Below are 55,826 nucleotides of genomic sequence, written 5' to 3' on the forward strand. Positions count from 1 at the left end.
GGCGGTTCTCGACCCCAGAGTGTAGCAGATGTGATCCTCACATGCGCAGATCGACCGCTTGTTCTTGTTTCAGGATCTTGTCGACCTGACCGCTTGGCAGGGCCAGCGCGACAGTGCCTCCGTTTGCCAGACCTTTGACTGTGACCGAGCTACCATCGCCAAAATTGATGAGCAGGGCATCGTCCTTCTTTACGATGGTGGCGCTGGCGGCTTTTTCGCTGGAGACCATGAGGGCCAGATCTGCACCTTCCGAAAGGGTGACCACGTCATTGCCCTCGGCCGCGCCATCCTGCAGCGCCATGGTAAAGCTGCCTTTTGACAGCAGAACCGTATCGTCGCCTGTCCCGGCACCAAATGTGACATGCCCCTGCGCTGCCAAGGATAGCGTGTCATCGCCGCTGCCTGTGTGCAGGCGGGCGTACCGCGGGAAGTCCAGCCCGTCCCCGGATTGATCATTCAGCACCACATTTACCACATCATTGCCGTCGCCGGTTCTTACGCCGTCCAGAACAGTGGCGTTAAGGGTCAGAACATCGTCGCCCGATCCGGTATCCAGTCGTGACACGACCCCCGCGCGAATGGCCACGCTGTCATTGCCATCGCCGGTGTTCACCTGATTGAGGTGGCGGGCCGAGATGCTGAGCGCGTCATCGCCCGTACCGGTATCGAGTCCCGTGATCGTTTCCGCATTCAGAGCGACCGCGTCATTACCGCCACCGGTCGAAATCTTGCGTATCGTCTGTGCTGAGATCGCCAAGGAATCGGCGGCGGAATAATTGGCATAATACGTGGTCATCCGCGCCCCGCCGGATTTGTAAACGACCAACTCGGTGCCTCGGTTTTGCCGGTCGGTATGCACGTCCTCGACCACATCGCCGGTCAGGGCTACGGCGTCCGATCCATCACCGGTTTCGATGCCCTTGATCACCCCGCCAGCGTAGGACACGGCATCGTTGCCAGAGCCGGCGCCGAAGGCGTTTGGAGGGGGCGGGAAGAAGGCGTGAATATCGCCCTCGTCTGTGACCATCAAAAGCATGAGGTGGCTGCTCTGGCTGTTGTCCTGTTGCAGCGTGGCGAGGGCCTTTTGCATTTCTTTGGTTTTCAGCGCGAAGGCAATCGCGCGCGCATTGTCCTCCAAGCGTTTCATGTTGGCCTCCGCTTCCTTGCGCTGCTCTAGGCGTTCGGCGCGCTGCACCTTCTGGCTTTCTTCCAGAAGGGTTTTGGCGCTGGCCCCTTTGGTCCAATCGGTGGCTGTGGTTTCCGCAGTCGCCGCCAAATCCGGTGTGTTCGTGCCAGCATAAAGGCCGGTAAAGCTGTTGATGCCGAAAACGGAGTTCATAATCTGCGCCCCTCTAAATCCAAATGAATGGCCTTTAGGGTCGCGCTGGAGTCTCAAAAAGAAATTAATCGCGCTGAAGGAAGCAGTAACGTTTTTTTGTTTAGTCGCGAGGTTTCATAGCTACTTGGCGTTAAGTGGCTTGCGTAGCAGTAAAGTTTCCACGCTCGGGTGGGAACTCAGGCGCGGTATGTGACGCGCCGCTTCAGTTATCTGGCGGGCGCCTGCACGGACACAGCCGCCCGTCCGGGTGCCAAGGTCAGTCCGACAGGCTGCGGGCTGCCTGAGCGGCGGCGCGGATTTCGTCGGCGATTTCCTCGGCTTCTTCGGGGTCGAAATCCATCGGGATCTCAATATCGCCGGCTTCGATGAAAATGCGCACCATGCCGATATCGGTCGGGCCGATCTGCATGTTCGCTTCGATATCGCGTTCGCTGTTGATGCCCATCGTGACCTCCTGTGGGTGACCTTCTGCGGCGCATAAACGGCCTGAGGCATCCTGCTAGCCCGGAGCCTGTTGAAAGGCAAGCGGGCATCGTGGTCAGATAAGCCATGGAAAAAGTGACTTTGCGCCGATTCGAAGCCGAGGACAGCCCCTGGCTGGTGGAGCGGCACCAGACCCTTTACACCCAGGACGAAGGGTTCGACGACACATTTGGCCCGCTGGTGGCCGAGATCCTGCGGGATTTCTGCGCGGATCATGATCCGGAAAGGGAACGCGGCTGGATCGCAGAGGAAAACGGCCAGCGGCTTGGCTCGATCTTCTGCGTGCGGCTGAGCGATACCACCGCCAAGCTGCGCCTGTTCCTGCTGACGCCCGAGGCGCGCGGCAAGGGCATCGGCAAGCGCCTGCTGACCCAATGCATGCAGTTCGCGCGTGATGCGGGCTATCAGGATATGACGCTGTGGACCCATGAAAGCCACGAAGCGGCCTGCGCGCTTTATGCTGCATTCGGCTGGGAATTGGCCGACAGCAAACCGGTTCATTCCTTCGGGCAGGATTTGATCGAACAAAGCTGGAAAACTGTGCTTTAACCCCCTTGCGCTCGGTATGTACCTAGGCTAAATCGCCCCCCAGTGCCGCCTTAGCTCAGTTGGTTAGAGCGCTGGATTGTGGATCCAGAGGTCCCCTGTTCAAGCCAGGGAGGCGGTACCATTTCCCCTCTTTTTCACATAACGCACTGATTGCGATCGGTTAGTTCGCATGCATGGGCGCGCCCAAGCACCTGTAGGCGCTACAAGGGCTTGGCGGCAGCAGCTCACCCGCATGCCATGCAGGTGAGCGTTGGTCTGATCCATCTGAACCCGTTGCAGCACTGCTGTGGCTCGCCTGACCGGTACGGGCGCGGTTATTCGCCCGTGGTCGTGGTGGTTGTCGTCGTGGTGGTGCCGGTTTCGTCATCACCGGTCACGACCAGAAGAATCACACTGCTCAGAATCACTCCGGCTGCGGCGGTGGGGCTTAGCCCGGTACCCTGCATCGCTTCGGGCAGCGTTTCGCTAACCGCTTGAGAGTTGGAGGCGCGGCAGGTGACCTTGAGCAGCCCGCCCGGCAGGTATTGCGCCGAGACCGGAACCCCTGCACCGCAGGCGGCGCGGCTCTTTGCTTCGTTGAGGGCTGCGCTTGCGCCCTGGGCTGCAAGCGGTCCGGGGGCGGTAAAAAGAATCAGGGCGGCTAGGGCGGTCAGAGAGCGGGGGGAAAACATGGAAGCCTCCGAAAAATCATTACGATACTCTCCTGACAGCTTACAGACCTATGCCGCGCTTGCAACGACGGCGCGGGAATGGGACAGTTTCAACATGATTTCTGCCGATGGCCCGTTTGCGGGGCCGCCGCTGGATGGTGGCTAGGGCATGTGGTATTGGTATCCGGAGTTCGAGTGACATGACGCAAAGTTTCCTAAGCAGATGTGCGGCGGCGTCCGCAGTGATCGCCCTGACGGCGGGGCCGGTTCTGGCGCAGTCAGCGCCAGTTCTTTACACGGTGATCGTTCCGGCGGGCGAGTTCGGCTCGGCGGCGTTCCTGCGTCAGTTGGTGACGAGCCTCTCCGCCGCCAAGGCCTTTTGCGCTGATATCGACGCCGCGGAATACCGGGTGGATTGTCTCGCGGAGCGTCTGGAAAGCGTTTCAGCGGAAATCCCCGAAGATTCGGATTACGAGGAGGTCCGCCAGGTTCTGCGGGACACCGCGCGGGATATTCACCGTCTGACCCGCAAAAACCGGGATTGGAAACAGAGCAATGCCTATGCCTCGCGCAAGACGTCGTCCACGGACCGGACCACGCGTCCGCTGACGCCGGTCAATCCGGCACGGGCAGCGCAGGTCAATCAGCAGGCCAGCGCCATTCTGGATCAGGCGCAGACGGTCCTGTTGCGCAGCGCCGAAGCGGCAGAAGAGCGGCGTTCGCAATATGTGCAGATTGCCGAGGCGCTGGGATCGAACAAGGTGCTGCTGCGTTCCTGATGCAGACCGCCCGCCTTGCTGTGCCGGGGGGGCTATTTCAGCTCGATTTCCTGCCGGACCGCACTGGTTTCGGGATCCAGAATCAGGATGCGCTGATCCTGGGTCACCACCGCCACCCAGCCGGTGCCAAAGGTGACAGCCTCGGCCGTGACGCCGTCGGGCAGGGTGATGCTTTCGGGAAGCGAGGGCCCGTCTGCAGACAGACGGATGACAAGCAGCGAGATAACCACTACAAGCCCGCCAATCATGACCACGGTCAGCGTGGTCACCAGTCGGCGCAGGAACTTCAGCTGCGGCGGCTCTTCTTGCAATTCGGGTTTGGAAGGATCTGTCATGGAGCGCCGCCGGATAGAATTCGTTATTGCGGAAAATCCGCCTAAACGGCTTGATAAAGCGGTTTCACGTGATGTGCCAGAGGAGGCAACCCTATCGCGGACCCGTCTGGCGCGGCTGATTGACGAGGGCGCGCTGTCCGTTGACGGGCAAGTGGTGCGCGATCCCAAGGCGCGGGTCGAGGCGGGGGCGGTGATTTCAGTCACCGTCGAGGAAGCCAGTGACAGCCATATTGGCCCCGAGGATATCCCGCTGGATGTGGTGTTCGAGGATGACGATCTGATCGTCGTCAACAAACCGGCGGGCATGGTGGTGCATCCGGCGCCGGGCACGCCTTCGGGCACGCTGGTCAACGCGCTAATGCATCATTGCGGCGATAACCTGTCTGGTGTCGGTGGGGTGAAGCGCCCCGGTATCGTGCATCGCATCGACAAGGAAACCTCGGGTCTTCTGGTGGTGGCGAAATCCGATGTTGCGCATCAGGGGCTTGCGGCGCAGTTCGAACGTCACACGGTCGAACGCTATTACCGTGCGGTCTGCTATGGTGTGCCCGATGCCAACGATCCCCGGCTGCGCGGTGTCAAAGGTGCCAGTTTCGAGACCGGCAACATCCTGAAGCTGACCACCCAGTTGGCCCGCCACAAGACAGACCGACAGCGTCAGGCGGTGCTGTTTCAGGGCGGCCGCCACGCGGTGACCCGTGCGCGCATCGTGGAGCCTTTTGGCAATCCGGCGGTGGCGGCGCTGATAGAATGCTGGTTGGAAACCGGCAGGACCCATCAGATCCGGGTGCATATGGCCCATGCAGGTCATGGGCTGATCGGTGATCCGACCTATGGCGGCAAACGCAAGCTGCCGGTTAAGGCGCTGAGCGAAAAGGCGCTTGCGGCGGTTCAGGCCTTTCCGCGGCAGGCACTGCATGCGGCGGTTCTGGGCTTTACCAATCCGGTCAGCGGCGAAACGGTGCGGTTCGAGGCGCCCTTGCCGCAGGATATGCAGGACCTCCTGGAGGCGCTGCGCGGCGCAAAAGGGTGAGCCATGGGCCGCCGATAGAGGCCTGTGATCAAGATTACAGACCGTGATCGCGGGTTCGGTATAAGGTGTGATTATCGGTAGGACTTGAAACGGAAGAACCTCTTCCCCATATTCGTCCTACAACAACGCTGATGTTAGGTCCTTAAACATTGGGAGGGACAGACCGAATGGCGAATTATGCAAACCTGCCTGCACCGACACCGGAAGGTGGCCTGAACCGTTATATGCAGGAAATCCGGAAGTTCCCGCTACTGGAGCCGGAAGAAGAATACATGCTGGCCAAGCGGTGGGTCGAAGAGCAGGACACCAAGGCGGCGCATAAGATGGTCACCTCCCACCTGCGGCTGGCGGCCAAGATCGCCATGGGATACCGCGGTTACGGTCTGCCCCAGGCCGAGGTGATCTCGGAGGCGAACGTCGGTCTGATGCAGGCGGTGAAACGCTTTGATCCTGAAAAAGGTTTCCGTCTGGCGACCTATGCCATGTGGTGGATCCGCGCCTCGATCCAGGAATATATCCTGCGGTCCTGGAGCCTTGTGAAACTGGGCACCACCTCGGGCCAGAAGAAACTGTTCTTCAACCTGCGCAAGGCCAAGGCCCGTATCGGTGCCCTGGAAGAGGGCGATCTGCGTCCGGAAAACGTCAAGAAGATCGCGACCGATCTGGGCGTGACCGAAGCCGAAGTAATCTCAATGAACCGCCGCATGTCCGGTGGCGACGCGTCGCTCAATGCCACTGTCGGCAGCGAGGGCGAGGGCACCATGCAGTGGCAGGACTGGCTGGAAGACGAAGATGCCGACCAGGCGGGCGATTACGAGGCACGGGACGAGCTGGAAGCGCGCCGCGAACTGCTGGCGCAGGCGCTTGATGTGCTGAATGACCGGGAAAAGGATATCCTGACCCAGCGCCGTCTTGCCGACAAACCGGTGACTCTGGAAGAGCTGAGCACCCAGTATGACGTCAGCCGCGAACGTATCCGCCAGATCGAGGTGCGCGCGTTTGAGAAGCTGCAAAACAAGATGCGTGCTTTGGCGTCGGAAAAAGGCATGCTGACCAGCGCCTGAAGACAGGCTGCGAATGAACGGCAAAGAAATGCAAAAGGGTTGCCCTGCGGGCAGCCCTTTTTCTTTCGGTCACGGATTGGGATGCGGGCGAAATAGCATTGGATGCCGACGTTGCTGAGGAGTCTTGGCGGCGCTGTCAGATCGACCCGAGATAATACCCGATAGCCTCTGCCAGTTCAGTTTCCTCATAGCCAAAATGGGAACGCACAACCTCTTCCAGTTTTCTGAATGTCGCGGCGGCCTGGGCGAAGTTTGCATCGCTGGGATTTTCGGCCAGCGTATGCGCTGCACGACCGAGGCGGATGATCAGCTCGTGAACCACCTCGTGTTCTGCCTTCAATTTGGCGATGACTTCGCGGAACTTTCCACCGCCCGCAGCCTCGATCCGGGGGAACATGTCAGCGCCTTCAATATCGTGGTGCAACTTAAGCACCTGGCACTCGCGCCCGCAAAGCGATCCGAACGCGCGGAAATTCTCAGCCATGTCGAGTGAAAGCACGATCTGCTTCAGGTGCTCAGGCGGGGTGTCCCGCGCCTCGATCCGGGTCAGGACCGCAGCGATCTGGGCTATCTCCATCAGGTAATGACGATGGATTGCTGCCAGTTGTCGCCCCTGATGACGGTGAGCGTCCGTTGCTTCCGGCACCAGCGGTGCTTTGGGGCGGGCAGCCTCGTCGAGGCTGAGTTCATCCAGAGGTTGGCTCGAAAGATCGGTCATGATGGACATGAAAAGCCTTGCCCGGGCTAAGTCAAGGACGTCTGCTTTGGCGGGCAGGGCGATCGTTCATGTTGCGTCGTTGTGGGAGCAGGCTGATGCATCTGGGGGGCAAAACGCGCAAGCTTTGGACGAGTACATGCCTGTAGCGTCCAAGCATAGGCCGGTCAGCGAAAGGCTGGCGCGGTGGCTGGCAAGCTGAAAGACTTTTTGGGGGCGACCTGATCAACGGCTGGCGAAAGGCTGGCAAGGATGATCGAGCTGCGCTGGCGAAGTGCTGGCGTTGTGTGGCTGGCTGGAAATCAGGGGGCTGGCGGTGCTGGCTGTCTGGCTGGGACCCGGTAGGGTGTCCTCGCTGGAGTGCTAGCTTTGCGTGCTGCCGTTGATTCTGGCTTGCTGCAGATCCTGAAACCTCGATAGGCAATAGCGAAGGGTGGGTCAAGAAAAATGTGTAAATTCAAATACTTGATTAGTTTTGTCGGGATTTAACCGCGTGTGCGCCGGCAGGCTGAATCCGCGAGATAGATCTGCCGGCCAGAACGGGAAACGCCGCCCCGGCGAGGGGGCGGCGCGATGCAACGTTGTCTTTTTCCGGCGCAGCGGTGGATCAGTCCAGCCGGGCCCGGATCACCCGTAGCATGTTTTCCCCGGCGACCTTGCGGATCTGTTCGGGCGTCAGACCCGCCTGCAGCATGGCATGGGTGAGGGCGGCAAGTTCCGAGGTGTCGAATGTGGTCTCGACCGAGCCGTCGAAATCCGACCCCAGCGCGACGTGATCCGCGCCAACGACCTCGATCCCGACCTTCACAGCGGCGGCGACGCCCGCAGGGCTGTCATCGCAGATCGCATCCTTCCAGTAGCCGATACCGATGACCCCGCCCTTTGCCGCGATCTCCCGCATCAGATCGTCCTGGAAGTTCCGCTTGACCGGGCAGGCCTTGTGAATGCCGCCATGGGAGACGACCAGCGGAATATCGGTCATTTCAAGAACATCACGCGCCACCTGTGGGCTGGAATGGGCGAGATCAAGGATCAGTCCCCGCTCCACCACGGCTTGTACAACCGAGCGTCCGAAATCGGTCAGCCCGGCATTGCTGGCGCCATGCAGCGATCCGCCGAGTGCATTGTCGAAAAAGTGCTGCAGGGCCACCAGCCGGTAGCCCGCATCCTGCAAGCCCTGCAGGTTGTCGAGGTTGCCTTCCAGCGGATGCGCGCCTTCGATACCAAGGATCCCGCCGACCACGGCCTCGCCCGACAGCTTGCGTTCCAGCAGCGCATCAAGGTCGGCTTCTGATTTGATGATATGCAGTTTGCCGTCCGACTTTTCTTCAAACCCGTGCAGTTTTTCCGCCTGATAGACGGCGCGCTCATAAAGCGAGCCCCAGGTGCGCATGGGCCACATCTGTGCCACTGCCAGAAGGGTGATATTGTCCATCGCGTCGGTTTCATTGTGGTCGTAGTTCTGACCGGCGGGGGATTTTGTTACGGCGGTGAAAACCTGCAAGGCCACGTTGCCTTCGATCAGGCGGGGGATGTCGACCTGACCCCGGTTGCCACGCTTTGTGAGGTCGCGTTTCCACAGCAGGGGATCGGCATGCAGATCGCCGATCAGCAGCGTCTTGTGCAACTCGGCCGCCTCGGCGCTGACGGGGTAGGGGTCATGCTCGGCCACCACGTTGCGGCCATTTTCGATATAGCCGGGTACAAAGATCAGTGCACCGATCACCACAAGGATCAGCAGGACCACCAGCCGTCCCAGCCATTTTGCAAGTTTTCGCATCAAATACCCTCCCCAAAATCTGCTCAAAGAAACTGCTGGCAGGCTACTGCGGACAGGGCAGGGCGCAAGGAAAACGTCGGGGCAGCCGCCCGGCTTGCCCCGCGCGGTCTGGGCGCCTAGGCTGCGGGTCTTCGCATCAGGACGCGGGAGGGCGTGATATGGCAGGAGGATGGGCGCGCGACGGCGCGGTGAGCGAGCAGATCGAAGCCTCGATCAGCGATGAGCTGGCGCGGATGAAAGCGCAGCAACAGCCCGTCGGCGAAAGTCTGACCCATTGCGCGGATTGTGAAGAAGAGATTCCCGAAAAACGCCGCCTGGCCCGCCCGGGTGTGAAGCTATGCATCGATTGTCAGGAAGAGCGCGACGGAGCAAAGGCGCAGCGCGGCGGCATCAACCGGCGCGGATCGAAGGACAGTCAGTTGAAGTGAGCGCCGTAGGACATGGCTGCTATGAGCCCATTTTGACCGATGCTGCGAAGTCGACGAAAGTCCGTTTGCAGCGAAACCACGCAGGCCGCCTTCTGAAACATCTACTAGACCAGTTTTGCGGAGATGCTGGGCTCAGCGCTTGCCGCGCCGTCGCGCCCTACCTAAGTTAACAGAGAGCCTCGGCGTCATGAACTCATTCAGCAACAATGCGCTGTAATTGCAATGCTGAAATCAAAGATGGGGCCGGGCGAGTTTCGCGCGGGCAGGTTGGCAATAAAGAGGCTGAAGCAATGTTTGAATTCTTCCGGAAGTTGATCGCATTTTTCCGGCCTCCAACTTACGACCCTAAGAACCCTCCGCTAGGAATGGAAGCAATGGATCTAGACTCGGTGAATAAGACAAACTCCGAGAACGAACGGATCGAAGGTAGAAATTGGCGCGACATACACCGGCGCTAGCAGATTGAAGAGCTATTAGCCGGATTTGTCTGTCATGTTCGGTGTGTTCAAAAATTCAGATGCCAACATTGGCGCAGCCGCAGCGAAAGTCGGTTCAGTCCGCATAGTGGACGATCAGGCGGGCGGCCAAAAACCTCCCGCCTGACGCGAAGTATCAGTCCTCCATCGCCTCCAGCTCGTCGATCATGCCAGAGATCATCGACAGGCCTTTGTCCCAGAACTTGGGATCCGAGGCATCAAGGCCGAAGGGCGCTAGAAGCTCCTTGTGGTGCTTGGAACCACCCGCTTTCAGCATGTCGAAATACTTCTCCTGGAAGCCTTCGGGGTTTTCCTCGTAGACCGAGTAGAGCGCGTTCACCAGACCGTCGCCGAATGCATAGGCGTAGACATAGAAGGGCGAGTGGACAAAATGCGGGATATAGGCCCAGAAGGTCTCGTACCCTTCCATGAAATCAAAGGCTTCGCCCAGGGATTCGGCCTGCACCGACATCCAGAGCGCATTGATGTCATCGGGTGTCAGCTCGCCGCCGCGGCGCGCTTCGTGCAGTTTGCACTCAAAATCATAAAAGGCGATCTGGCGCACGACCGTGTTGATCATGTCCTCGACCTTGCCTGCCAGCAGCACGCGGCGCTCGTTCTGGTCCTTGGCCTTTTCCAGCATCTTGCGGAAGGTCAGCATCTCGCCGAACACGGACGCGGTTTCTGCCAGCGTCAGCGGGGTGGAGGAGAGCATTTCGCCCTGACCGGCGGCCAGCACCTGATGCACGCCATGGCCCAGCTCATGCGCGAGGGTCATCACATCGCGCGGTTTGCCGAGGTAGTTCAGCATGACATAGGGGTGCACATCGGTGACGGTGGGATGGGCAAAGGCGCCCGGCGCCTTGCCGGGTTTCACGCCCGCATCGATCCAGCCCTTGTTGAAGAAGGGATCGGCGATTTCGGCCATGCGCGGATCAAAGGCGCCATAGGCCTCCATCACGATGTCGCGGGCCTCGTCCCAGCCGACGGTGCGGGAGACTTCCATCGGCAGCGGCGCGTTGCGGTCCCAGACCTGCATACGGTCCAGGCCCAGCCATTTGCGCTTCAGCTCGTAATAGCGGTGCGACAGCTTGGGGTAGGCGGCCACGACGGCTTCGCGCAGGGCCTCGACCACTTCGGGTTCGACATCATTGGCCAGATGGCGGCCCATCTGCGCCGAGGGCATGCCGCGCCAGCGGTCGACGATTTCCTTTTCCTTGGCTTGCGTGTTGTGGACGCGGGCAAAGATCTTGATGTTTTCGGCAAAGACCCGCGCCAGTTCTCGTGCCGCGGCTTCGCGTTTGCTGCGGTCTTGGTCGGTCAGGAAGTTCAGCGTGCCTTCGATGTTCATTTCTTCACCGTCTACGGTGAAGGTCAGACCGGCGATGGTCTCATCAAACAACTTCTCCCAGGCGTCGCCGACCACGCCCAGATCGTGCAGGAATTTTTCCAACTCATCCGACAGCTGGTACGGCTTCATCGCGCGGATGCGGCGGAAGACGGGTTCATAGCGTGCGAGATCCGCATTGGCGGCAAACAGCGCCTTCAGCTTGTCATCTTCGATACGGTTGATCTCCAGCGTGAAGAAGACCAATGGCGTGGTGAAAACGGTGACCTTTTCCTGGCAATCCGACAGGAATTTGGCGCGGTCTGCATCGGTGGTCAGCTGGTAATAACGCAGGCCCGCATAGGACATCAGGCGCCCGGCGATGGCGTTGATTTTCTCGTTGCGCAGCACGCAGTCCAGCAGACCCGCCGCATCAAGATCGGCCAGCTTGCCTTCGTAATCGGCAGCAAAGGCGCTGCATTCCTGCTCCAGCCAATCCAGATCGCGTGCCAGTTCGGGGGCGTCATCAGCGGTGTAAAGATCGGTCAGATCCCATTCGGGCAGATTGCCGAAGGCGTCAGAGCCTCCACCGGCATTGGCGTCACGAACGGGGAAAGGCAGTTGAAACATGGGGCCTCCTTGAAGCGTCATGTGAAAAGATGAGGCACAGCCGCGCCGTGCCATTCGATTGACATCTAAGCAGCGGCGCGGGGGATCACAAGCGATCAGCGGCGCCGCCCATCAGCCGGGGGCGTTCAGCCCCGGTATTGGTCAAAGAGGGCGCACATGCGGTCAAAGGTGTGCTGGCGGATGGCTGGACCTTCCATCACCACCTCGTGCTGGGCGCCCTGAACCAGATCCAGCTCGCCGCCGGGCCAGCGCTGCATGCGGTCCTTGATGGCGTCAGTATTTACGATCTGCTCGTCGCTGCCGAGGAAGGTGATGCAGGGTGGCGCCGGAGAGGGGCGCTGGGCCAGGGCGGCGCATTCCTGCAGTCCTTCGCTCAGCCAATGTACGGTTGGCCCGCCCAGTGTCAGATCCGGCTGGGCCTCCAGCTGTTCCTGCATAAACCGGTACATATCCGCGTCATTGGTCAGAGTGTTGCCTTCGTAGGGGGCGGATTGCACGTAATGCCCCTTGGTCGTGGTGGGCGCGCGCATTGCGCTGAAACCCAGATGTGGCGCCAAAGCGCCTAAGATGCGTGCGACGGGGCGCATGGCGGCGGGGATCTGGATCCCCCACATTGGCCCGGTGAAGGCGCAGGCCTTGACCGGCAACCCTTCGATCAGGGCACGCAGCCCGATGGCGCCGCCCATGGAGTGAGCCAGCAGGAACCAGGGCTTCGGCAGGTCAAGCTGCTGCGCCAGTTGCACCACGGCGGCGACGTCCTGCTGAAAGTCGGGGAAATGCTGAACATGGCCAAGACGCCGGTCGTCCAGCATCCGGTCGGCCAGCCCCTGTCCGCGCCAGTCCACGGCCAGCGTCGCAAAGCCGCGCCGACCCAGGTCGATGGCTGCAGGGCCGTATTTTTCGATATATTCGGTGCGTCCGGGAAAGATCAGCACCGTGCCCTTGATCGCCTCGCGCGGCAGACCACCGGGCAGCCAATGGCCCACGCGGATGCGCAGGCCATCTTTGGTGGTCACCCAATGGGCTTCTCCCCCTTCCGGACCATCGGCGATATCGCGAAAATACGGGGCAGGGGTCAGATCCATAGGGCGGGTCTCCATCATTCAGGTCGGTGTGGTCAGGCGAGGGCCGAGGCCAGTTTCATCGCAGTGCCCATGTCGCCGTCAACGCTCAGCTTGCCGGTCATGAAGGCGCTGGTGGGGTTAAGTTCACCGGACAGGATCGCCTCAAAGGTTTCGGCATCGGCGGACATGGTGACATCGGTTTCTTCGTCGCTGATCCGTGCACCGTCGCTGTCCAGCACGATCGCGCCCATGTCTTCGATCTGGAACTTGGCGCTGCCGTCAAAACCGGCGGCATCTAGTTTTTCATTCAGGGCTGCGGCGGCTTGTGTCAGGGTGTCGCTCATCGGGTCTTCCTCGCTCATTTGCAGGGGCATCGCACTTTTATGTGAAGCTTTCGTCTACGGCACTGGAAAATGCGATGCACGGGGTTACACTGAGGGTCATCATGGTTTCAAATGTTCCGAACCTCAAAGCTATCGTGGCGGCAACGGTGCTGACAGTCACGTTTTCCCTGCCTTCGGCGGTTCTGGCACAGGTCGGAACCGGTGCCCCGGATGAGGCGGCGCTACTGGCAGAGCTGTCGGTGGCGGATCCCACCGATGCCGCTGCCATCGATCGTGAGCTGCAGGCGCTGTGGCGCAAAAGCGGCTCGCCTGCGATGGATCTGCTGCTGACGCGCGGCGTCCGGGCGCTGGAGCGGGGCGACACGCAAGAGGCAATCGAGCATCTGACCGCGCTGACCGATCACGCGCCGGGATTTGCGCGTGGCTGGTATGAGCGGGCGCGCGCCTATTTCGTCATCGGCCTTTATGGTCCCTCGGTGGCGGATCTGGAGCATGCCCTGGCGCTGAACCCCAATAATTACGACGCGATCTACGCGCTGGGCACCATCTTTGAACAGTTCCGCGACCCCCAGAATGCCTATGCCGCCTATTTGCGCGCCAAGGCTATACATCCGACGCATCAGGAAGTAACCAAGGCGCTCGACCGATTGGCGCCCTTGGTCGAGGGCAAGGAACTCTAGGCCCCGACCGGGGCAGGGGCGGTGCTATGGCAAACGCATCACGGGTGACGGCGGTCCTGGGACCGACCAACACCGGCAAAACCCATTACGCAATCGACAGGATGCTGGGGTATCGGACGGGGATCATGGGATTCCCGCTGCGGCTGCTTGCGCGCGAGGTCTATGACAAGATCGTCGCGGCGCGCGGCCCATCGGTGGTGGCGCTGCTGACCGGTGAAGAGCGGATCGTGCCGCCGCGCGCGCAATACTGGATTTGCACCGTTGAGGCGATGCCAGAGGGGATGGGCTGTGACTTCCTCGCCATCGACGAAATCCAGCTTTGCGCCGATCCGGAACGAGGCCATGTCTTTACCGACCGGCTGCTGCGGGCGCGGGGCACCCATGAGACGCTGTTTCTGGGCGCCGACACCATGCGCGGGCCGATTCAGGCGCTGGTGCCGGGGGTGGAGTTCGTGCGCCGCGAACGGATGTCCGATCTGGTCTATGCCGGATCGAAGAAAATCAGCCGGATGCCGCCGCGCACCGCTATTGTCGGCTTCTCGGTCGATAACGTTTATGCAATCGCCGAGCTGATCCGCCGCCAGAAGGGGGGCGCCGCGGTGGTGATGGGGGCGCTCAGCCCGCGCACCCGTAACGCGCAGGTGGCGCTCTATCAGAATGGAGAGGTCGACTATCTGGTGGCCACCGATGCGATCGGCATGGGGTTGAACCTTGATATCGACCATGTCGCCTTTGCCTCGACATCAAAATTCGATGGCCGCCGCATGCGGCCGCTGGCAGCAAACGAGCTGGCCCAGATCGCAGGCCGCGCCGGGCGCGGCATGAGCCACGGTTCCTTCGGGGTGACCGGCGATGCCCGCCCTCTGGATGAAGGCACGGCGCAGGCGATCATGGAGCACCGTTTCACGCCGCTGAAAAAGCTGAACTGGCGCTCCTCCGCGCTGCAATTCGGTACTGTCGAGGCGCTGATCCGCTCGCTAGAGGCGGCACCGCAGGATGAATTCCTGATGAAGGCGCGCGAGGCTGATGACCTTGGCGCGCTGAAAGCATTGTCGCAGGATCCCGATATTCTGGCCCGGACCACCAATGCGCCGTCCGTGCGGCTGTTGTGGGATGTCTGCCGGATTCCCGATTTCCGTGGTATAAGCCATGCCGAACATGCGTCGCTATTGCGGGGGATCTTCAATCACCTGCATGGCGGCGGCGTCGTGCCCGACGATTGGCTGGCCCGACAGATCAAGCGGATCGACCGGACGGACGGAAATATCGATGCCTTGTCCAAACGGTTGGCATTTATCCGCACATGGACCTATGTGGCACAAAGGAAAGGCTGGCTGCGTGACGAAATCCATTGGCGGAATGAGACTCGCGCTGTAGAAGACAGGTTGTCGGACGCATTGCACGAACGTCTGACTGAAAAATTTGTGGACCGGCGCACATCCGTGCTCTTGCGCCGGCTCAAGCAGAAGGAGGCCCTTTTGGCCGAAGTGAATGACAAGGGTGAAGTGACCGTCGAAGGCGAATTCGTCGGACGGCTCGAAGGGTTCCGGTTCTCGCCTGACAAGGGCGCAGAAGGTGCTGAAGCGAAGGCGTTGAAATCCGCGTCTTTGCAGGCGCTCGCTCCGCATTTTCATCTGCGGGCAGACCGGTTCTACAATGCGCCCGATACCGAAATTGATTATACCGAACAGGGTGGCCTCATGTGGGGCGATAGCGCCATCGGCAAATTGGTCGCCGGTGCCGATCCGCTGACCCCTGGCGTGCAGGTCTTTGTAGACGATGCAGCCGGGACCGAGGTTGCGCAAAAGGTCGAACGCCGCCTGCAGCATTTCATCTCCCGCAAGGTCCAGTCGCTGTTTGAACCGCTGCTGAACCTGCAAAAGGACGAGGAACTGAACGGGCTGGCCCGTGGTTTCGCCTTTCGCATGGTCGAGGCGCTGGGCCTGCTGCCCCGCCACACCGTCGCGCAGGAGGTCAAGGATCTGGACCAGGACGCCCGTGGCGCGCTGCGCAAGCACGGTGTGCGGTTCGGTCAGTTCACCATCTTCATGCCGCTGCTGTTGAAACCGGCGCCGACGCGTCTGCGTCTGGTGCTGTGGTCGCTGGCAAACGGGCTGCAGGATTTCCCCGAGGCACCGCCACCGGGTCTGGTGACCGTTCCCGCGCTGAAAGACGCACCGCAGGGATATGACACAATGTCCGGCTACCGCGAAGCGGGTGAGCGGATGATCCGCATCGACATGCTGGAACGGCTGGCCGACATGCTGCGCGCCGAAGACAGCCGCGGTGGTTTCGAAGCCAAGCCCGACATGCTGTCGATCACCGGCATGACGCTGGAGCAATTCGCGGACCTGATGCAGGGCCTTGGCTATCGCGCCGAAAAGGGCGAACGCGAAAAGGTCAAACCGGCGGATGCAGTTGTCGCTGAAACCGGCACGCCCGCGGCAGGCCAGCCTGTCATGGATGCTGCGGCGGACGCGGAAAACACCCCGGCCGCTGCGCCTGCGGGTGAGGGCGCTGCGCCTGCCGCAGATGTGGTGCCTGAAGCCGCCGCCATTGCCGACGAAGGTGTGGCGCCGATTGCTGAAACCGGTTCGGATGCTGCAGCGGAAGAACCCGTGCCTGAGGTCGCCGAGAATGAAACCCCGGTGGGCGAAGCGGCAGATACCTCTGTCGAGGCGCCTGAAGTCGAGGTCTTCTATACTTTCACTTGGGGCGGTCGTGCCCGTCAGGGCGGCAACCGCGGTCAACGCCGTGGCCAGCAAGGCCAGGACGCCCGTGGCAATGCCGGTGGCGGCAAGGGCAAACCCCGCGGTGCCAAAGGCGGCGCCGGTGGCGGCAAACCCGGTGGCAAGAAAGGCGGACGTCCTCAGCAGCAGGGCGGCAAGACCTATTCGGCCCGCCCGCCGAAGAAGGAAAAGAAGATCGATCCCGACAACCCCTTCGCTGCGGCGCTGATGGGGCTCAAACAGGGCGACTGATCCGGCCATGCAGGAGGGCGCGGCAAAGATCCGTATCGATAAATGGCTGTGGCATGCGCGGTTTTTCAAAACCCGCAGTCTGGCCGCGAAACAGGTCAGCGCCGGTCACGTCCGCCTGAATGCCGACAAGATCTCGAAACCGGCTCAGAACGTCACCCCGGGTGACGTTCTGACCTTTCCGCAGGGGCGGCAGATTCGGGTTGTCCGTGTCGAAGCCATCGGCGAAAGGCGCGGACCGGCACCTGAAGCACAAACCTTGTATTTCGACATGACCGAAAAACAGGAAAGCGTTCCGGCCAATCCGCGCTTTGAGGGAAAGGGCCGCCCTGATAAGAAATCTCGCAGGGCGCTTGATCTTACCCGCAGGGGCGACATCCATTGACATCTTGAAGATGGCGCCGCTCTGGATTAGCTAGACGCCAAACAGAAAACGGGACCTGGCACTATGACCTATGTCGTTACGGAAAACTGCATCGCCTGCAAATACACCGATTGTGTTGAGGTCTGCCCTGTAGACTGTTTCTACGAAGGCGAGAACACGCTAGTCATCCACCCGGATGAATGCATTGACTGCGGTGTCTGTGAACCAGAATGCCCCGCCGACGCGATCCGCCCGGATACTGAGCCGGACATGGACAAATGGGTTGAGTTCAACCGCAAGTATTCCGAGATGTGGCCGGTGATCGTCTCCAAGAAAGACCCGATGCCCGGCGCAGAAGACCGCGACGGCGAAGAGGGCAAGATGGAGAAATACTTCTCCGAAGCTCCTGGCGAGGGCGGCTGAGCAGCTGAGCTCTGCCAGTTGTTCCTCTGGTTTTCACGCGATTCGCGGGTTTTTGCCTCATTTGGGTGTGGCAGCGTGTGAAACGCATAGATTAGGTCCGAATCGCCCATAACACGCAGGTGTTTGCCCGGCGTTGTAAGGGTGCCTTCCGAATACCCCGATTTTGTGGTATGATCTGTCTCTGAGATGAACAGAACACGAGATGTTGCCCGACTGTTTGAATGCCCATTCATGCATTACGGGCAGATTTTCTGCGACTATCGCGTGGCGCGCGGATCACTGTAAGTGAGCCGGTGACCACTCTTTGTCGTTGTCGTGCCGGAACATGCATCCGGCTTATTGCGAGGAAAGACCTGTATGACAAAATCGAAGAAGCTCGAATTCCGCCCCAATGAGTATGTGGTTTACCCGGCGCATGGTGTCGGCCAGATCATCTCGATCGAGGAGCAGGAAGTGGCCGGCTTTGCGCTGGAGCTTTTCGTAATCACCTTTGAAAAGGACAAGATGACCCTGCGGGTGCCGACCAACAAGGCGGTCGAAGTGGGCATGCGCTCGCTCAGCTCTCCCGATGTGATCAACCAGGCCATGAAGACCCTCAAGGGTAAGGCCAAGGTCAAGCGGGCCATGTGGTCCCGCCGCGCGCAGGAATACGAACAGAAGATCAACTCCGGCGATCTGATCGCCATCGCCGAAGTGGTCCGCGACCTGCACCGCACCGACGATCAGCGCGAGCAAAGCTATTCCGAGCGTCAGCTGTACGAGGCGGCGCTGGAGCGTCTGACCCGCGAAGTGGCTGCCGTTGCCGATGGTGACGAAATCTCGGCTGCCAAACAGGTGGATGAGGTTCTGACCTCACGCGCTGCCGCGGCCTGAGGCTGCCGGAAACAGCCGGACACCGAAAGACACATGCAAAAACAAAGGGCCGCGCCGGGTTGCGCGGCCCTTTGTTTTTCCGGATGTTCTGTTGAGCCAGGATTGGGGCAGAGCAGGGGCACAGCGGGCATGCAGAACCTGAAGAAACGCATCAACACCCTTTACGAGGGCGCCTCGCCCGGTGCGGTGCGGTTCCGCTATGGCATCATTATCTTTGATGCGCTGTCGATCCTGTTCTTCATTGCCACGGCGCATGTCGATCATGGCCCGATGTTGATCGCGATCAGCCAGCTGCTCGGCGTTATCATCGGGCTGGACCTGGCGGCGCGGCTGTGGATCGCCCGTAACCGCAAGGCCTTCCTGTGGCAGATCTATACGCTGGCCGATGTGACGGTGATCGTGACCCTGCTGCTGGATCCGTTGTTCTCCGGCAGCCTGGCTTTTTTGCGGATCCTGCGGGCGCTGCGGCTTATCCATTCCTACCATCTGCTCCGCGACCTGCGCCGCGACAGCGAATTCTTCCGCCGTAACGAGGATGCGCTTCTGGCCGGGGTCAACCTCTTCGTGTTCATCTTTGCCACCGCCATGGCGGTGCTGATCTTCTTTATCGATGAGACCCAGACCCAGTCGCCCTATGTGGATGCGCTCTATTTCACCGTTGCGACGCTGACCACCACTGGGTTTGGCGATATCACCATGGCCTCTCCGGCGGGCAAGATGTTTTCGGTCTTTGTCATGGTGGTGGGGGTGGCGCTGTTCGTGCGGCTGGCGCAGGCGATCTTTCAGCCGCAGAAGGTGCGTTATACCTGTCCTACCTGTGGCCTGACGCGGCACGATATCGACGCGGTCCATTGCAAGCATTGCGGCGAACAGCTGAAGATCCTGACCACCGGCGTCGAGTGACTCCTCAGAGCGCCAGCAAAACCAGCAGGCCCGTAAGCTCGCACAGTTGCTGGGTCGCGCCCAGAATATCGCCGGTCTGACCGCCGATCTTGGCCCGCGACAGCGCGCCAAGACCTGCCGTGACCAGCGCCATGATCACGGCCACGGCCAAGAGCTGCGACAAGGCGATGAACGGCAGCGCCAGACCCAGTGCCAGAACCCCGCCCAGCAAAACGGGCAGGGCGCGGGGGCGCCCGACGCTGCGGGACAGGCCATCGGCGCGCGCATGGGGCAGGGCGTACATCAGAACCGGCATGGCAGCCCGGCTGAGCATGGCCAGCGCCAGCAGCGGCCAGGGGCCTGCGGTCTCCAAAAGGGCGGCCATCGCCACCCAGCGCAGCCCCAGCCCGAGGATCAGCGCCAGCACCCCATAGGTGCCGATCTGGCTGTCCTTCATGATCTCCAACCGACGCTCAGGCTCGAACCCGCCCCACAGCCCATCGGCGGTGTCGGCTAGGCCATCTTCGTGCATGGCGCCGGTCAGCAGGATCTGCACTGCCAGCGCCAGCCCTGCGGCAACCAACGGTGGCAGGCCAAGCATGAGGGCCAGGCTGGCCGCAATCGTGGCGGGCAAGGCGACGGTGACGCCCGCCAGCGGAAAGGCCCAGGCCGCTGCCGATTGCCGTTTGAACGTCTCTGCCGACAGGTGCGGCAGGGGCAGGCGGGTCAGCAGAACGAGCGCCAGGGGAATGTCGGCTGCGCGGATGTCGGTTTTTCGCATTTGCGGGCCTCTTGCGGGACTTGCAGCGGGGGGGCGAGCGGTTAAACAGGTGCCCAATCGCTTTACCCGCGTACCGTAACCCTATGCAACGAGGCTGATCCATGCTGCCCCAGATATCTTCTCTTGATGACTTTCGTGCCCAGCTTGGTGCGGCACCGGCAGCAGATGCCTCCGCAACGCAGGGCGCCGAGGCGCGCAATGGGCAGCTGACCAAACCACCCGGGGCACTGGGTCGGCTGGAGGATCTTGCGATCTGGTATGCGGGCTGGCGCGGCAGCGACCGACCAGCCATTACCGCGCCGCAGGTGATCGTCTTTGCCGGTAATCACGGCGTTACGGGGCAGGGTGTGTCTGCCTTTCCGGCCGAGGTGACCGCCCAGATGGTCCTGAATTTCGAACATGGCGGGGCGGCGATCAATCAGCTCGCCGAATTCGCCGGAGCGCGCATGGATGTGCATGCGCTGGACCTTGACCGGCCAACGCAGGATTTCACCAAGGCCCCCGCGATGAGCGAGGCTGAGCTGCTCATCGCCTTGCAGGCGGGTTGGGAGGCGGTGGACCCCACGGCGGATCTGCTGGTGGTGGGCGAAATGGGCATCGGCAACACCACCGCTGCGGCGGCCCTGTCCTGCGCGTTGTTCGGCGGCGCTGCAGCCGACTGGACCGGGCGTGGCACCGGCGTCGATGATGCCGGGTTGGCCAACAAGAGCCGGGTGGTGGCCGAGGGCGTCGCCCTGCATGGCCCCCAGATCAAGGATGGTCTGGATGCGCTGGCATGTCTTGGCGGGCGTGAGATTGCCGCCATGGCCGGTGCCATCGCGGCGGCCCGGATGCTGCGCATTCCGGTGATCCTGGATGGCTATATCTGCTGTTCCGCAGCGGCCTGCCTGCTGAAAACGCATGAGGGCGCGCTCGATCACGCGGTGGCGGGTCACAAGGGTGCAGAGGCGGCGCATGTGATGCTGCTGGACAAGCTCGGCAAGGAGCCGCTGCTTACCTTGGGACTGCGCCTTGGCGAAGGCTCTGGTGCGGCTCTGGCGATTCAGATCCTGAAGGGCGCAATCGCCTGCCACAGCGGCATGGCAACCTTTGCCGAGGCGGGCGTTACCGACGGCTGATGGTCCATCAGCCGGGCGATCTGGCCGCGATCAGGAGGACTTTTGGTCCTTCTGCTCGGCCAGTTCCAATAGGGCCGTCTCCAGATCCTTTTCCAGCTCGCGCGCACGGGCGATATAGGCTTTGTTTTCACTGGCCGGAGTGCCGGGGACCCAGTGCTTGGCCAGTTCGCGGATGGTCAGGCGGTCATGGGCATAGAAGGTCTGTTCGGCCTGCGCGGCCTCATATTCGCTGAGGCCGATCCGCTCCAGCACGTAACGCCCGGCACGCAGGGAGCTATCGAACATTTCCCGCACGATGTCATTGGCACCGGCCTGATACAGATCGAAAACGTGATGCCGGTCATAGGCCCGGGCGATGATGTGGATATCGGGGTAGTTGCGCCGCACATAGTCCACCAGTTTCACGGTGTTCTCCGGATCATCCAGTGCCACCACAAGGATCTTGGCCTTTGCAATGCCGGCGGCCTTCAGCAGCTCGGGCCGGGTCGGATCGCCAAGAAAGCTTTTGACGCCGAAACGGCGCATCAGTTGAACGGCTTCCATGTCGTTGTCGAGCAGCACCGTCTTGAAGCCGCTGGCGCGGACCAGCCGGTTGACGATTTGGCCAAATCGGCCGATGCCGGCAATGATCACGGGGCCTTCCTCGTCGATTTCATCCGGGGCATGCTCCACCCGCGCCTCGCCCAACCGTTTGGACAACAGGTCATAGGCAATGAACAGCAGCGGCGTGATCAGCATCGACAGGGCGATGATCAGTAACAGTTTTTCCGACAGGGCGGGCGGGATAACGTTGAGCTGCCGGGAAAAGGCAAGCAGCACGAAGCCGAATTCACCTGCCTGCGCCAGCCCCAGCGTGAACAGCCAATGTGCCCGGCGGCGCAGGCCGAAGGCGCGGCCGACGAAATAGAGCACCAGCCCCTTGGCGACGATCACCAGCAGCGCGAGGCCGATCAGATCGCCGGGGCTGGCGAGGAACAGGCGGTAGTTGATCCCGGCGCCGACGGTGATGAAGAACAACCCCAGAAGCAGTCCTTTGAAAGGGTTGAGGTCGCTTTCCAGCTCGTGCCGGAACTCGGAGTTGGCCAGAACCACACCGGCCAGAAAGGCACCAAGCGCAGGGGACAGGCCGACCAGCGTCATCAGGAAGGAGATCCCGACAACGATCAGCAGCGCCAGCGCGGTATACATTTCCCGCAGGTTGGAGGCATGAATAAAGCGGAACAGCGGTCGGGTCAGATAGATCCCGGCCAGGATGATAAAGGCAACAGCGGCAATGGTGATCAGGGTCACGGCCCAGCCGGGCATGCCTTCGACCAGAGACAGCGAGCCATGCCCACCGTTGTGACCGGCCTCGGCGGCGCGCTGGATCGACCCGTCGGAGCCGATTTGCGGGCCACCGGTGGTCGCCAGCAGCGGTAGGAAAGCAAGGATCGGAATGACGGCGATATCCTGCGTCAGCAGCACCGAGAAGCTGGCCCGCCCGCCGCCGGTCTGCATCAGGCCCTTTTCTGACAGGGTCTGCAGCACGATCGCGGTTGAGGAAAGCGATAGCGCGAGGCCGATTGCAAGGCTCACCTGCCACGGCTCCCCGGCGGCCATGGCAGCGCCCATCAGGGCCAGGGTACTGAACAGGACTTGCAAACCGCCAAGCCCCAACAGCTTGTGCCGCATGGCCCAGAGTGCCCTCGGCTCAAGCTCCAGGCCGATCAGGAACAGCATCATCACGACGCCAAATTCGGCAAAATGCTGCAGGTCCTGGGTTTCAGAGCCGACAAAGCCGAAGACTGGTCCGATCAGGATGCCGGCTGCAAGATATCCCAGCACCGAACCGAGCCCCAAGCGCGCTGCGATGGGGACCGCGATGACGGCGGCGGCGATGTAAATCGAGGCTTGGTAGAGAAACGCGTCCATGCCGAAGGTATGGCAAGCGACAGCCGCCTTGGCAACGGGTTAGGGCGACTTGGGGATGTCGGCCGGGCCTATTGCGCCTGTTCCGCGACAGGCCCGGGCATGGTGTTATTTCTCGTGGATGCGGATGTCGCCGGACAGTTTCTCGATCCGCTCCAGCCGCTCGGAAATCCGGCGCTGGAAGACGCCAAGCTGGTCGATGATGTCCGACAAGGTTTCGCCCGACTCAGGGAGGCGCGCGCTTTCGATCTTGCACAGCACCCGGGTCGAGCTGAGGCCAAGGAACTGGCGGTGCATGACCTGGCAGGCGTGCATGATTCTGTCTGCTTCGCGGTTGACGTCTTCCTGGCCGACGCGTTTGCGGTCCAGCTGGTCAATCACGATCTGCTTCAGAACGGCGCGTTCATGCGCCATATCGATCTCGCCCAGGGCGCGGCGTTCCATGCTCAGCTGTTGGTCGCACTCCTGCAGCATGCGGGTGATGCATTGCACCATCAGGCTGGTGTTGACGGTGGATTTGATGGTGGCAAAGGTGCTGTTTTCGCCCATCACATGGGCGGCGAACCAATCGGACATCTCGCGCGACATGGAACCGTAGTTCTGGGACAGGACGGTGACTGGACCGCCAGCCGGTTCGATACGCGATGCGATGACCCGCAGATTGTGAGGGATCGTGTGCATAGCGTCGAAATCCTTGACCAGACCCTCGGTCTGATCAACCAGGACCTGGGCGTTGTCGAGCATTCGGGCAAGCGCCAGCAGCGTTTCGTCCACCGGGTTCCCGAGGGCCGCATCGCGGGCCTTGAATTCCTCGCACAGAGCATGGGCTGCGAATTGATCGTAGTCTTCAAACCCTTTGCTGCGCACCCATTCCATCATGATTTCGGCGCTTTCGTCGGGGGAGAGGCCTTCCTGCTCTTCCGCCAGGCGCATCGTCTCGTAGATGGTTTGCACCTCCTCAAAGACCGGGCTGGTCGGCTTGATCCGGGCGGAGAGATAGCCATCCTTGTGGGGCACCACGACGGCGAAGACCCAATAGTACAGGCCGTCCTTGGCCAGGTTCTTAACATAGGCGCCGATGGTTTTGTCGGCCTTGATGGTGTCCCAGAACAGCTTGAACACGCCACGTGGCATATCCGGGTGGCGGATCACCTTGTGCGGTGCGCCGATCAGTTCAGGCCAATCGTAATCGGCAACCCGCCGGAAAATATAGTTTCCGGCCTCAATAACTCCGCGCTTATCGGTGCGAGAGAAAAACACTTCGTTCAATTTGAACGGGGCTTCTCCGCTGGACGGGCGGGTTTCAATACGGCGGTCGACAAATGACATTAGGTGTTCCCAGCTTTAGGCATGCGCAATGCATCTTTAGCGTGAGAATCTTCCCGTATCGTTAAGTCGGCAGGGGCGCATCGCGTTTTAACTGCGCCATTACGATCTGGCTTTGCACCCGCGCAACGGCTGGGTGTGTCAGCAGAACATCGTGGATCAGCGTGTTCAGCGCCTCAAGGTCGCGGCAATAGACCCTCAGCAGGTAGTCGGCCTCGCCGGTCATGGTCCAGGCTGAAGTGATTTCGGCGCGGGTGCTGACCAGCCGGGCAAAGCTGGTCGATTGTTCAGGGCCGTGGCTGCCCAGATGCACCTGTACAAATCCTTGCACCGCCAGCCCCAGTTTCGCCGCATCCAGCCGCGCCGCGTAACCCTGGATATACCCTTCGGCCTCCAGCCTTTGCCGCCGCCGTCCGGCCTGACTGGGTGACAGGTTCAAAAGCTCCCCCAGCTCCTGTGCCGTGAGGTGGGCGTTCTTCTGCAACGCGGCCAGAAGGCGGGTGTCGGTAGAATCGAGCATATGCGTGGTATTCCCAAAATGACTGGAAAGTATGCGGTCATTGCGCATGAAATCCTAGCAGGAGGCCAATGAATGCGCAAACACTGCGTATCGAACGCGCTATCTTTATAGCAGAATTGAAACGCGCAATCAGGAGGAGCACCCATGGGTCCGTTCCCGCATAATGCCCCGAAATCCGTCATCAGCGAAGAGAACCCCGCAGGCACCGATGGTTTTGAATTCGTCGAATTCGCCAGTCCAGAGCCGCAGGAACTGCGCGACCTTTTCACCAAGATGGGCTACGAGCTGGTGGGCCGCCACAAGACCAAACCGGGGATCGAACTGTGGCAGCAGGGCGATATCACCTATATCCTGAACGCCGAAAAGGGCAGCTTTGCCGAGAAGTTCGTCGAAGAGCACGGCCCCTGCGCCCCTTCGATGGGCTGGCGCGTTGTGGATGCGCAAAAGGCATTTGATCACGCTGTTGCCAAGGGCGCCGAGCCTTATGAAGGCGATGACAAGACCATGGATGTGCCCGCGATCAAGGGCATCGGCGGCTCGCTTATCTACTTCATCGACCAGTACTATGAGACCTCGCCCTACAACGAGGAATTCGAGTGGCTGAAACAATCCAAGCCGCGCGGCGTGGGGTTCTATTATCTCGATCACCTGACCCACAATGTCTACAAGGGCAACATGGACAAGTGGTTCAAGTTCTACGGCGAGTTGTTCAACTTCAAGGAAATCCGCTTTTTCGATATTGAAGGCAAATTCACCGGTCTTCTGAGCCGTGCGCTGACCTCGCCTTGCGGCCGTATCCGTATCCCGATCAACGAGGATCGTGGCGAAACCGGACAGATCGTTGCCTACCTGAAAAAGTACAAGGGCGAAGGCATCCAGCACATCGCCGTGGGCACCGAGAATATCTACGACTCCACCGACGAGATTTCCGAGCGCGGCATCAACTTTATGCCCGCCCCGCCGGAAACCTACTATGACCTCAGCCATGACCGCGTCGTGGGCCACGAAGAGCCGATCGAGCGCATGAAAAAACACGGTATCCTGATTGACGGCGAAGGCGTCGTGGATGGCGGTGAGACCAAGATCCTGCTGCAGATCTTCTCCAAGACCGTAATCGGCCCGATCTTCTTCGAATTCATCCAGCGCAAGGGCGACGATGGCTTTGGCGAGGGCAACTTCAAGGCGCTGTTCGAATCCATCGAGCAAGAGCAGATCAACAACGGAGAAATCCAGGCCGCCGAGTAATCCGGCGCGGATCCGGGGCTGCCTTTGGTGGTCTCGCGGTCTGGTCTGATTGTGTAAAGAGTGATTGGACCGGCTCCTGTTTGGGAGCCGGTTTTCTCATGTCGGGAGCGCATGTGAAGGTGCGGTAGAGGACATGATGCCAGGTGGTCAGCGCAACACTGGCTCTTGCATGCCTTCGTGAGGAGTTTGTGGGGGGCAGGGAGGAACGGCGGAAAGAACCGGCTGCAGGCCAGTATTACTCGGGCATTTCCAGCGTGTGGTTGCGGCCGCTTTTCTGGTATTGCAGCCGGGCATCGCCGATGGCGACGACACGGCCACCATCCAAACGGTCGCCGACTTGGACCTTGCGATAGCGGCCACTCGGCAGGCGCACCAGTGCGCGACGGTCGGCAGAGGTGCCATATACGCCGATCAGGTTCAGGCGGCGCAGGTTGATCGCATTGGTGATGGTGGCCTGCCGCGACACCGAGGCCGAGCTGGGCAGGCGCGGGGTAACGGTGGCAGGCACGGCTGCGGCGGTGGCCACTGCCGAGGTGCTGCGCTGCGCCCGGTCAACGATATTGGAGAAATTCGTCGGCCGCGCCCGCGGGGTGACAGAGGTGGCAACAGCCAGTGCGGTGGCAGGCTGGCTTTCCTGTTCTTCGGTCTTCAGCGAGGCCGGGCGGATGCGCGGGCGCAGGCTGGCCAGCTCGGCGCGGCTGCGCCCGCCCAGTTGCGCCCGTTCCACCTGTTCGGTGAGGTCGGCAGGCCGGGCACGCGGGCGCAGTTGTGACAGGGCTTCAAGCCGGGCCGCTTCGGCCTCTGCGGCTGCTGCCGCCTCGGCCACGGCGGGGTCGATACGTTCCGGTGTAGGCGGTGGCACGACCGGCGGGCGGCCCAGGAAAACCATCACGCCGTCGGGGTTCACGGTGCCTTCGGGCGTGGCTTCGACGAGCCCGCGCCGATCCAGCGCGATGGCACTGCCTGCGGCGGCGGGAGAGCTGACGACATCCGGGGCGTCATCGGTGCTCGCATCCGGTTGCGCTGGCAGGGCGACGGCGTCCTGCGACAGGTCGGTATCGTCGATCGAGGCCACATAGATACCGTCCAGATCCACCACCGCCGGGACCTGCGCGATTTCGGGCACCGCCTGCCAGATGCCGGTGGCGGCATATTGCGCGGCCTGCTCCAAGGCGCGGTCTTCGGCGCTCAGAGGTTCAGGCTCTGTTTCGGTTTCGGTGTCATCCAGCACACCATCGGCGATGGCTTCGGGGTCAAGCCGTGCGGTCTCGATATCGGCTTGATCCTGCGCGTCTGCGGTACCGGGGGTGTCCTCGGTGTCGGAAAGGAAGGTCACACCTGGGTCCGGCTGGTCCGGCAGGGCGCTGACCTGCGGCGCAATGGGCCGGTCTTCGGTGTCTGCCGTCATTAGATCTGCCGGTGTGGTTTCAGCAGGCTCCGCGGAGGCCAGCGGCACAGAAGGTGCTTCGTCCGGGATCTCTGGCACTGTGGTTTCTGCCGGAGTTGCATCGCCTGGCTGCGGTGCCTCTGGTTCCGCCGCCGGTTCCGGCGTGCTGCCCCGCAGGGGGGGATCCTCGGCAGCGGGCTGATCCGAGAACCGGCCAAACAATCCGCCCGGGGACACATAGGCGAGCGCGGCGACGGTCACCATGAAAACCACCAAGAGAACCGTCAGGACCAGTCCCATGTTGCGCGGTTTTGCCGGGGTGCGGCTTGGTGCCGGTTTTCCGGATCCGGCTTTCTGTCCCAACAGGCGGGCCAGCAAACCCGGAACTGCGCTCTCGCCTTTGCCGCTTTGCGGCTGGCCTGGCGGTGGCGTGATCGGGGTTGCAGGCGCCGCGCTGGCAGAGTCGGGCTGTTTCTTAGAGACCGGAGCGGCAGGCCCCTCGGGGGCACCGGTTTTCTGCGGTCCCTGACCCCCTTTCTGAGCGGTGATCTTGTGATCGGCCACCGGCGTCGGTGCTGCGCGGGTGGCGCCAGCGAGGGCAGGGGCCGCAGCGCCGCTGTCGGCCTTCCGGCGCCGGGTGCTGAAACCCATGGCCGGTCCCTGATCTTCGCCGGGGTCTTCCTCTGCTGCGCCCTCGGCGCCAGCCTTCGCAGAGATTTCGATCTGCGGGGACTTATCCCCGGCAGTCTTGTCCTCGGGGCGTAGAGGCTGGGCCTCGGTCTTGCCATCATCGGGCGTTTCCGCCTGCGTATCAGCAACGGAAACAGCGTCTTTGTCGGCGCCTTGGTCAGGGACACCCGGTTTTGTGGCTGGATTTTCCTCAACAGTCTCCGGGGCCGGTTCCTTAGATTCATCCGGCGCGCCTGCTGCAGGCGCTGCTTCGTCGGCGAGAACTGGGGTCGCCTCGGCGGGGGCCTCGGTTTCTTTTCCGGCAGGCTCGCCAATCTTCTTGGCCTGCGGCGCGCTCTTTTCGGCGGCTTTGGGCGCCCGTGGAATGACCGGCCCGATGTCGACAACCGCGATGCCATCCGGCTCAATCGGGGCGTCTCCGATCGCGGTGGAGGCGCCAAAGAACGGCTCCCCGAGAAAATCCATATCGCCGGGTACGGCCACGAAACTGGCCGGGATGAACCCGTGTTCCAGCGCGAAGCCTTCGGCCTCTTCCAGGGTTTCGCGGGCGACGGCTGCCACATGGGTCAGCGGCCCGTCTTCGGAGATATCAAAGGACAGATCCGCCACAGCGTAGGGCGTGGCGCCTTCCAGCGCCTTTTTCGCCATCTCGCGCCGGGTGGGAGCGTCGGCAGTACCGGTTTCAACGGTCAGATAGCGGATCTGATCGTTCGGAATCACCACCTTGCAACAGGTGGAGCCGCCCTCCGCCAGCGCCTCCCCGGCTGTGCGCAGATCGGCCAACGCCCGAGGCAGATCCGGGTGGCTCAGCGGCACCTTGCCAATATTGCGCCAGCCGCCGGCGGCGCGGCGCAGAAAGGCAATGCCTTCCGAAGACAGAGAGAGAGCAAACCCCGGTTTCATAGTGCGGTCAAACCATCCAAATTCCATGTGCCCGGACCGCTAAGTGCCCGTCTGGCCTTGCGGGCAGACCTTAAAGCAGGAGTTCGCCGAGGAAAAGGAAAAGACGGGAAGAGCCCTTGTCTGTGGCAAGGAAACGCTCCCATCTTGGGGCACAACACAGGAGACGCTGAGATGAAGACGAAGGCGATACTTGCATCATTGATGATCTGGACCTGCTCCAACGGGGCGGTGCTGGCGGAGGCAGCGGGCCCGCGCCAGATCGTGGTCACCGGAGAGGCACACACCGAGGTTGCGCCGGACCGGGCCACCATCACTTTGGGCGTCACCGCCGAGGCGGAAGAGGCGGCTATAGCCATGCGTCAGGTGTCGGAGGACATGACGGCGGTGATTGCCGGGCTGCGTGAGGCGGGCATTGCCGCAGAGGACATGCAGACCCAATCGATTTCGATTGATCCGGTCTGGAGTGCCCGGCGCGCGTCTGATGGCCGGGAACAGCGCGAGATCACCGGGTTTGTTGCCAGCAATACGCTGGCGGTCCGGGTGCGGGAGCTGGACAATCTTGGACCGGTTCTGGACCGGGTACTGGCCGCCGGAGCCAATAATTTCAGAGGCTTGAGCTTTGGCGTTGCAGATTCCGCGGCGGTCATTGACCAGATCCGGGGCGATGCGGTGCGCGATGCCATCCGCAAGGCGCGGCAACTGGCCGAGGCGGCTGAGATGGAGCTTGGGCCGGTACGCTCGATCACAGAACATGGCGGCAGTGGCGGTCCGCGTCCGATGAAGATGATGGAAATGGCCCGCTCATCGTCGATGCTGGTCGAGGCCGGAAGCCTTGGTTTTGAACACAGCGTCTCGGTTGTCTTCGACCTGCGGGTGCCGGGTTTGGAATAACATTGGTAGCGGACAAAGTACGTGCCAGACATGAAAAGGCCGGGCGATTTGCCCGGCCTTTGTTGTGTTTGCAAACTGCGGCGCGGGATCAACCGCAGGCTTTGGTCAGGGCCTGATCCAGATCAGCGATCAGATCATCGGGATCTTCGATGCCGATGGAAATGCGCACTACGTTGGGGCCTGCACCGGCCGCTTCCTGCTGCTCGGGTGTAAGCTGGCGGTGGGTGGTCGAGGCCGAGTGGATGATCAGCGAGCGGGTGTCGCCGAGATTGGCCACATGGCTGAAGATATCCAACGCATCGACCAGCTTGATACAGGCCTCGTAGCCGCCTTTCACTGCGAAGGTAAACAGGCCGCTGGTGCCCTTGGGATAGCAGGCCAGCGCCCGTTCGTAATAGGGCGAAGAGGGCAGGCCGGCATAGGTCACGTAATCAACGCGATCATCCTGCTCCAGCCAGCTGGCAACCTTGATGGCATTGTCACAATGGCGCTGCATGCGCAGGGACAGGGTTTCGATGCCCATCAGCGTGTAATGCGCCGCCTGCGGGTTCATCGTCATGCCCAGATCGCGCAGCCCGATGGCGATGCCGTGGAAGGTGAAGGCGAGCGAGCCGAAGGTCTCGTGGAACTTCAACCCGTGATAGGCCGGTTCCGGCGCCGACAGGGACGGGAACTTGTCCGAGGCGGACCAGTCGAAATTGCCGGAATCGATCACTGCGCCGCCGGTGACGGTGCCATTGCCGGTGAGGTATTTGGTGGTGGAATGCACAACCAGCGCGGCCCCCTGGGCAATCGGGTTGCACAGGTATGGCGTGGCGGTGGTGTTGTCGACGATCAGCGGCACCCCCGCGGCGTCGGTCACATCGGCCAGGGCGCGGATGTCGGTGACATAGCCGCCCGGGTTGGCGATGGATTCGCAGAACACCGCGCGGGTGTTCTCATCAATGGCATCACGCACGGCGTCCAGATCGTCGGTGTCGACAAAGGTCGCCGACCAGCCAAAGCGTTTGATGGTCTGGCTGAACTGGGTGACGGTTCCACCATAAAGCCTGGTTGAGGCAACCACGTTGCAGCCCGGCGCCATCAGCGGGAACAGGGCCAGGATTTGCGCCGCGTGGCCGGAAGAGCAGCAGACCGCGCCGACGCCGCCTTCAAGCGTGGCCAGACGTTCTTGCAGCACCGCAACCGTTGGATTGGTCAGGCGCGAATAGATATAGCCGACTTCCTGCAGGTTGAACAAAGCGGCCGCATGGTCCGCGTCGCGAAAGACGTAAGAGGTGGTCTGGTAAATCGGGGTCTGGCGGGCGCCAGTGGCCGGATCGGGTCGTGCACCGGCATGAATTTGCAATGTATCAAAGCCGTAGCTGGGGGCATCGGTCATATGTCTCTCTCCCTGAAATCGTGACTTGCCACAGGTGTAGGGCAGCACGGGCGCCCACACAACGCAAACCGGTGAAATCGGGACAGGCTACCTGCAACCCGCGCAGGTCGTGGGAAATTATTCCTGGCCTGTGAAATATTCCTAGCCTGTGCCGGGGAGGCCGTCGTGAGAAGGGGATGGCGCCTCTGGCATTGGCTCCGAAACACATGCGGTCCAAGTGAATGCAGCGCCGGGGCGGGGGCCGCGGCGCTGCAGGAGGGTATTCTTCGTGAGAAGCGGGCCTAGTGGAAAGAGGGGCCCTGATGCTCGATACCTGTGGGAGAGGTCTGCCCCCAGATCGGGGCGCCATCGGCGGCAAGAGCGGCATCCGCCTGCGGTGCGGGGCGCAGGTTCCAGGCCGGGTGCATCCAGACGGCAGCCTGTTCGGCTACTTTTGTGCGCAGCTCGTCCTCATGGACCGACAGGCTCAGCTGTGCGGAATCGTGCTGGGCGGTCACGGCAAACTGCAGCCCCGGCCAGGCCTTGGCGGGCTGATCCAGCAGATAGGCCGTCCGGCCCCAATGGCCGTCAGAGGCCAGTCCGTTGTCCACTTGGATTCCCGGAGCCAGCTCCATCTCGAAGCTGACAAGCACGGCCTGCAGTGTGCCTGCCTCCGTGCAGGTCAGATCCGCCGTGGTGCGGGCCGGTTTGAGGCTGGGCCGAGTGAAGTCGAAGTGGAACAGCTCCGTCGTCGGCCCCAGCGGGCGCAGGTTGCAGGCCGCGAAATCGTTCGGGGTGATCTGCGCAACGCGGGCAAAGTGGTGAAAGGCACTGAGATCAAAGCCTTCCGCCCGTTGCGGGCGCCATAGATCAAGCAACTGATCGCTTTCCACGGCTTGCGCCACCAGGGTCCCGCGTTCGGGGATGGCGCGCGCCTCAGGCTTGGCCAGAGCGCCCATCGCATGGGTAAGTGTTGCCAGCGCGCCTTCGCCCAGAAGGACCGTGTCGACGATTTCCGAAATCACCACATCTGCCGCTTCTGGCATGTCCTCACCAATGACGATCTCATGCGACCATTTCGGGATCACGGTGATGCGGTCAGAGAGACCATTGTCAGCGATGACGCGAGTTGCGGCCTCGGCGATCAGCGGCTGCTGTTCGCAGGTGTAGACGTGTTTCGCCCCGGCGCGCGCGGCTAGCATCGCCGTCAGACCGGCGCCGCAGCCGATGTCCAGCACCACATCGCCCGGTTTTACCTTCGCTGCGATCGCCTTGGCATAGGCGCTGTTGCGGGCCGTATCCGCAAGCATCGGGAAATGCCAGCGCGGCACGAACATCTGGTGCAGCCGTTCCTGGAAAATCTGCGCCTCGTGGTTCCGGGGATCAAGCGCAAGGGCCTGGGACAGCATCTGCGAGGTCCTGCGGCCCCCATCGGTCAGAGGCATGGATTTTGCGAGCTCTACAAGTTTCTCTGCGCCGTGCGCAGCCTGAGAGGTGTTGTCCTGAGGCGAATGCAGCATCTGATTTTCGGCCAACTTTTAGATTTCCTTATTTGAGGCAAATGCGATTGATCCCATATTGCGCAGACGCGTCTAACAAAGGGTAAAGCTGAACTAACGAAGCTGTGAATGCTTCATTGACTGCTGCCGCGTGTCTCGGCGCTCAGACCGGCCTGATCGGCATGGGGTGTCCATTTGATCGCGGTCCGGCGCTGAGATGTTTTTGCTCTGAATGCTGTGCGGGACAGGGGAGAGCACAGCGCGTGATCGGTCCACCCATAGCCCCTCTGCGATGCCCATGCTGCCGAGCCGACAAGGAGAACGATCCGTTCACGGCTGACCTTTGAGACGCAGATACGTCAACATCGCCTCCGACAGCGTCAGAACATCATACGTGACAGAGGCGTCTGCCGACGAGAGAGGAGCTTGCGGGGTCAGACTATGCCGAAGAAAGTGGTTGCCTGGGAGTTCCGCATCCTGAGTGCGGAGGCGATACCAGAATTCGTGGAGTTTGCAGGCAGCCCTGTTTGCCCGGGAGAGAGCGATGACGCGGGACCTGGTCAGCAGGGAGTAGGAGATTTTTCCCGAAGAGTAGTGCTGTCGGAGGTCCACCGGCATACGGGGGTAAGTAGTAGATACCTTCCTTCACGAAGACATAGCTGTGCGAAATGGTCTCCAATTTGTTCTACGCCTCGCCTTGATCAGGCTAAAAGCTAACGTAAAACAATATCTTAGATGAAGGAGTGGTGCCCCCACACGGACTCGAACCGCGGACCTACTGATTACAAATCAGTTGCTCTACCAGCTGAGCTATAGGGGCGCTGCCGGGGAATTAGCGATATTGGGCGCAGCCTGCAAGATAGAAAACGCAAGCAATGCGCAATTCCTGCGTCAAGTTTGTGCAGGCCACTGGCCGCGCGCGCCTACAGAGCATAGGGGCACCTCGTTTGACCTTTGAACGCAGGCGGAGTAAGCCTTTAACCCGTTAAATCATCGCACAAGCAAGGCCCCGATTTCATGCAGGTCATCCTCCACGTGGGTGCACATGGCACCGAAGAAGACCGGTTGCTGAAGACACTTTTGAACAACAAGGAGGCGGCGGCGAAACGCGGTGTCGCTATTCCCGGTCCCGGCAAGTACCGTTACCTGCTGAAGGATTGCATGGGGGCGCTTCTGACTGGAACTCCGGCGCCGGACTCTGGCGAGGTCCTTTGGGATTCGATCCTGGAGCAGGAACATGCAGACCGGGTGATCCTGTCCAACCCGCATTTCTTCGGCTCGCAGCGGCAGGCGCTTGAGGGGCATAACTTCTACCCTGAAGCGGAAATGCGTATGGGGGCGCTTGCGCGGCTGTTCCCGGAAGATCAGCTGGAAATCCATATGGGGCTGCGCGATCCCGGCAGCCTGTTGCCGACCCTTCTGGCGGATGCCAGTCCGCAGCGTGTCGATCAGGTTCTGCAAAGCAGCGACCCGGTGGCCCTGCGCTGGTCGAACCTGCTGCTGCGCCTGCGTACCGCGGTGCCGGATGTGCCGATAACCGTCTGGTGTTACGAGGATATGCCGCTGAACTGGGCGCAGATCCTGCGGCAGATGATGGGCTTTAATTCGGAAGAGCGGATTTCGGGAGGTATGGATCTGCTGTCCTCGATCATGTCCACCGAAGGCATGAAACGGCTGCGCGCCTATCTGCATGAACACCGGGACATGACCGAGGCGCATAAACAGCGGGTGATCGCCGCCTTCCTGGGCAAATATGCCATCGACGAGGCGATCGAAGAGGAAATCGATCTGCCGGGCTGGACCGAGGATCTGATGGACACCCTGTCAGACCTCTATGAGGAAGATCTGGAACAGATCGCACAGATCCCCGGCGTGACCCTGCTGTCGGCCTGATCCGGGGCCATTGGCCCAGGGGCCGTCTGCTCAGGGGGTGGCCGGTTGCCCTTGCCGGTTCACGGTCTGGGTCTCGACCGTCATATCATCATAGGTAAGCTCGATCGTGATCGTCTCGACGCTGTCTGGGGCAAAGGCGCGGTAGGGCAGGCCGTCTTCCTCATGAATGGCGTTCGGGGCGGCCTGATCCAGATGGCAGGGCGGCAGAGGCCAGATTTCCGGGCCGCCATCGTTGATTGATAGCCGGATCCGTGCCAGCCCGCAGCGCCAGGACCACAGGTGGGTGACATAGACCAGATCCTGCCCATTGAAATCCCGGACCGAGATCCAGTTCGCGCGGGTGGCTGCCAGGATCGGCTTGACCTCTGCCGCGGTGGTAAAGGGCGGATCGGCCAGGGCGGGCGTCCCCAGTGTCAGGGCACAGGCCAGCGGAACCAGCAGATTTCGGGACAGGGGGGTAAACATCATACTCTTGCCTTCAACATGAGGACCTTCAACAAAACGGGCCATTTAGCATAGCAGAGCATTGCGAAGACGCCCCCTTTGCAACAGCTTGCAGAGCCAGCACGCCCGGCGGGGCAGAATAGTTTTGACCCTGTCTGCATGGGATTATACTGAAGAAATGCACCCCGCACAGCCATCTTGAGCAGGCGGGCAAAGAGGTTTCAGATGGCAGAGCAGCCGCCCTTCAACATCGTAATCGTCGCTCAGAACGGCAGGTTGCAATACGAGGCGATCCTGTTTGCGGCCTCGCTCCGCCATGCCTCGCCCGGGTTCACAGGCCGCCTGTTCGTGGCTACGCCCCGGCCCGGTCCGCTGTGGAAAAAGGATCCGTCTTTGCGCAGCCAGCAGGTTCTGTCGGTGCTGAAAAGGCTTGGCGCAGAGATCCTGCCCTTTGACAGTCAGCTGTTCGGGGAAAACTATGCCTATGGCAACAAGATCGAGGCCTTGCAGGCATTGCCCGAGGGCGAGCCATTCGTGTTTTTCGATAGCGACACGCTGATCACCGGTGAACTCTCCGAGGTGCCGTTCGATTTCAGCCGCCCCTCGGCCTCTTTGCGATGCGAAGGGACCTGGCCCAAGCCAACGCTGTATGGGCCGGGCTATACCGGGATCTGGCGGGCACTTTATGACCGCTTCGGGCTCGATTTCGAAAGCAGCCTCGATCTGTCGCAGCCCGAGGGATACTGGCGGCGCTATCTTTATTTCAACGCCGGGTTCTTCTACGGCGCTTGCCCGCGCCGGTTTGGCGCGCGCTTTGCCGAATATGCCACCTCGATCCGGGATGATCTGCCGGTCGAACTGGTCGGCCAGTCGCTGGATCCCTGGCTGGATCAGATCGCGCTGCCTTTGGTGATCCATTCCTTTGGTGGTGGGCGCGATGCGTTGCCTGCGGGCTATCTTGATGGGCAGACCAGCTGCCATTATCGGCTGTTTCCGCTGCTCTACGCGCGCGAAACCGATGACGTCATCAAGGTCCTGCACGAGGCATCGGCCCCGAACTGGATCAAGAAGGTGCTGAAAACCTACGAGCCGATGAAGCGGATGATCTATCAGGGGCGGGGCGAAAAGGTGCGTGCGCTGTTTGATCAGGCGAACCTGCCACGGCGTGAACAGGCGATCCGCAACCGCATCAAATCCGAAGGTCTGTGGATGCGCTGATGACCCAAGGTCACGCGGGTCAACAGACGCGGGCGATCTGGTCGCGCAGCCAGACGTGCATCGCTGAATGATGGGTGCGCGATGTCCAGGTCAGGTCGATTTCGAACTGGCCGGGAAAGGGGCAGGGCGCGGCCTGAACCCTATCCTTGAAATGTTCGGCCAGCCGCGATGGCAGCGTGGCGATCATATCGGTGCCTTCCAGCAACTCCGGCAGGGTGGCGGGGCTGGGAATCGACATCACCTGATTGAGCGATTTCCCCGCCGCCGCGATTTCCATCAGAAATCGGGACCGCCAGGAATCACCATAATTCACGACCACTTGCGGCACGGCCAGAAATTCCGCTTCGGAGCGCGGCATGCGGTCCGGCGGGGCATCGCGGGCCATCACCATGACCGCATGTTCGCTCAGCAACGTGCGGCGGAAATAATTGCTGCCCTCGATCCGTACCGGCCCGATCAGAAGATCGCTTTCGCCGCGGTCAAGATGTTGCTTGCCTTCCACGGTTGAGGTCAGGATCGAAATGCGCAGCCCCGGCGCGCTGCGGCGCAGGTTGCGCATCAGTTGCGGCAGGATGGTGGCGCGTTCGTAGTAGTTACAGGAGATGGTGATCTCGGCCTCTGCTTGGCCAGGGTCAAAGGCGCGCGGTTCGGCCAGTTGCAGCACCTCGTCCAGCATCCGGCTGGAGGTGGCGACGATTTCCTCGCAGCGCTCGGTCGAGACCATGCGCCCGCCCTGGCGCACGAACAGCGGATCGCCAAAGGCGCGGCGCAGTCGGTCGATGGTATAGCTAACGGTCGACTGGTTGATGTTTAGCGTCTCGGCCGCCCGGGAAAACGACCGGTAGCCATGCACTAGACGCAGGGTGCGCAAAGCAGCGAAATCAATGCTGAGTGGATCGGGATTGGATTTCATTTTAGCAGTCTAACCCGTTTGCACACCTCTTGTATTGAAAAAATGCATGTTCAAAATCAACAAAATTGGATTGCCTCATTTTGGCTGGAGCTTTTAGGCTCGTTCGGATCACGTCGCACTCGGGGAGGAGAAGATGACGGTTTCGATGCTGCAACAGGCACCGCAGGAGGAGACGATTACGATCCGGGACCTGACCCTGGATCCTTATCCGATTTACCAGCGCCTGCGCCGGGAGGCGCCCGTAGTCCGGGTGAAATCGCTGGGCCGCACCATGCTGACCCGCGCCGAGGACACCAAATACGTCAAAGACAACCCAGGCATCTTCAGCTCCAACGATCCCAAGACGCCGATGCAGCGGGCCTTCAGGGCGCATACGCTGATGCGCAAGGATGGCGCCGAACACGCGCGGGAGCGCGAGGCGATGGCGCCGACCTTTACCGGGCGCAATATCAAGGGTTGCTGGGAGGGTATCTATACCAAGATTGCCGAGGATTTCGTCGCGGGGCTGCCACGCGGCGAAACCGTGGATCTGTTCCCGGCGCTGGCGGGCCCCTTTGCGGCGCGCTGCCTGAAACACCTGTTGGGTATCCCCGAAGCCAGCGACGATGACATGCAGCGCTGGAGCCAGATCCTGATCGACGGGGCCGGCAACTTCGGTTTCACCGATGAGCTGTTTGCCCAGTGCGATGCGGCGAACGATGAAATGGATGCGCTGTTCCGTGCTGCCATCCCGCGCCACAAGGCCGATCCCAACCCCAGCGCCCTGTCGGTGATGGTGAATGCCGAGGATCCAATCCCCGAAAGCCAGATCTTCTCCAACATCAAGATCGCCATCGGCGGCGGCATCAATGAACCGCGCGATGCGCTGCTGACCATCCTCTATGGGCTGTTCACCAATCCGGAACAGCTGTCCGAGGCAAAGGACAAGGCGCTATGGGGCCAGGCCTTTGAGGAGGGGGTGCGCTGGGTTGCGCCGATTCAGGCCAGCTCGCGCCTTGTGCTGGAGGACACCGAGATCCGCGGACACCTGATCCCCAAGGGCGATACGGTGATGACCATTCAGGCCTCGGCCTGCCGCGACGAAGAGATTTTCGAGGATGGCGAAAGCTTCAACATCTTCCGCGAGCGCAAGCCGCATCAGGCCTTTGGCAACGGGCCGCATTTCTGTCAGGGCACACATATTGCCCGGCGCATGTTAGCCAATATCATGCTGCCGATGCTGTTCGACCGCTTCCCCAACATGACCCTGTCGGACAGCGAGCCAGTCAATTTCTACGGCTTCGGCTTCCGCGGCCCCCGGAACCTGCCGGTCGCGCTGAACTGACAGCCACACACGGATAACAAAGGGGCGGTGATCTAATGCCGCCCCGGTCTTCATCATCATCTGGGAGGAAACATGATGAAACATACCCTGCTGGGCGCCGCGTTTTTTGCCGCGGCCACCGCATTGTCACCACTGATGGCACAGGCGCAGGAGGTGACGCTGCGGCTGCACCAGTTCCTGCCGCCCCCCGCCACCGTGCCAAAGATGATCCTGAAACCCTGGGGCGCGCAGGTGGAGGAAGCCTCTGGCGGGCGGATCAAGATTGAGCATTTCGATGCCATGTCGCTGGGCGGAACCCCGCCGGGTCTGATGGATCAGGCGGCTGATGGGGTCGCTGATATGGTGATGACCGTGGTGGGCTATACGCCCGGCCGCTTCCCCAAGACCGAAGTGTTCGAGCTGCCCTTCATGATGACCGATCCAGTGGCCACCTCGAAGGCCTTCATGGAACTGGTTGAGACCGACCTGCAGGAGGGCGAGTACAAGGACGTCAAGGTGCTGGGCGCCTGGGTGCATGGCCCCGGCGTGATCCACACCGAAAGCGGTGTGAGCAAGCTGGAAGACATGGAAGGGCAGACCCTGCGCGGTCCGACCCGGATCATCACCGATATGCTGAAGGAACTGGGCGCCACCCCAGTTGGCCTGCCGCTCCCCGCCATTCCCGAGGCGCTCTCCAAGGGCGTGATCAGCGGCACCGTGATCCCCTGGGAGGTCACTCCGGCGGTCAAGCTGACCGATCTAGTGGAACACCACACCGAGTTCAGTGGCAAGGAGGCGCTTTATACCGCGACCATCGTGCTAGTGATGAACCGCGACAAGTACAACGCCCTGCCGGATGATCTGAAGGCTATTCTCGACGCGGAATCGGGCCAGAAACTTTCGGCCTTTGCTGCCAAGGTCATGCTGGAGCGCGATGCGCCGGGCCGCGAAATCGCCGAGGACAAGGGCAACGAGATCGTCGTTCTCGACGAGGCCGAAGTGGCCCGCTGGAAGGAAAAGGCACAGCCTGTGATCGCTCGCTGGATTGATGAGGTCGGCAGCAAGGGCATCGATGGAGAAGCCCTGATTGAACAGGCCAAGGCGTTGATCGCCAAACACGGCGGATAACACCCCGATCCCAGAACCGATGGGGTGCGAAAGGGCGTGGGTCGCTGACCTGCGCCCTTTCTTTGTGCCGGGGATCCTGCGCGGGCGGCTCTGCGTTGCAAGTTGCGGGCTTTGCGGCGATAGATCGTGCAGAGGCAGCACGCAGGGGCGGACATGGGGTCTTTCAGATGGATGGGGCTGGGGGCGGTGATCCTGGCAGCGATGCTCTGGGGCACCACCGGGACAGTGCAGGCCCTGTTGCCTGCGGGCCGTGATCCGCTTGCTGTGGGGGCTCTGCGCCTGCTGTTCGGCGCCGGTGCCCTGTGCCTGCTGGCACTGATGCAACCCAAGAACCGACTGGCCCTGCGGCATCTGCCGCTGCCGGGTGTCCTGTTCGCCGGTGTGGCGATCGGCAGCTACAACCTGCTGTTCTTCTACGCGGTCGCGCTGGCCGGGGTCGGGATCGGTACCGCGGTCGCCATCGGCAGTGCGCCGATCTGGGCCACGCTGTGGGAGCGGTTTGCGCAGGGGCGCAGGCCCGGTCCTCTGCGGCTCATGGGGCAGGGGGTGTCGGTTCTGGGCGTTGGTCTTCTGGGCTATGCGGGCGCAGGCGAGGGCGGCGCACTGTCGGGGGTTATCCTGGCGCTGCTCTCGGGCGGCTGTTATGCGGCCTATTCGCTGGCCACCAGTCGCATGGGCGGCACGCTGCCTTCGACCGTGATCGCGGCTTCGACCTTTACCGTTGCGGCGCTGGTAACTGCGCCGGTTCTGTTCATGGTGCCGCTCGATTGGCTGGCGGGGCCCTCCGCCTGGACCGGGTTGGTATTCCTTGGTGTCGGGGCCACGGCGCTGTCCTATGCGCTTTATACTTGGGGGCTGACCCGGGTCACCGCATCCACTGCCGTTACTCTGGCGCTGGCTGAGCCGGTCACCGCATGGTTCCTCGCCACCATAGTGGTGGGAGAGGCGGTAACGCCGGGCGGTCTGACCGGCGTGGTTATGATCCTTACGGGCCTGCTGGTGGTGACCCTGTTTCGCGACCGGGCGCCGGGGCGGTAGGGCGCCATGAGGCAGGACCTGCAACGGCTGTTGCAGCGGCTCCTTCGCCGGGGACTATGCCTTTGCGCGGATACGAACAGGGCGGGGAGGCTGGCTGATATTCTGCCGCGCTGACGCTGGCAGGCACCGGATCAGAGATCGCCTCTCCCTTGAATTCCGGCGCGTCGAAATCGAACCGGCGCAGCAGCCGGAACAATGCCCTGCGCCGCAGCGCAGCCTCTTCTTTTTCGAGCAATTGATGCATGTTGATCAGACCCCACGTCCACAGATCGGAAAACCCTGGCATGCGCGTTGCAAACAGAGAGTTTCCGGCGATCCGGAAAAATAGCGAGGTTTTTCGGAGTATTAAGCTGAGTGAACCGCGTCTTTGCTCATGAAAGACGCGGTTTCAGGGTGGCTTTGACCCGGATCAGGCCGCCGTCAGCAGCGGGCGGGCCTGGGCAAAGGACAACAGCCGGCGGCTGTCTTCGTCCCAGAGGTGCAGCCGCGCATTGGCCAGGCTTTCGCGGATGGTCATGCGGTTGCTTTCGGCCAGTTCCTGATGGTCGCGCAGCACTTCGGTCAGCCGGTAGAACGGGATACGGCTGTAAAGGTGATGCACGTGGTGGATGCCGATATTGGCGCTGAACCACTGTAGCACGGCGGGCAGCTGGTAGTAGGAACTGCCGTGCAGGGCGGAGTCATGCAGCTGCCAGTCTTCGTTGCTGTCCCAGTTGGTATGTTCGAACTGGTGCTGCACGTAGAACAGCCAGACGCCGATGGTGGCCGCCAGCAGGGTGGTCGGCAGGAAGATCAGCAGCAACGGTTGCCAGCCGCCGAAATACCAGATCGTCAGCAGCGCCGCCGCAATGGCCAGATTGGTGAGCATGGCGCTGACCCAGTATTTCGCACTGTCCATCAATCCCAACGGCACCCGGTTTTGCAGCAGGAACAGATAGCTGGGGCCAAGGCCGAACAGCACCAGTGGATTGCGATACAACCGGTAGACAAGGCGCTGGAACGGACCAAGCGCGCGGTATTCGGCAACGGTCAGCGTGTGGACGTCGCCCATGCCGCGTTTGTCGAGGTTGCCGGTGGCGCTGTGGTGCACCGAATGGGTGCGGCGCCAGACATCATAGGGCGTCAGTGTGACAACCCCCATGACGCGCCCGATCCAGTCGCTGAAGGTCCGGTTGGGGAAGAAGGCGCCATGGCCGCAGTCGTGCTGAATGGCGAAGAGCCGCAGCAGGAAGGCGGCGTTGAAAAGGGAAATGCCGAAGGCCAGCCAGTAGCTGACCGACAGGCTCCACCAGGCCAGTGCCCAGAGAATCACGAAGGGAATGATGGTTGCACCCAGTTCAAAGGCGCTGCGCAGCTGGTTGGGATTCCGGTAGCCGGCAAGGGTTTTCACCCAGTCGCGTGCAGGAGTTGCACCCCGGGGGGTGCTGTGTAGGTCGGTCGTGTCGGTCATGCGCCTGCTGTATTATTGCTTCTTGATTGTCCCGATACCCTAGCAGATGGGTATGGCAAGCGAAATTTGAAACTCCTTTGCTGGAACAGGAACTGCGGTCATGGTCTGTGCGGGCGCCTTTGCGGCGTGAAATCCGGCCAAGAACACATTCAACCAGCTGATTTTGAGGGATAAAGCAGGTCGTGCTTCTCTGCTGGGCCGGGGATTGGCAGAGACAATGCGCCGCAAGGGCACAAAGTCACAAAAATATGAGCCGCCCCGGGTCGGAGCGGCTCATGGTTGGGTGTCTGGCCGGTTGGGCGGCAGTCTTGCTTAGCCGTAAACCAGGCGCGGCAGCCATGTGATGATCTCGGGGAAGACCATGCAGAGGATCAGGCCGAGGATCTGCAGGCCAAGGAAAGGCAGCGCCGATTTGAAGATATCCGTCATCGGGATTTCTGCCGGAGCCACGCCGCGCAGGTAGAACAGTGCATAGCCAAAGGGCGGCGACAGGAAGCTCATCTGCATGTTGACGAGGTAGAGCACCCCGAACCACAGCACCAGATCCGCCTCAGAGGTGAGGCCAAAGGGTTCAGGCCCCATCGCCTTGATGATCGGCACAAAGATCGGCACGCAGAGCAGCAGGATACCCACCCAGTCAAGGAACATGCCAAGGACCACCAGGACGATCATCATGATGATCAGGATACCCCAGGGACCAAAGCCGGTTGCTTCCAGCGCCGATTGCACGAACTGCTGGCCGCCTTCGAGGACGTAGAGACCGACAAAGATGGTGGCGCCGAACATGATCCAGATCACCATAGCGCTGGCCTTGAGCGTGCCGATCGAGGCTTCGCGCACGGTCTGCCAGTCCAGCTTGCGGTGGATGGCGGCGACTATGAAGGCACCGAAGGTGCCGATGCCGGCCGCCTCAACCGGGGTAGCAACACCGGTAAAGATCACCCCCAAAACGATGACGATCAGAGCGATAGGCGCCGACATATTGCCCATCAGGCGCATCTTCTCTGCAAAGCTGACGCGTTCTTCCACCGGGATCGGCGGGCCAAGCTTGGGATTGATCGTAGAGCGCAGGATAACATAGAGCACATAGGTGCCCGACAGCATCAGCCCCGGAAACACCGCGCCGATGAACAGCTCACCCACCGATTGCTCGGCCACCACGGCATAGATGATCGCCAGGATCGACGGTGGGATCAGGATGCCGAGCGTGCCGCCCGCCATGATCGACCCCATCGCGATCTTCGGATCATAGCCGCGTTTCAGCATCGCGGGCAGGGCGATGATGCCCATGGTCACCACCGCGGCGCCGATGACGCCCACCATGGCCGCCAGAACGGTTGAGGCGATGATGGTCGCGGCGGCAAGGCCGCCTTTGACGCCGCCCAGCACCTTGTAGATCACATCGAACATGTCGTTGATGATCCCGGCCCGTTCCAGCATCGAGGCCATGAAGATGAAGAGTGGGATCGCCGAGAGCTGATAATTGGTCATCAGCGGGAAGATCCGGCTGGGCACGATATTCAGTGCCCTTTCATCGCCAAGCACATAGAGAAACACGCAGGCCAGACCGCCGGTGACAAAGGCCAGCGGTAGCCCCGCCAGCAAAAGCGCCAGCAGCGAGCCGAACATGATGAGTGTCAGCCACTCAATTCCGATTTCCAGACCCATGTCTTAGGCCCCCTTCACGATTGCGCGCACGTCCTGCGCAAGCTTGGAAATACCCTGCAGAACCAGCAGCAGGCCGCCGATCACCATGACCCATTTCATCGGCCACAGCGGGATTTCCCATTCATTGAAGCTGATTTCGCCCCAGCGGATATTCGGATCGGTCCACTGCGCCAGGTTCATGCTGCCCAGCATTTCACCAAATCCGATATTGCCGCGCGCCCATTCCGAGATGACCCCGTTGCCGGTCGCCACCGCGTTTGCGTCCAGCGCGAACTTGTAGCCGGTGAAGAGCAGGGTGAAGGCGAAGATGAAGAAGAAGATCGAGGTAAACAGATCCGCCCAGGCCCGTTTCGGACGGCTGAGTGGCGCATAGAAGATGTCGACGCGTACATGCGCCTCGGTCAGCATCGCATAAGAGCCGGCAATCAGGTACTGCATGCCGAACATCAGATACATCGCCTCATGCGCCCAGTTGGTGGGCGAGCCGAAGACATAGCGGCTGATCACTTCGAAGTAATAGACGAAGACAGCGATTACCGCCCAATAGCTGACGAATTCACCCGCCATCAGGGATGTCCGGTCGATCCAGCCGGTCCAGCCCGTCGACACATGGCTTGAATCCTCGACCCGCTCGGATTCTTCCAGCTCCCGCAGGGCCCTTTCCGCTTCGCTTTCGGGTTCCTCCTCGGGCAGGTTCTGATTTGCGCGGCGCACCAGACCCGGCATCAACACCGCATCGACCAGCATCGCCGCCAACAGCACATAAAGCGCATAGGCGCCCACCTTGTTCCAGAAGGCCAGATTGTCGCCTGCCACCTCCAGCGCGGGGGTGGCGGTTTTCAGATCCTCGGTTGCCTGCGCGATCCTTTCGCGCCCGTCACTCAGCCGCTGTTCGGCGCGGGCGATGTTCTTTTCGGCGCGGCGTTTGGCAAAGGTGCCTTCTTCGGCCTCGGCCAGATCCGCGCGCATCTTGGGTAGGTCCGCCTCGGCAGCTTCGATCCGGCCGGTTTCGCGCTCCAGCGTCCGTTCCGCCTGACGCACCACGTTGGAGGCATCCGACAGCACGCTGCGGGCTTCCTGGCCGTTGGAGTTTGAGATCAGGATCAGAATGAAGACCGGGATGAAGGCCAGGCCCATCAGGCTGCGCAGATAGAAGCGGTGCAGACCCAGCATGCCGCCGGTCACGAGAATGAAATAGCCAAGCGCGTTGGTATATTTGCTGGGGCCGGTCCGTGGCCGCCTGGCCAGAACCATGGCCACCAGCGGAAAGACGATCAGTCCCACCCAATAGGCCCAATGGGGCAAGGTGACATCGAGGCTGGGCATGGGGTCCCCCGTTATTTTTGATTGTTTGAGGTCAGAGCAACGGACCCGCACGCGATGTGCGGGTCCGCATTGGTCAGCGTCGCCTGGGGTCTGATTACAGATCCAGCGACATGCCTTCGGTCAGTGCCGGGTCCACATATCCAAGCGAGCCGGACTGCATGTAGTCGAGGATGGTCTTGAAAATGCGGGCGCTGGATTTGTCGCGGTTGGCGTATTTGTACCAGACCGGGACGGCGACCTCGGTCATCAGCTCCACATCGTCCTGGCTGAGGCGGGTAACCTCGGTTCCGTCGGCCTCGAACTTTTTCCAGGCTTCCTGGTCGGCGGCCTGGATCGCGGCGTGGTGCATGTCGGAATAGACGTGGGTCTCCATTTCGACGAACTGTTGCATCTGCGGCGACAGCGCGTTCCAGCTCTCCATGCCCACGGTCAGATCCATGATGTCCACCGGCTGGTAGAGCGACATGAAGCCCGGAGGACCCATGACGATATAGTCGGTGACCTGGCTGAAGCCGAGCGAGTAGTTCACTGCGGGGCCCACATAGTCGGCCACGTCGATGGTGCCCTTTTCCAGCGCCGGGAAGATCTCCGAGCCTGGCAGAACCGTGGTTTCGGCGCCGATCTCGGTAAAGATCTCGGCGACCATGCCGCCGGGCAGGCGCATCTTGCGGCCGCGGAAATCGTCGATCGAGCGGATCGGCACCTTGGAGTGGATGATATTCGGGCCGTGGTGGATCGGGCCGACGAAATGCATGCCCTGCGCCTTGTAGAGCTCGCGCGCCATATCAAGGCCGCCAAGCCCATAGTAGAACACGTCATATTCATGCGGGTTGCGCAGCCCCAGCGGGAAGGACGACAGGAACACCGCCGCCGGGATGATGCCCTGGGCATAGATGGTAAAGGGGTTCACCGCGTCCAGAACCCCATTCTTCACCGCGTCATAGAGCTGAAAGTCCCCGACGACGTCATTGGCGCCAAAGGGTTGAAAGGCCAGCTCACCGCCGGTCTTTTCGACGATGCTACCGCACCAGTCCTTGAAGATCTGCAGACCTGCACCGCCCGGCCAGGATGTCTGCACCTTCCAGGTTTTTGTGTGACTCGCCGCCGTTGCGATATGGGGTGCGGCCAGTCCCGCTGCACCCAGACCGGCAAGACCTGTCAGCGCGCCGCGGCGCGTTACGATTTTTGACATGATTTTTTTCCTCCCTAAACCTGTCTTGCGACAGTTCCGAACCCGCTTCCTCCTGCAGGTTCTTGAATATGTTAGGCGGGGAAGTACAAATTTTCAAAATCATATATGTTGTTTTTCGCAAGGGGATGGATAACGCTCGGGTAAGGATTTGATTCAACTGCGGGAATACCGTTCCTTCCGGTACGCGACCGCGGACTGTATTTTTTGTCGGTGTTTCCCTTGGGTCACTTTGCACAGGTTTTATCGGCATGGGAGCGCGTGTTCAGCCATATTGTCCTTGCTCCCAGGGGGCGGCTGTGCTGTTGCGGCGGCCAGATGGCGTACCGCCAAAAGGAGAGCGGACGTCCGTTGGGTAGGGTGAAGGTGCAACGGGGATGTTTATATTTCTACCGTTAAGAGCTATTGAACCACTTAAGGCCATAAGGGGAATTGCCGGTTGTTTTGCGGCACCCATTGCAATTTTAAGAGGCTTTTGATGGTCGTGAGTTCCAATACACGTGCAGATTTGCGCCGTGTGGCCAGGGGAGTGTCTAATCGCTCTTACCTGTCGGTGCTTGTGACCATTGTGGTACTAGTGGGCGCCTCGATATTTGCCGAGCAGCAGAACTCCACCATCTACAGCCAGCGTCTGCGCGCGGATGTGCAAAGCGAGGTCGGGTTGATCCGATCCCGGCTTGAGGGCGCGCTCAATGCCGATATTCAGTTGGTGCAGGGCCTGGTTGCAGTGATGTCGACCGAGCCGGACATGACACAGCAGCGGTTTTCCGATCTGAGCGCGCAGATGATCGGGCGGGACGGGCAGATTACCCATCTTGCCGCGGCTCCGGATCTGGTGATCTCCCTCATTCACCCGCTGAAGGGCAACGAGGCGGCGCTGGGCCTTGATTACAACCAGCACAAGGCGCAGCGCGCGGCCGCTGAGCAGGCGCGCGATACTGGCAAAATCGTTCTGGCCGGACCGGTCAAATTGGTACAGGGCGGCGAGGCCTTCGTGGCGCGCTTCCCTATTTTCACCTCGCAGGACGGTCCCTTGCGCTTCTGGGGTATTTTGTCAGCAGTTATCAGTGCCGATGGGTTATACGAGACCGTTGGTCTAACCGACCCGGATCTTGGCCTCGATATCGCGATCCTTGGAAAAGACGGCAAGGGCGCGGCTGGCGGTCAGTTCTTTGGCTCCGAAGAGGTGATGGAAAACAACCCGGTGCGCACCGATGTGTCGCTGGCCGAAGGCAATTGGGTGCTGGCCGCCACGCCGAAGGGCGGTTGGGAGGTGATGCCGGACAACCTCTGGACCTTGCGGTTGCTGCTGCTCGCAGGCGGGCTGCTGGTCCTTGTGCCCACCGCGCTTGCCACCCGCATGGCCGATGCCCGCAGCCACGCGATCGAGAAACTCAAACGCCGCGAACGGGATCTGGAAACCCTTTCCCGGCGTCTGGAGATTGCCGTTGAGACCTCCAAGATCGGCATCTGGGAGCTGGACGCGGAGACCGGTGAACTGATCTGGGATCGGCGCATGTCCGACCTTTATGGGATCGAGGCGCTGAACGGGAAAATCAATTTCTCCGAGTGGAAGAAGTGCCTGCATCCGGACGATTGCCAGCAAGCCGTGGAAACCTTCTGGCGCGCTACGCACGATGGCAAGAATTACCTCTCGGAATACCGCATCTTGCTAGAGAACGGCGAGCAAAAGCATATCCGGGCGCTGGGCTGCGCCTTCTCCGATGCCTCTGGGCGACTGCGCATGATCGGGGTCGACTGGGATGTCTCTGGCGATGTGCACCTGCGCGAAGAGCTGATCCGTGCCAACCGGGCTCTGACCCAGCGCAACAGCGAGCTCCACGAGGCCAAGCTCAACGCCGAACAGGCGGACCGGGCGAAATCGGAATTCCTCGCCAATATGAGCCATGAAATCCGCACACCGATGAATGGCATCCTTGGCATGGCGGATCTTCTGGCCGAGGCGGAACTGCCAGATGAAGAGCAGCTTTATGTGGAAACCATCCGCGATTCCTCCAATGCTCTGCTGAAAATCATCAACGACATTCTTGATCTCTCGCGCCTTGAAGCCGGCAAGCTGGACATAACCCCGACGGATTTCGATCTGCGCAGCTGTATCGTGCAGGCAGTGAACCTTCTGCGGCCCAAAGCCAACGGCAAGGGGCTGACGGTTGAGGTTGAGATCGACGAAACCCTGCCGCAGCGCATGCGCGGTGACGATGGCCGCTTGCGCCAGATCCTGGTCAATCTTGTGGGCAACGCGGTCAAGTTCACGGCGCAGGGCGGGGTTGTCGTGCGTGTCACCAGTGATCCGGAGGCGCCCTACCGGCTCGTGGTTGAGGTCGAGGACACCGGGATCGGCATTTCCGAAAGCCAGGCCGAGCATATCTTTGACCGTTTTGCACAGGCGGACGCGGCCACCACCCGTGCCTTTGGGGGCACCGGCCTTGGCCTGACCATCTCCAGCATCCTGGCCGAGCGGATGGGCGGCACCATTTCGCTTCAGCCGAAACAAGCCGCCGGGCAGGGCTCCTGTTTCCGGCTCGAAGTCCAACTGGAGCCGGAACAAACCCCAGCGGCTCAGCAGAAAACGGAAACCGCTCCTGCGGTGGCAACCGAGGTTCTGACCGGCGCCCGGATCGTGCTGGCTGAGGACAACCGGACCAACCGGCTGCTGATCCAGAAATATTTCGCCGGGCTTCCTGTTGAGTGCGTCGAGGCCGAAAATGGCCGCAAAGCAGTTGATCTCTGCCGGGAGCAAATGCCGGATTTCGTGCTGATGGACATGTCCATGCCGGAACTGGACGGGGTCGAGGCGACAAGGGAAATCCGCGCTCTGGACGGCCCGCAACCGGTGATCGTGGCGCTGACTGCCAATGCCTTTGACAGCCACCGCACAGAATGTCTGGAGGCGGGAATGGATCATTTCCTGCAGAAACCGATCCGCAAGGCTGTCCTTCTCCAGACGTTGGCTACTTTGCAGATGGCCCGCATGCCGGAGGCCGAAGAAGTGCGGGTCGGATAGCGCCGGATCGGGCCGCCACTGCCCTTGGTCTTAATCGATTTGCTGCTGAACCAGCCATTCGGTCAACGCCGTCTTGGCCCGTGCGCAGGCTTCCTCCAGCGCGTGCCCCTGCGCCAGCTGGCAGGAGATGGCCGTAGCCAGCGCGCAGCCGGTGCCTCGGTGACCGTGGGGCAGGCGCGGGGCGTGATATGCATCGTGCTGCCCGGGCTGAAACAGATGGTCGGTGCTGATTGCTCCCTTCGCGTGGCCACCCTTAATTAGAACTGCGTTTGGCCCCGAAGTATGGGCGACCTGCACTGAGGATCCGGTTGGATCCGTTTTTCCATTCCAGCCCATCAGGATCTTCGCTTGTAGTTGCAGATCAGGCAGCGCCGCGCTCGCGGGCTGCCCGGACAGGGATGCGCTTTCCTGCAGGTTTGGGGTCAGCAGCGTCACCCGTCGGAGCAACGGCGTTAGGCTGATCAGGTCGCCGAGCGTCCCTCCGGAAGACGTCTTCAGTACCGGGTCCAGAACCACCGGCATCTCTGGCGGTAGCAACTCGGCGACCGCGCGGGCAGCTTCGGGTGTGCCCAGCATGCCGATCTTGATCGCCTGAACAGGCGCCTCACGCAGCGCAGCGGTGATTTGCGCTGCGATATCTTCGGGCGGTACGGGCCAGAGCGACGTGAGTGCGGTGCTGGTCTGGGCGGTGACGGCTGTGACCACCGGCGCCACGCTGCAGCCCAGCCGCTGCGCCATTGCCGTGTCCCGGGTGAGGCCCGCGCCGCCACTGGAATCCGTGCCTGCAATCACCAGAATGCGGGGAGTGCCCGGCTCGATCACGTGGCACCCGCTGCCAGCAGCGCCAGATTTTTGTAGCCGCGCTGTTGCAGGCAGCGGGCGGCGCTCCAGGCCCGCAACCCGCTGTGACAGCACAGGACGATCCGGCAGTCGTCTGGCAGGTCGGCACTCAGAATATTCTGTGGCAGCAGGCGCAGGGCCTGCGGTGTCACCGGCGCTGATGCCTCGGACGGATCGCGCAGCTCGACCACTTGATCCTCTGGCTGGATGTTGGCTGCGGCGATGAAGGGCAGGGCGATTTCCGGCTCTTCCGCTTCGTCAAAGCGGAAGCCGCCGGGGGTCAGTGTCGCCATGTCTAGCGTGATCAACTGCCCCAGTGGTGAGGGCGCATGTCCCAAGAGCGCCTTCAACGTCATCTGCGCCTGAAGTGCGCCAATGCTGCCCACCACCGGCCCCATGATCCCGGCGCTGGCGCAGGTGGCGCCGCTGGCCGGGGGATCGGGAAAGACCGCCCGCAGGGATGGCGCGTCGCCGCAAAAACCACCGACATAGCCAGATTGTCCCAGCGCCGAGGCGGAAATCAACGGCGTACTCTGCGCCTTGCAGCAATCGGACAGGATATAGGAGGCGGCGACACTGTCGGCGGCATCTACCACCAGATCGGCCTGTGCCACGGCGGCAGGCGCATTGAGCGGGTCGAGTGCGTGTGCCTCTGCCAGTAGTCGCAAGTCAGGATACGCCTGCAGCAGGCGACTGCGGGCCGCGTCGACTTTTGGTATTCCGATATCATCCATATCAAACAGCGGTTGGCGGTGCAGGTTACTTTCCTCCACCACATCGGGGTCCATCAGGGTGATTTCGCCCACACCAGCCCCGGCCAGATAGCTCAGCACCGGGCAGCCAAGCCCCCCGGCGCCCACCACCAGCACATGCGCCGCCGAAAGCCGCGCCTGTCCCTCGGCGCCGACCTCGGGCAGGGCGATCTGGCGGGCATATCTTGCGGTCTGGCTCATGATGCGCAGGCCCTGATCCATTCCCGGGTGCGGGCTTCGGGGTCGGGGGCCTGTTGGATATCGGTGACCACGGCGGCGCTGTCGGCCCCCGCGGCAAAGACACCCGGCAGACGCTCGGGCGTCAGCCCGCCGATGGCCACCAGCGGAGTATCACCGGCAAGGCACTTCCAGCGGGTCACCCGCTCCAATCCCTGCGGGTCCCATTTCATCTGTTTCAAGAGGGTCGGGTAGACCGGCCCCAGCGCCACATAGGCCGGATCATGGGATAGGGCGCGATCCAGCTCTGCCTCGTCATGGGTTGAAAGCCCATAGTGCACGCCCGCGCGGCGCAGGGCGGCAAAATCGGCCGCCTCCATGTCCTCTTGTCCGAGGTGCACAAAGGAGCAGTTGAGATCCAGCGCCGCCTGCCAGTAATCGTTGACCACCAGCTGCGCGCCATGCACGGCGCAGATGTCGCGGGCGCGGGCGATCTGGCGGCGCACTTCTGCATCCGTCTGGTCCTTTATGCGTAGCTGCACCAGTTTCACCCCGTGGGGCACTAGTAGCTCTAGTCGGCCGACGTGGCCGACAATCAGGTAAAAACGTTCCATCACATCAACTCTGCAAGACCAAGGACCGGCGTCGAAGGCACCGCCATGTCCCGCGGCTCCATTGGCTGGGCTTCGAACCCCGCGCGCCCGGCCCGAATGGCCAGATCCATTGCGCGGGCCATAGCCACAGGGTCGCCCGCCTTGGCAACCGCGGTGTTCAAGAGGACCGCATCCATGCCCAGTTCCATGGCTTCCGCCGCATCCGATGGCCGCCCGATCCCGGCATCAACGATCAGCGGCACCTCCGGGAAATGCGCCCTCATGGCACGCAGCCCGTCTGGATTGCGCAGCCCCTGACCAGAACCGATCGGCGCCCCCCAGGGCATCAGCACCTCACAGCCCGCCTCGACAAGCCGTTCGGCGACAACCAGATCCTCGGTTGTGTAGGGGAAGACCTGAAAGCCATCCTCGGACAGGATCCGCGCGGCCTCGACCAGGGCAAAGATATCCGGTTGCAGCGTATCGCCATGGCCGATCACCTCCAGCTTGATCCAGGGGGTGCCAAAGATTTCCCGCGCCATCTGCGCAGTGGTCACGGCGTCCTGCACGCTGTGGCAGCCCGCGGTGTTGGGCAGAATGCGCGCGCCGGTCTGGCGCAGCATGTCCCAGAACCCTGCGCCCGATCCCGCCGCGGTTTCACGGCGTAGGGAGACGGTCAGAACCTCGCTGCCACTGGCCTGCACTGCGTCGGTCAGGACCTGCGGCGAGGGGTATTGCGCGGTGCCCAGCAAGAGCCGCGAGGATAGGTCGACATCATATAGCCGCATCGCTCAGCCCCCCTGCATCGGGGCGAGGACTTCCAGCCGGTCGCCCGCTGTTAGCCTGGTGTCATCGCGTTTGGCGCGCGAGATAAATTGCCCGTTGAGCGCGGTAGCAATCGCCGGACTGGTAAAGCCCAGCTCCTCCAGCGCGGCAGCGAGGGTGGTGGCGCGGATGTCACGCGGATCTGCGTTCACGATGATCTGCATCACTAGTCTCCGGAATCAGAATGTCTGCGGCGCGCGCGGCCATGGCGGGCGCCAGAAGAAAGCCGTGTCGGTACAGGCCGTTGAGGTACAGGGTGCCGTCCTGCCACATCAGATCCGGCAGGTTGTCGGCAAAGGCTGGGCGCAGTCCTGCGCCGATCTCCACCACCGCCGCTTCGGCCAAGCCGGGGTGCAGCGCATAGGCCGCATTCATCAGCTCGCTGAGGGCGCGCAGGGTAGGGGGGCCGCTGGCGCTGCTTTCGATCATGGTGGCACCCAGCATGAAATGGTGATCGGCGCGCGGCACCAGGTAGATGGGGCTGCGCGGGTGCAAAAGCCGCAGGGTGCGGCTGATCTCCACCCCGGGCGCGTGCAGGATCGCCATCTCGCCGCGCACCGGACGCAGGCCCGGCAGGGGCGCGGCAATCCCGGTGCAATCCAGCGTGACCCGCGACGGCGCCGGTGTGCCGCGGTGCAGGGTCACGCCTATCTCCTGCACCCGGGCTGCCAGATCCCGGATCGCGCGGCGCGGGTCCAGATGGCCCTCTTCCGTGAAATGCAGCCCGGCGCGGAACCGGCCTGCCAGTTCCGGCTCCAACGCGGCGATCTGCGTCTCATCGACCGCCACATGGGCGCGGGTGCGCCGGGCAAAACGGGTCAGCTCGGCCCGGTCGCGGGCGGGGGCCAGCACCAGCGTGCCGCGCCGGACCACCTGGGTGATCTGGGTCCACCAGTCGAGGGCGCGGCTGCCGAGGGTGATCACTTCCTCTTCGGCGCTTTCGCCCTCGCACCAGGGCGCCAGCATGCCGCCGGCATAGCGGGAGGCGCTTTTGTCACCGATGTGGGCGCTGCGTTCATAAAGCGTCACCTCGGCCCCGCGCCGGGCCAGCTCATGCGCGGCGGCGAGCCCGGCAAGGCCCGCGCCTGCGATGGTGATCATGCCCCCGGGTCCTCCGCATCCACGCTGTCTTGCACCGGCACGTATAGGTCGCCGCCTTCGCGGAACTTGGCGGCCATCGCCTCCATGCCTTCCTTCTGCGCCTCGGCACGGATGTCGTGACTGATCCGCATGGAGCAGAACTTCGGCCCGCACATGGAGCAGAAATGCGCCACCTTGTGCGCCTGTTTCGGCAGGGTGGCGTCATGGAAATCCCGCGCTGTTTCCGGGTCGAGCGAGAGGTTGAACTGATCCTCCCAGCGGAATTCGAACCGGGCGCGGGACAGAGCATCATCGCGCCGCTGGGCGCCGGGAAGGCCCTTTGCCAGATCGGCGGCGTGGGCGGCGATCTTGTAGGTGATCACTCCGGCCTTCACGTCATCGCGGTCCGGCAGGCCCAGGTGTTCCTTGGGTGTCACATAGCAGAGCATGGCGCAGCCGAACCAGCCGATCATCGCGGCGCCAATGCCAGAGGTGATGTGGTCATAGCCCGGTGCGATATCTGTGGTGAGCGGGCCAAGCGTGTAAAACGGCGCCTCGTGGCAGCACTCCAGCTGCTTGTCCATGTTCTCCTTGATCTTGTGCATGGCCACATGGCCCGGCCCCTCGATCATCACCTGGCAATCCTTGGCCCAGGCGATTTTGGTCAGCTCGCCCAGGGTTTCCAGCTCGGCAAATTGCGCCTCGTCATTGGCATCGGCAATCGATCCGGGGCGCAGCCCGTCGCCCAGGGAGAAGGAGACGTCATACCGGCGGCAGATGTCGCAGATCTCCTCAAAATGCTCAAAAAGGAAGCTTTCCTTGTGATGATGCAGGCACCATTTCGCCATGATCGAGCCGCCGCGCGACACGATCCCGGTCACGCGGTTGACGGTCATCGGCACCATGTGCAGACGCACGCCTGCGTGGATGGTGAAGTAATCGACGCCCTGTTCGGCCTGTTCGATCAGCGTGTCACGGAACACTTCCCAGGTCAGGTCCTCGGCAATGCCGTTCACCTTTTCCAGTGCCTGATAGATCGGCACGGTGCCGATGGGCACGGGGGAGTTGCGGATGATCCATTCGCGGGTGTTGTGGATGTTGCGCCCGGTCGACAGATCCATCACCGTATCGGCGCCCCAGCGGATCGCCCAAACCAGCTTGTCCACTTCCTCCTCCATCGAGGAGGTCACCGCCGAGGTGCCCATATTTGCGTTGATCTTCACCTTGAAATTGCGGCCGATGATCATCGGCTCCAGCTCCGGGTGGTTGATGTTGGCGGGGATGATCGCACGACCTTCGGCGACCTCCTGACGGACGAACGCGGGCGTTACGTAATCGGGAATATTGGCGCCGAAATCGTTGCCATCGCGGTGACAGGGCGAGGTCTCGCGCAACTGGTTCTCGCGGATGGCGATATATTCCATCTCGGGCGTGATGATCCCGGCGCGGGCATAGGCCAGCTGCGTCACCGCCCTGTCGCCCGTGGCGCGCAGCGGGGCCGGGCGCTGGGGGAATTCCGGTGTCAGCCGGTCGCCTTCGACAAATCCGTTGTCCTCGGGCTTTACATCGCGGCCCTGGTATTCCTCCACATCGGCGCGCGTTAGGATCCAGTCCCGGCGCAGGGCGGGCAGGCCTTGGCGGATGTCGGTGGTGTGATCGGGATCGGTATAGGGGCCGGAGCTGTCGTAGACCGGTAGCGGCGCCTCGCCCGCGGTGGGGTGGGTTACGATTTCGCGCATTGGCACGCGGATCTCAGGGCGGATGTCGCCGGAGACGTAGATCTTGCGCGATGCGGGCAGCGGGCCGGTGGTCACGCTGGGCGCGATCGTGGAATTCTGATGGGTCATGCGGTGCTCCTCGAAGCCAAAACTCGGAAAAGACACCAGATGAGGTTTGGACGGGGAAACGCGGAACGGTCGTACCTACCGTTCGGTTCGGGCAGCGCGGAATTGGACCTGTACGGGGCCGCAATGACGCGCATCCTAGCTTCCTACGCCAGTGTCAACTGGGTCAGGTTCTAAGGGTCGCGTCACCGGCCGGGAGTGTTCCCGTCCTGTCAGCCTCTCAGTCCCCGTGGCGGGACTCCCCTGCGTGCTTTCACACCTAGGGGAGGCGCCCCCGCGCCGTCAAGAGGGTTTCT

The 55,826-nt window shown here is 61.8% G+C and carries 52 protein-coding genes and 2 tRNA genes (1 of these 54 running past the window's edge); 23 read left to right on the plus strand and 31 right to left on the minus strand.

Annotated features, from left to right (window positions below; genetic code table 11):
- A protein-coding gene (locus SM763_RS11040; protein WP_490363281.1) for an MmcB family DNA repair protein crosses the window boundary here: on the plus strand, window positions 1–25 show its 3' end. 419 nt of this gene lie to the left of the window's left edge; only the last 25 of its 444 coding nucleotides appear in the window; its start codon lies off the left edge, out of view; it ends in the stop codon at window positions 23–25.
- A 12-nt stretch (window positions 26–37) separates the two neighbouring features.
- On the opposite strand, the gene SM763_RS11045 is transcribed toward SM763_RS11040, so the two are convergent.
- Window positions 38–1,339 carry a hypothetical protein gene (locus tag SM763_RS11045; RefSeq protein ID WP_368998570.1) on the minus strand — a complete coding sequence of 434 codons (1,302 nt, stop codon included), beginning with the start codon at window positions 1,337–1,339 and terminating at the stop codon, window positions 38–40.
- A gap of 256 nt (window positions 1,340–1,595) precedes the next feature.
- Window positions 1,596–1,784, minus strand: a complete 189-nt coding sequence (locus tag SM763_RS11050; RefSeq protein WP_065272966.1) for a DUF6324 family protein — start codon at window positions 1,782–1,784, stop codon at window positions 1,596–1,598.
- A 104-nt stretch (window positions 1,785–1,888) separates the two neighbouring features.
- Here SM763_RS11050 and SM763_RS11055 point away from each other — a divergent pair, with 104 nt between their 5' ends.
- Together SM763_RS11055 and SM763_RS11060 are read left to right on the plus strand one after the other, a co-directional pair.
- Entirely contained in the window at window positions 1,889–2,371 is a 483-nt protein-coding gene (locus SM763_RS11055; RefSeq protein ID WP_065272967.1) for a GNAT family N-acetyltransferase, read from the plus strand.
- A gap of 44 nt (window positions 2,372–2,415) precedes the next feature.
- Window positions 2,416–2,492, plus strand: a tRNA-His gene (locus tag SM763_RS11060).
- A gap of 193 nt (window positions 2,493–2,685) precedes the next feature.
- Here SM763_RS11060 and SM763_RS11065 read toward each other — a convergent pair.
- A complete protein-coding gene (locus tag SM763_RS11065) occupies window positions 2,686–3,042 on the minus strand; it encodes a hypothetical protein (RefSeq protein ID WP_274835013.1) in 357 nt (118 codons plus the stop codon).
- Here SM763_RS11065 and SM763_RS11070 point away from each other — a divergent pair.
- Both SM763_RS11070 and SM763_RS11075 read left to right on the plus strand, forming a co-directional pair.
- Complete coding sequence (locus tag SM763_RS11070) at window positions 3,041–3,187, plus strand: hypothetical protein (RefSeq protein WP_368998571.1); 147 nt, start codon at window positions 3,041–3,043, stop codon at window positions 3,185–3,187. The two genes, SM763_RS11065 and SM763_RS11070, sit on opposite strands and share 2 nt — an antisense overlap.
- 34 nt (window positions 3,188–3,221) lie before the next feature.
- Complete coding sequence (locus SM763_RS11075) at window positions 3,222–3,800, plus strand: hypothetical protein (RefSeq protein WP_368998572.1); 579 nt, start codon at window positions 3,222–3,224, stop codon at window positions 3,798–3,800.
- 32 nt (window positions 3,801–3,832) lie between these two features.
- Here SM763_RS11075 and SM763_RS11080 read toward each other — a convergent pair whose 3' ends face one another.
- Entirely contained in the window at window positions 3,833–4,135 is a 303-nt protein-coding gene (locus tag SM763_RS11080; protein WP_274832964.1) for a DUF6476 family protein, read from the minus strand.
- Between SM763_RS11080 and SM763_RS11085 the strand changes: the two genes are divergently transcribed.
- Both SM763_RS11085 and rpoH read left to right on the plus strand, forming a co-directional pair.
- Window positions 4,134–5,168 (plus strand): RluA family pseudouridine synthase, encoded by a 1,035-nt coding sequence (locus SM763_RS11085; RefSeq protein ID WP_368998573.1) that lies wholly within the window; start codon window positions 4,134–4,136, stop codon window positions 5,166–5,168. The two genes, SM763_RS11080 and SM763_RS11085, sit on opposite strands and share 2 nt — an antisense overlap.
- A 167-nt stretch (window positions 5,169–5,335) precedes the next feature.
- Window positions 5,336–6,232, plus strand: coding sequence for an RNA polymerase sigma factor RpoH (rpoH, locus tag SM763_RS11090; protein WP_065272972.1), 897 nt, complete (start codon window positions 5,336–5,338; stop codon window positions 6,230–6,232).
- Between the two features lie 136 nt (window positions 6,233–6,368).
- On the opposite strand, the gene SM763_RS11095 is transcribed toward rpoH, so the two are convergent.
- Window positions 6,369–6,959 (minus strand): hemerythrin domain-containing protein, encoded by a 591-nt coding sequence (locus SM763_RS11095; protein ID WP_368998574.1) that lies wholly within the window; start codon window positions 6,957–6,959, stop codon window positions 6,369–6,371.
- A gap of 595 nt (window positions 6,960–7,554) precedes the next feature.
- Entirely contained in the window at window positions 7,555–8,727 is a 1,173-nt protein-coding gene (locus SM763_RS11100; RefSeq protein ID WP_368998575.1) for a dipeptidase, read from the minus strand.
- A gap of 158 nt (window positions 8,728–8,885) precedes the next feature.
- On the opposite strand from SM763_RS11100, the gene SM763_RS11105 reads away from it, so the two are divergent.
- The gene (locus SM763_RS11105) at window positions 8,886–9,155 is read left to right on the plus strand and encodes a DksA/TraR family C4-type zinc finger protein (RefSeq protein ID WP_274830083.1); all 270 of its coding nucleotides are present in this window, start codon (window positions 8,886–8,888) and stop codon (window positions 9,153–9,155) included.
- Window positions 9,156–9,767: 612 nt separating this feature from the next.
- Here the strand turns inward: SM763_RS11105 and SM763_RS11110 are convergent.
- The 3 genes from SM763_RS11110 to SM763_RS11120 all read right to left on the minus strand — a co-directional run bounded on the left by SM763_RS11110 (window position 9,768) and on the right by SM763_RS11120 (window position 12,996).
- The gene (locus SM763_RS11110; RefSeq protein ID WP_274839709.1) at window positions 9,768–11,588 is read right to left on the minus strand and encodes a M3 family oligoendopeptidase; all 1,821 of its coding nucleotides are present in this window, start codon (window positions 11,586–11,588) and stop codon (window positions 9,768–9,770) included.
- Window positions 11,589–11,713: 125 nt separating this feature from the next.
- The gene (locus SM763_RS11115; RefSeq protein ID WP_368998576.1) at window positions 11,714–12,688 is read right to left on the minus strand and encodes an alpha/beta fold hydrolase; all 975 of its coding nucleotides are present in this window, start codon (window positions 12,686–12,688) and stop codon (window positions 11,714–11,716) included.
- A 17-nt stretch (window positions 12,689–12,705) separates the two neighbouring features.
- Window positions 12,706–12,996 (minus strand): SCP2 sterol-binding domain-containing protein, encoded by a 291-nt coding sequence (locus SM763_RS11120; RefSeq protein ID WP_065273775.1) that lies wholly within the window; start codon window positions 12,994–12,996, stop codon window positions 12,706–12,708.
- A gap of 101 nt (window positions 12,997–13,097) precedes the next feature.
- Between SM763_RS11120 and SM763_RS11125 the strand changes: the two genes are divergently transcribed.
- The 6 genes from SM763_RS11125 to SM763_RS11150 all read left to right on the plus strand — a co-directional run bounded on the left by SM763_RS11125 (window position 13,098) and on the right by SM763_RS11150 (window position 19,217).
- Entirely contained in the window at window positions 13,098–13,676 is a 579-nt protein-coding gene (locus tag SM763_RS11125; protein ID WP_368998577.1) for a tetratricopeptide repeat protein, read from the plus strand.
- A gap of 26 nt (window positions 13,677–13,702) precedes the next feature.
- On the plus strand, window positions 13,703–16,657 hold the full coding sequence (locus SM763_RS11130; protein WP_368998578.1) for a helicase-related protein: 2,955 nt from the start codon (window positions 13,703–13,705) through the stop codon (window positions 16,655–16,657).
- Between the two features lie 7 nt (window positions 16,658–16,664).
- Entirely contained in the window at window positions 16,665–17,039 is a 375-nt protein-coding gene (locus tag SM763_RS11135) for an RNA-binding S4 domain-containing protein (RefSeq protein ID WP_065272979.1), read from the plus strand.
- A gap of 63 nt (window positions 17,040–17,102) precedes the next feature.
- Window positions 17,103–17,441, plus strand: a complete 339-nt coding sequence (gene fdxA / locus SM763_RS11140; RefSeq protein WP_065272980.1) for a ferredoxin FdxA — start codon at window positions 17,103–17,105, stop codon at window positions 17,439–17,441.
- A 357-nt stretch (window positions 17,442–17,798) separates the two neighbouring features.
- Window positions 17,799–18,314, plus strand: coding sequence for a CarD family transcriptional regulator (locus SM763_RS11145; protein WP_065272981.1), 516 nt, complete (start codon window positions 17,799–17,801; stop codon window positions 18,312–18,314).
- A gap of 129 nt (window positions 18,315–18,443) precedes the next feature.
- Window positions 18,444–19,217, plus strand: coding sequence for an ion channel (locus SM763_RS11150; protein WP_274830080.1), 774 nt, complete (start codon window positions 18,444–18,446; stop codon window positions 19,215–19,217).
- A gap of 4 nt (window positions 19,218–19,221) precedes the next feature.
- Here the strand turns inward: SM763_RS11150 and cobS are convergent, their stop codons facing one another.
- On the minus strand, window positions 19,222–19,977 hold the full coding sequence (cobS, locus tag SM763_RS11155; RefSeq protein ID WP_368998579.1) for an adenosylcobinamide-GDP ribazoletransferase: 756 nt from the start codon (window positions 19,975–19,977) through the stop codon (window positions 19,222–19,224).
- Window positions 19,978–20,078: 101 nt separating this feature from the next.
- On the opposite strand from cobS, the gene cobT reads away from it, so the two are divergent.
- Entirely contained in the window at window positions 20,079–21,095 is a 1,017-nt protein-coding gene (cobT, locus tag SM763_RS11160; protein ID WP_368998580.1) for a nicotinate-nucleotide--dimethylbenzimidazole phosphoribosyltransferase, read from the plus strand.
- Window positions 21,096–21,125: 30 nt separating this feature from the next.
- On the opposite strand, the gene SM763_RS11165 is transcribed toward cobT, so the two are convergent.
- The 3 genes from SM763_RS11165 to SM763_RS11175 all read right to left on the minus strand — a co-directional run bounded on the left by SM763_RS11165 (window position 21,126) and on the right by SM763_RS11175 (window position 24,849).
- Window positions 21,126–23,006 (minus strand): monovalent cation:proton antiporter-2 (CPA2) family protein, encoded by a 1,881-nt coding sequence (locus SM763_RS11165; RefSeq protein WP_368998581.1) that lies wholly within the window; start codon window positions 23,004–23,006, stop codon window positions 21,126–21,128.
- 105 nt (window positions 23,007–23,111) lie between these two features.
- On the minus strand, window positions 23,112–24,332 hold the full coding sequence (locus SM763_RS11170; RefSeq protein WP_368998582.1) for a PAS domain-containing protein: 1,221 nt from the start codon (window positions 24,330–24,332) through the stop codon (window positions 23,112–23,114).
- Between the two features lie 61 nt (window positions 24,333–24,393).
- A complete protein-coding gene (locus SM763_RS11175; protein WP_274839704.1) occupies window positions 24,394–24,849 on the minus strand; it encodes an Lrp/AsnC family transcriptional regulator in 456 nt (151 codons plus the stop codon).
- 144 nt (window positions 24,850–24,993) lie between these two features.
- Here SM763_RS11175 and hppD point away from each other — a divergent pair, with 144 nt between their 5' ends.
- Complete coding sequence (gene hppD, locus SM763_RS11180) at window positions 24,994–26,094, plus strand: 4-hydroxyphenylpyruvate dioxygenase (RefSeq protein ID WP_274830076.1); 1,101 nt, start codon at window positions 24,994–24,996, stop codon at window positions 26,092–26,094.
- Window positions 26,095–26,329: 235 nt separating this feature from the next.
- Here the strand turns inward: hppD and SM763_RS11185 are convergent, their stop codons facing one another.
- A complete protein-coding gene (locus tag SM763_RS11185; protein ID WP_368998583.1) occupies window positions 26,330–29,101 on the minus strand; it encodes a hypothetical protein in 2,772 nt (923 codons plus the stop codon).
- 144 nt (window positions 29,102–29,245) lie between these two features.
- Here SM763_RS11185 and SM763_RS11190 point away from each other — a divergent pair, with 144 nt between their 5' ends.
- A complete protein-coding gene (locus tag SM763_RS11190) occupies window positions 29,246–29,965 on the plus strand; it encodes an SIMPL domain-containing protein (RefSeq protein ID WP_368998584.1) in 720 nt (239 codons plus the stop codon).
- 88 nt (window positions 29,966–30,053) lie between these two features.
- Here SM763_RS11190 and SM763_RS11195 read toward each other — a convergent pair whose 3' ends face one another.
- The 4 genes from SM763_RS11195 to SM763_RS11210 form a co-directional block, all read right to left on the minus strand.
- Entirely contained in the window at window positions 30,054–31,346 is a 1,293-nt protein-coding gene (locus SM763_RS11195; RefSeq protein ID WP_368998585.1) for an O-acetylhomoserine aminocarboxypropyltransferase/cysteine synthase family protein, read from the minus strand.
- A gap of 281 nt (window positions 31,347–31,627) precedes the next feature.
- The gene (locus SM763_RS11200) at window positions 31,628–32,845 is read right to left on the minus strand and encodes a class I SAM-dependent methyltransferase (RefSeq protein WP_368998615.1); all 1,218 of its coding nucleotides are present in this window, start codon (window positions 32,843–32,845) and stop codon (window positions 31,628–31,630) included.
- 309 nt (window positions 32,846–33,154) lie between these two features.
- Window positions 33,155–33,442, minus strand: a complete 288-nt coding sequence (locus SM763_RS11205; RefSeq protein ID WP_368998586.1) for a DUF6538 domain-containing protein — start codon at window positions 33,440–33,442, stop codon at window positions 33,155–33,157.
- A gap of 126 nt (window positions 33,443–33,568) precedes the next feature.
- A tRNA-Thr gene (locus SM763_RS11210) sits at window positions 33,569–33,644 on the minus strand.
- A 197-nt stretch (window positions 33,645–33,841) separates the two neighbouring features.
- Here SM763_RS11210 and SM763_RS11215 point away from each other — a divergent pair.
- Window positions 33,842–34,717, plus strand: a complete 876-nt coding sequence (locus SM763_RS11215; protein WP_368948322.1) for a hypothetical protein — start codon at window positions 33,842–33,844, stop codon at window positions 34,715–34,717.
- A gap of 30 nt (window positions 34,718–34,747) precedes the next feature.
- Here SM763_RS11215 and SM763_RS11220 read toward each other — a convergent pair whose 3' ends face one another.
- A complete protein-coding gene (locus SM763_RS11220; RefSeq protein WP_368998587.1) occupies window positions 34,748–35,185 on the minus strand; it encodes a hypothetical protein in 438 nt (145 codons plus the stop codon).
- A gap of 201 nt (window positions 35,186–35,386) precedes the next feature.
- On the opposite strand from SM763_RS11220, the gene SM763_RS11225 reads away from it, so the two are divergent.
- Window positions 35,387–36,379 carry a GT-B fold glycosyltransferase domain-containing protein gene (locus SM763_RS11225; protein ID WP_368998588.1) on the plus strand — a complete coding sequence of 331 codons (993 nt, stop codon included), beginning with the start codon at window positions 35,387–35,389 and terminating at the stop codon, window positions 36,377–36,379.
- A 19-nt stretch (window positions 36,380–36,398) separates the two neighbouring features.
- Here the strand turns inward: SM763_RS11225 and SM763_RS11230 are convergent, their stop codons facing one another.
- On the minus strand, window positions 36,399–37,292 hold the full coding sequence (locus SM763_RS11230; RefSeq protein WP_274830069.1) for a LysR family transcriptional regulator: 894 nt from the start codon (window positions 37,290–37,292) through the stop codon (window positions 36,399–36,401).
- A 133-nt stretch (window positions 37,293–37,425) separates the two neighbouring features.
- Between SM763_RS11230 and SM763_RS11235 the strand changes: the two genes are divergently transcribed.
- From SM763_RS11235 to SM763_RS11245, 3 genes are all read left to right on the plus strand, one after another.
- The gene (locus SM763_RS11235; RefSeq protein WP_368998589.1) at window positions 37,426–38,616 is read left to right on the plus strand and encodes a cytochrome P450; all 1,191 of its coding nucleotides are present in this window, start codon (window positions 37,426–37,428) and stop codon (window positions 38,614–38,616) included.
- A 75-nt stretch (window positions 38,617–38,691) separates the two neighbouring features.
- Entirely contained in the window at window positions 38,692–39,723 is a 1,032-nt protein-coding gene (locus tag SM763_RS11240; protein ID WP_065273778.1) for a TRAP transporter substrate-binding protein, read from the plus strand.
- 153 nt (window positions 39,724–39,876) lie between these two features.
- Window positions 39,877–40,761, plus strand: a complete 885-nt coding sequence (locus tag SM763_RS11245) for a DMT family transporter (protein WP_274832982.1) — start codon at window positions 39,877–39,879, stop codon at window positions 40,759–40,761.
- A 409-nt stretch (window positions 40,762–41,170) separates the two neighbouring features.
- Here the strand turns inward: SM763_RS11245 and SM763_RS11250 are convergent, their stop codons facing one another.
- The 4 genes from SM763_RS11250 to dctP all read right to left on the minus strand — a co-directional run bounded on the left by SM763_RS11250 (window position 41,171) and on the right by dctP (window position 46,397).
- Entirely contained in the window at window positions 41,171–42,211 is a 1,041-nt protein-coding gene (locus SM763_RS11250) for a fatty acid desaturase (RefSeq protein ID WP_368998590.1), read from the minus strand.
- A gap of 312 nt (window positions 42,212–42,523) precedes the next feature.
- The gene (locus tag SM763_RS11255; protein WP_065272999.1) at window positions 42,524–43,879 is read right to left on the minus strand and encodes a TRAP transporter large permease; all 1,356 of its coding nucleotides are present in this window, start codon (window positions 43,877–43,879) and stop codon (window positions 42,524–42,526) included.
- Window positions 43,880–43,882: 3 nt separating this feature from the next.
- A complete protein-coding gene (locus tag SM763_RS11260) occupies window positions 43,883–45,205 on the minus strand; it encodes a TRAP transporter small permease subunit (protein WP_274868210.1) in 1,323 nt (440 codons plus the stop codon).
- 94 nt (window positions 45,206–45,299) lie between these two features.
- Window positions 45,300–46,397, minus strand: coding sequence for a TRAP transporter substrate-binding protein DctP (dctP, locus tag SM763_RS11265; protein WP_065273001.1), 1,098 nt, complete (start codon window positions 46,395–46,397; stop codon window positions 45,300–45,302).
- Between the two features lie 526 nt (window positions 46,398–46,923).
- Between dctP and SM763_RS11270 the strand changes: the two genes are divergently transcribed.
- On the plus strand, window positions 46,924–49,419 hold the full coding sequence (locus SM763_RS11270; RefSeq protein ID WP_342456195.1) for an ATP-binding protein: 2,496 nt from the start codon (window positions 46,924–46,926) through the stop codon (window positions 49,417–49,419).
- 30 nt (window positions 49,420–49,449) lie between these two features.
- Here SM763_RS11270 and thiD read toward each other — a convergent pair whose 3' ends face one another.
- From thiD to thiC, 7 genes are read right to left on the minus strand one after another with little or no spacing between them, the layout of a single operon-like run.
- Window positions 49,450–50,241 carry a bifunctional hydroxymethylpyrimidine kinase/phosphomethylpyrimidine kinase gene (gene thiD / locus SM763_RS11275; protein WP_368998591.1) on the minus strand — a complete coding sequence of 264 codons (792 nt, stop codon included), beginning with the start codon at window positions 50,239–50,241 and terminating at the stop codon, window positions 49,450–49,452.
- Complete coding sequence (locus tag SM763_RS11280; protein WP_368998592.1) at window positions 50,238–51,212, minus strand: ThiF family adenylyltransferase; 975 nt, start codon at window positions 51,210–51,212, stop codon at window positions 50,238–50,240. Before SM763_RS11280 ends, thiD begins: the two co-directional genes overlap by 4 nt.
- Entirely contained in the window at window positions 51,209–51,802 is a 594-nt protein-coding gene (locus SM763_RS11285) for a thiamine phosphate synthase (protein WP_368998593.1), read from the minus strand. Before SM763_RS11285 ends, SM763_RS11280 begins: the two co-directional genes overlap by 4 nt.
- Window positions 51,802–52,569 carry a thiazole synthase gene (locus SM763_RS11290; RefSeq protein WP_368998594.1) on the minus strand — a complete coding sequence of 256 codons (768 nt, stop codon included), beginning with the start codon at window positions 52,567–52,569 and terminating at the stop codon, window positions 51,802–51,804. Before SM763_RS11290 ends, SM763_RS11285 begins: the two co-directional genes overlap by 1 nt.
- A gap of 3 nt (window positions 52,570–52,572) precedes the next feature.
- Complete coding sequence (thiS, locus tag SM763_RS11295; RefSeq protein ID WP_347509634.1) at window positions 52,573–52,770, minus strand: sulfur carrier protein ThiS; 198 nt, start codon at window positions 52,768–52,770, stop codon at window positions 52,573–52,575.
- A complete protein-coding gene (locus SM763_RS11300) occupies window positions 52,739–53,707 on the minus strand; it encodes an FAD-dependent oxidoreductase (RefSeq protein ID WP_368998595.1) in 969 nt (322 codons plus the stop codon). The genes thiS and SM763_RS11300 overlap by 32 nt, the downstream gene beginning before the upstream one ends.
- Entirely contained in the window at window positions 53,704–55,533 is a 1,830-nt protein-coding gene (gene thiC, locus SM763_RS11305) for a phosphomethylpyrimidine synthase ThiC (RefSeq protein WP_368998596.1), read from the minus strand. Before thiC ends, SM763_RS11300 begins: the two co-directional genes overlap by 4 nt.
- Between the last annotated feature and the right edge of the window lie 293 nt (window positions 55,534–55,826).

The organism is Pseudophaeobacter sp. C1-32P7, from assembly GCF_041008775.1.
In the GTDB taxonomy this organism is placed as follows: Bacteria; Pseudomonadota; Alphaproteobacteria; order Rhodobacterales; family Rhodobacteraceae; genus Phycobacter; species Phycobacter gallaeciensis_A.

What these genes read in the sequence shown, in the direction of transcription:
- SM763_RS11045 (WP_368998570.1), bottom strand. Translation starts at nt 1,339, where the DNA reads ATGAACTCCGTTTTCGGCATCAACAGCTTTACCGGCCTTTATGCTGGC.
- SM763_RS11050 (WP_065272966.1), bottom strand. Translation starts at nt 1,784, where the DNA reads ATGGGCATCAACAGCGAACGCGATATCGAAGCGAACATGCAGATCGGC.
- SM763_RS11055 (WP_065272967.1), top strand. Translation starts at nt 1,889, where the DNA reads ATGGAAAAAGTGACTTTGCGCCGATTCGAAGCCGAGGACAGCCCCTGG.
- SM763_RS11070 (WP_368998571.1), top strand. Translation starts at nt 3,041, where the DNA reads ATGGAAGCCTCCGAAAAATCATTACGATACTCTCCTGACAGCTTACAG.
- SM763_RS11065 (WP_274835013.1), bottom strand. Translation starts at nt 3,042, where the DNA reads ATGTTTTCCCCCCGCTCTCTGACCGCCCTAGCCGCCCTGATTCTTTTT.
- SM763_RS11075 (WP_368998572.1), top strand. Translation starts at nt 3,222, where the DNA reads ATGACGCAAAGTTTCCTAAGCAGATGTGCGGCGGCGTCCGCAGTGATC.
- SM763_RS11085 (WP_368998573.1), top strand. Translation starts at nt 4,134, where the DNA reads ATGGAGCGCCGCCGGATAGAATTCGTTATTGCGGAAAATCCGCCTAAA.
- SM763_RS11080 (WP_274832964.1), bottom strand. Translation starts at nt 4,135, where the DNA reads ATGACAGATCCTTCCAAACCCGAATTGCAAGAAGAGCCGCCGCAGCTG.
- rpoH (WP_065272972.1), top strand. Translation starts at nt 5,336, where the DNA reads ATGGCGAATTATGCAAACCTGCCTGCACCGACACCGGAAGGTGGCCTG.
- SM763_RS11095 (WP_368998574.1), bottom strand. Translation starts at nt 6,959, where the DNA reads ATGTCCATCATGACCGATCTTTCGAGCCAACCTCTGGATGAACTCAGC.
- SM763_RS11100 (WP_368998575.1), bottom strand. Translation starts at nt 8,727, where the DNA reads ATGCGAAAACTTGCAAAATGGCTGGGACGGCTGGTGGTCCTGCTGATC.
- SM763_RS11105 (WP_274830083.1), top strand. Translation starts at nt 8,886, where the DNA reads ATGGCAGGAGGATGGGCGCGCGACGGCGCGGTGAGCGAGCAGATCGAA.
- SM763_RS11110 (WP_274839709.1), bottom strand. Translation starts at nt 11,588, where the DNA reads ATGTTTCAACTGCCTTTCCCCGTTCGTGACGCCAATGCCGGTGGAGGC.
- SM763_RS11115 (WP_368998576.1), bottom strand. Translation starts at nt 12,688, where the DNA reads ATGGAGACCCGCCCTATGGATCTGACCCCTGCCCCGTATTTTCGCGAT.
- SM763_RS11120 (WP_065273775.1), bottom strand. Translation starts at nt 12,996, where the DNA reads ATGAGCGACACCCTGACACAAGCCGCCGCAGCCCTGAATGAAAAACTA.
- SM763_RS11125 (WP_368998577.1), top strand. Translation starts at nt 13,098, where the DNA reads ATGGTTTCAAATGTTCCGAACCTCAAAGCTATCGTGGCGGCAACGGTG.
- SM763_RS11130 (WP_368998578.1), top strand. Translation starts at nt 13,703, where the DNA reads ATGGCAAACGCATCACGGGTGACGGCGGTCCTGGGACCGACCAACACC.
- SM763_RS11135 (WP_065272979.1), top strand. Translation starts at nt 16,665, where the DNA reads ATGCAGGAGGGCGCGGCAAAGATCCGTATCGATAAATGGCTGTGGCAT.
- fdxA (WP_065272980.1), top strand. Translation starts at nt 17,103, where the DNA reads ATGACCTATGTCGTTACGGAAAACTGCATCGCCTGCAAATACACCGAT.
- SM763_RS11145 (WP_065272981.1), top strand. Translation starts at nt 17,799, where the DNA reads ATGACAAAATCGAAGAAGCTCGAATTCCGCCCCAATGAGTATGTGGTT.
- SM763_RS11150 (WP_274830080.1), top strand. Translation starts at nt 18,444, where the DNA reads ATGCAGAACCTGAAGAAACGCATCAACACCCTTTACGAGGGCGCCTCG.
- cobS (WP_368998579.1), bottom strand. Translation starts at nt 19,977, where the DNA reads ATGCGAAAAACCGACATCCGCGCAGCCGACATTCCCCTGGCGCTCGTT.
- cobT (WP_368998580.1), top strand. Translation starts at nt 20,079, where the DNA reads ATGCTGCCCCAGATATCTTCTCTTGATGACTTTCGTGCCCAGCTTGGT.
- SM763_RS11165 (WP_368998581.1), bottom strand. Translation starts at nt 23,006, where the DNA reads ATGGACGCGTTTCTCTACCAAGCCTCGATTTACATCGCCGCCGCCGTC.
- SM763_RS11170 (WP_368998582.1), bottom strand. Translation starts at nt 24,332, where the DNA reads ATGTCATTTGTCGACCGCCGTATTGAAACCCGCCCGTCCAGCGGAGAA.
- SM763_RS11175 (WP_274839704.1), bottom strand. Translation starts at nt 24,849, where the DNA reads ATGCTCGATTCTACCGACACCCGCCTTCTGGCCGCGTTGCAGAAGAAC.
- hppD (WP_274830076.1), top strand. Translation starts at nt 24,994, where the DNA reads ATGGGTCCGTTCCCGCATAATGCCCCGAAATCCGTCATCAGCGAAGAG.
- SM763_RS11185 (WP_368998583.1), bottom strand. Translation starts at nt 29,101, where the DNA reads ATGGAATTTGGATGGTTTGACCGCACTATGAAACCGGGGTTTGCTCTC.
- SM763_RS11190 (WP_368998584.1), top strand. Translation starts at nt 29,246, where the DNA reads ATGAAGACGAAGGCGATACTTGCATCATTGATGATCTGGACCTGCTCC.
- SM763_RS11195 (WP_368998585.1), bottom strand. Translation starts at nt 31,346, where the DNA reads ATGACCGATGCCCCCAGCTACGGCTTTGATACATTGCAAATTCATGCC.
- SM763_RS11200 (WP_368998615.1), bottom strand. Translation starts at nt 32,845, where the DNA reads ATGCTGCATTCGCCTCAGGACAACACCTCTCAGGCTGCGCACGGCGCA.
- SM763_RS11205 (WP_368998586.1), bottom strand. Translation starts at nt 33,442, where the DNA reads ATGCCGGTGGACCTCCGACAGCACTACTCTTCGGGAAAAATCTCCTAC.
- SM763_RS11215 (WP_368948322.1), top strand. Translation starts at nt 33,842, where the DNA reads ATGCAGGTCATCCTCCACGTGGGTGCACATGGCACCGAAGAAGACCGG.
- SM763_RS11220 (WP_368998587.1), bottom strand. Translation starts at nt 35,185, where the DNA reads ATGATGTTTACCCCCCTGTCCCGAAATCTGCTGGTTCCGCTGGCCTGT.
- SM763_RS11225 (WP_368998588.1), top strand. Translation starts at nt 35,387, where the DNA reads ATGGCAGAGCAGCCGCCCTTCAACATCGTAATCGTCGCTCAGAACGGC.
- SM763_RS11230 (WP_274830069.1), bottom strand. Translation starts at nt 37,292, where the DNA reads ATGAAATCCAATCCCGATCCACTCAGCATTGATTTCGCTGCTTTGCGC.
- SM763_RS11235 (WP_368998589.1), top strand. Translation starts at nt 37,426, where the DNA reads ATGACGGTTTCGATGCTGCAACAGGCACCGCAGGAGGAGACGATTACG.
- SM763_RS11240 (WP_065273778.1), top strand. Translation starts at nt 38,692, where the DNA reads ATGAAACATACCCTGCTGGGCGCCGCGTTTTTTGCCGCGGCCACCGCA.
- SM763_RS11245 (WP_274832982.1), top strand. Translation starts at nt 39,877, where the DNA reads ATGGGGTCTTTCAGATGGATGGGGCTGGGGGCGGTGATCCTGGCAGCG.
- SM763_RS11250 (WP_368998590.1), bottom strand. Translation starts at nt 42,211, where the DNA reads ATGACCGACACGACCGACCTACACAGCACCCCCCGGGGTGCAACTCCT.
- SM763_RS11255 (WP_065272999.1), bottom strand. Translation starts at nt 43,879, where the DNA reads ATGGGTCTGGAAATCGGAATTGAGTGGCTGACACTCATCATGTTCGGC.
- SM763_RS11260 (WP_274868210.1), bottom strand. Translation starts at nt 45,205, where the DNA reads ATGCCCAGCCTCGATGTCACCTTGCCCCATTGGGCCTATTGGGTGGGA.
- dctP (WP_065273001.1), bottom strand. Translation starts at nt 46,397, where the DNA reads ATGTCAAAAATCGTAACGCGCCGCGGCGCGCTGACAGGTCTTGCCGGT.
- SM763_RS11280 (WP_368998592.1), bottom strand. Translation starts at nt 51,212, where the DNA reads ATGAGCCAGACCGCAAGATATGCCCGCCAGATCGCCCTGCCCGAGGTC.
- SM763_RS11285 (WP_368998593.1), bottom strand. Translation starts at nt 51,802, where the DNA reads ATGGAACGTTTTTACCTGATTGTCGGCCACGTCGGCCGACTAGAGCTA.
- SM763_RS11290 (WP_368998594.1), bottom strand. Translation starts at nt 52,569, where the DNA reads ATGCGGCTATATGATGTCGACCTATCCTCGCGGCTCTTGCTGGGCACC.
- thiS (WP_347509634.1), bottom strand. Translation starts at nt 52,770, where the DNA reads ATGCAGATCATCGTGAACGCAGATCCGCGTGACATCCGCGCCACCACC.
- SM763_RS11300 (WP_368998595.1), bottom strand. Translation starts at nt 53,707, where the DNA reads ATGATCACCATCGCAGGCGCGGGCCTTGCCGGGCTCGCCGCCGCGCAT.
- thiC (WP_368998596.1), bottom strand. Translation starts at nt 55,533, where the DNA reads ATGACCCATCAGAATTCCACGATCGCGCCCAGCGTGACCACCGGCCCG.